Raw genomic sequence first — 57,671 nt, 5'->3', positions numbered from 1 at the left:
TCGTGGTTAATTCGGTCAAAACACTTAGATATATCGGCATCTAACACATATTTAGGTTTATGATTGATGCTAGTGTGTATGGCTACGATGGCATCATGCGTTGACCGTCCTGGCCTAAAACCATAACTGTTAGGTTCAAAGTGTGCCTCCCATTCTGGTTCCACACCCAACTTAACCAAGGCTTGTAACGCACGGTCGTACATTGTTGGGATTCCAAGCGGTCGCTTCTCATCCCTTCCTGGTTTTGGTATCCAGACTCTGCGGGTTGGACTTGCTTTGAGGTATCGCGTATTTAATAAGTCAACTAGGTTAAATCTCTGTATTGGTGGTAGATTTTTGATTCCATCTATACCCGCAGTTTTCTTCCCCTGGTTATCCTGGGTCACGCGCCTAACAGCTAGCAACCTAGCGTAGTAACTTTTGGTCAGAAGTTTTTGGTACTTACGCATCTTGCGGATTTCGCCACGGCTGGATGCTCTGTAAATTAACTTTTGCAACTTAAATACATATTTTTCTACCTTCTTCCAATTAATATCTTTCCATTTAAGGTTAGGATTGATACTAACTTGATTCGGTATATCGTCTGTATCCCATGCCACGCTTAAAAATGGTCTAGGATTTCCTAGTTTTCTTTTTAGTGTTTTAGCTTTATTCATAGCTAATTGTTACTTTACATTACGTCTAACAGTGGATACGTCTGCAAATTAATGCTTATTATCCAATCCTACTCTCCCTAAGACCTACGTCCGATTGCGTAGATTGACCTTGAATGGCTTCCTAAGTTATCGACCTATATTCTTAGGTGTCTTAGAGAGGTTTTCTCGTTCCCTTATTCCTTTTATTACGGCTAATTTAGTGGGGTAAAATCTCCCGGAGGGTTCGGTATGGTTGCTGATAATTCCGAAATTATGAAATTATCCATTGACCCCCTGACTTTCGTCCTACATTCCATAGTTACCTTTGGAATGGTTTCGTGTAACGAGAGTTTAATTACCTTCCTGTTCGTCCACTTGTCAGCCTTTGCTTGCGGTATCGTTCTTGGTAACTGGTATTTTCCCGCTTTTAGGCCAGCTTCACCAGTTTGATATTCAGTCTCACCAGTGTGGCCTATGCTGTCAACCCAACAACAAGGCGGATGGAATTTCACCACCAAGGTAATAAGAGTTATTCACAAGTCGAGGTTGTCCTCATGTGGTGACTTGGAACGGCCATTTATACCCAGTTTCCTGGTTTAGTGGCCAACGAGTCACACAATCACTACACGATAGCCATTTTCAAGTCCTGCTTGTTGAGCAACCCGCTTGGCAGTCAGCAATAAATGTCCCATCAAACTATGGTCTTCAGGTGAAGCATCGGCTAACTTGGGAATAGGCTTTTTCGGAATCACGAGGATATGAACAGGAGCTTGAGGATTGATATCTTTGAAGGCTAGGGCCATGTCATCCTCATAAACAATGTCCGCCGGAATCTCGCGCCGGATAATTTTACTGAAAAGAGTGTCTTGCTGGGTCATTTATCTATATTCAAACAACTTACTATATAAATTAAAGAATAAAGGAATATGTTAGCTAGAGTCTGGAGTGCATCAATAATTGGCATTGAGGCCGTAAAAGTGGGTGTGGAAGTTGATGTATCTGGGGGTCTACCGAAAATTGTCGTTGTGGGATTGCCAGATGCAGCAGTTCAAGAATCAAAGGAAAGAGTCAAAGCTACTCTCAAAAATTGCGGTTATGCCTTCCCTATGCGGAAAATTCTGGTTAATCTCACCCCCGGAGATTTACGCAAGGAAGGCCCCAGTTTTGACTTACCTATTAGTATCGGAATTTTGGCTGCCTCGGAACAAGTGAATGCAGACTTACTCGGAGACCATCTATTTTTGGGAGAAGTTTCTCTGGATGGTACATTACGACCAGTAGCTGGAATTTTACCCATTGCCGCAGCAGCAGAAAAAATGGGAATCAGCGGGTTAGTTGTGCCTGCTGCTAATGCCAAGGAGGCGGCGGTAGTTAAGGGGTTATCGGTTTATGGATTTGACAAGATATTTGATGTCACTGACTTTTTGAATAATCCCACTAACTTTTCTCCTGTAGAAGTAGATATTGCTGATATTTTGGCAAAACAACAATTTTCTGGTTTAGATTTGAAAGAAGTTAAAGGACAAAATCATGCCCGTCGTGCTTTGGAAATAGCTGCTGCTGGGGGGCATAATTTGATTTTTGTCGGTCCTCCTGGCAGTGGGAAAACTATGTTGGCGCGACGTTTACCGGGAATTTTGCCTCCGTTGAATTTTGAGGAGGCGTTGGAAGTGACTCAAATTTATTCTGTGGCGGGGTTGTTGAAAGATAGGGGGAGTTTGGTGAGCGATCGCCCGTTTCGCGCTCCCCATCATTCGGCATCGGGACCGTCTTTGGTGGGTGGAGGGAGTTTTCCGCGACCGGGGGAAATTTCTTTATCTCACCGAGGAGTATTATTTTTGGATGAGTTAACGGAGTTTAATCGCAATGTTTTGGAATATTTGCGTCAACCGTTGGAAGATGGGGTGGTGACAATATCGCGCACCCGAATGTCGGTGGAATTTCCGGCTCAGTTTACTTTGGTTGCTAGTACAAACCCTTGTCCGTGCGGTTATTATGGAGATCCTATTCAACAATGTACTTGTTCGCCACGGCAACGGGAGCAATATTGGGGAAAACTTTCGGGACCGTTGATGGATAGGATAGATTTGCAGGTGATAGTTAGTCGGTTGAAACCAGAGGAAATTACAAGGCAGGACACTGGGGAAGGGTCGGTTGATGTGAGGGAGAGGGTAAAATTAGCACGCGATCGCGCTCGATATCGGTTTCAGGATGAGGTTGGTTTAAGTTGTAATGCTCAGATGCAGAGTCGTCATTTTCGCAAGTGGTGTAAGTTGGATGATAGCAGTCGGGGTTTATTGGAAGGAGCGATCAGGAAATTGGGGTTGTCAGCGAGGGCGAGCGATCGAATTTTGAAGGTGGCGAGGACTATTGCCGATTTAGCGGGGGATGAGGAGTTGAAACCTGCTTATGTAGCTGAGGCAATTCAGTATCGGACAATTGATAGAATGCAGTAGCTTTGTAGGTTAGCTTGAGGAACGATCTTCGGAGCTTATCCGGAGGATAAACCCAACAGATTAGGTTTTTGGTTTTTGTTCCCAGTTAACCCAACCTGTATTATACTCTTTACCCCCTACCTTACCCTATTATTGACATCCTCCCGACGTTGCGCTAAGGGGACAACGAGGGACTCCTAACCATAACGCTCTTAGGGTTTTCTGTTTCCTCTTACCTCTTCCGGAGGAGCTGCGCTAACAGAGAAGTTGCGCTAACATAGCACTTGTCTCCGAGGTCGAGCCTCTTTTCGGTCTTAAGGCCGCTCCACAGTACGTCGCCAATCCGACGGCTGCCCTAAAAACTGCTAGCCCAGCAGACTTAATTTAATTACAATAGCACACGCTTTGGAAAAACCACAACATTGATTGGTTTTTCTATAGGACACTTCCACCCTCAGGTGAGCGCGGGTATTCAACCAACGTTGAGATACAGCTCTTATCTAAATCCGGATTTAGTATTTAGAAGGATTTGTTATTTTGATCAGAAATCGCATATAATTATATTTTTTGTCAAAATCACCTAATCTAAGGGAATTTCTAGTTAAGATCAAAACCTGATAATACCAAATCCGGGTATAAAAGCAGGCTTGTACTATTCACAAATCCTATGTATAGCAAAGGCTACAACTTTTTCAAGTACCCTCTTGCTAAGGCGGATTTAGTATAACATCAGCCATGGTCTACATTTAGATAGATTATACTCTATTCGTAAAAGTCAAAAATAACCATAGTTGCACTTTGGTTAAGAGTAGTTATAATACGAAATAGATAAATATGTTTCAAAAGAATTATGGGCAAATATTTAAATTAGGAGATGTACAGAAAAATTAATTAGGGAATAAAAAAATTAGAAGTTCGGTAATTCAATTGTTTTATTCAGATAATTCCTAAAACTTAACCTAACTTGAAATAAACAATCAATCCTTCTGAATAATAATTTCATCGCTAAAATTAAGAATAAAATACAGAAAAACTAACCAGCAAAAAAAATTAGAACAGATAATTTCACAATCAAAATCTGAAACCTAAGAAAAAAAACTGGTAAGCCAGGGAATTAAAGATAACACTTAACTTATGGAAATACCATTTGACATAACTCTGCTGATCATCCTGACTGTAATCAGTGGTATAGCAGCCCAAGTTCTGGCAGCCTACCTGAAAGTACCTGCGATAGTCTTTTTACTACTATTTGGTATTTTAGTAGGCAAAGATGTTTTGGGAGTGGTACATCCAAACCTACTGGGTAATGGTTTAGAAGTGGTAGTATCCTTATTTGTAGCCCTCATTCTCTTTGAGGGGGGCTTGAATTTGGAACTTAGAGAATTAGGAAAAGTTTCCGGTAGTATCCGCAACTTAGTAACCATAGGTACACTGGTAACCTTAATTGGTGGTGGCATGGCCGCTCACTGGTTAGGTGAGTTTCCGTGGCCGATCGCATTCCTTTATGCCTCGTTAGTAGTAGTTACAGGGCCAACTGTGGTAGGGCCATTGCTCAAACAGGTTTCAGTAGACCGACAAATAGCGACCTTGTTGGAAGGAGAAGGAGTTCTCATCGATCCAGTAGGAGCAATTCTGGCCGTATTGGTACTGAACATAGTTTTAAATGAAGGCGCTGACCCTTTAGGATTATTTAGAGACCTAGTTGTGCGCTTAGGAATGGGGACTATCATTGGTGCAACAGGAGGCTGGATTTTAGGATTTACCCTCAAAAGAGCAAAGTTTCTGTCTGAAGAACTAGCAAATCTGGTAGTTTTGGCCGCTCTATGGGGAATGTTTGGTCTAGCAGAACAAGTCCGTAGTGAATCAGGATTGATGACCACAGTCGTAGCAGGAATTTTCGTTGGGGCAGCGGAAATACCAGAGTTACGATTATTAAGGCGGTTTAAAGGACAACTAACAATATTGGCCGTTTCAGTGTTATTTATTTTACTAGCAGCAGACCTATCCTTAGCAAGTATTGTTGCTCTAGGTTGGGGAAGTGTATTTACCGTTTTGAGTTTGATGTTCCTGGTTCGCCCTCTCAACGTCTTAATTTGTACTTGGAATAGTAAGCTTAATTGGCGACAAAAGATGTTTGTCAGTTGGGTTGCTCCCAGAGGAATAGTTTCGGCTTCAGTTTCTTCTTTGTTTGCTATCTTGTTAACTCAGAAAGGTATTAATGGTGGTGACTCTATTAAGGCTTTGGTGTTTTTGACAATTATGATGACGGTATTTAGTCAAGGGTTGACGGCAAGATTCGTGGCTCAATTTTTGGGAATTACTTCTAGTGCGGCCACTGGTGCTGTGATTGTGGGGTCAAATCCTCTGTCCCGATTGATTGGACGTATATTTAAGGACATGGGTGAATCAGTGGTACTCATAGATACGGATGAGGAAGCTTGTCAGCAGGCAGAGAAGGAAGGTTTGCAAGTATACAAAGGTAGTGCCTTTGATACTAATGTCCTAGAAGAGGCTGGTTTAGAATCAGTGGGAACTTTCTTAGCAATGACTAAGAATGAAGAAGTAAATTTAGTTTTGGCTCAAAGAGCAGCAGAAGAATTTAAGCCACCAAGAGTATTAGCTATTTATCCAAAAAGTCCCCAGCATAAAAGTCAAAATGGTAAACAGAAGGTTCAACAACCATTTGCTTTAGAGTTAAATATCAAAAGTTGGAATAAATATCTTTCTGACAAAGAAGTGAAATTAGGGGAAACAGTCCTTAAGCAATTGGGATTTGAGTTCCAAAAGACTCACCTTGAGGCACTTATTGGAGCAAGGGAGTTAATGCCACTTTTGATTGAAAGGCAAGGAAGTCTTCAAGTATTATCTGCCACAGAAAATTGGCAACCAGGCGATCGGATTATTTATTTGCTACATGACCCGAAACCTAAGCTTCTCAAACGACTATCTGGAGCTCAACAATCAACTTTAACTATAGAAAAATATCCAACTGTTGAAGAAGTACCTATCCCTTCTTCGGTTCTCGAATCTGAACTCTGATAGAAGGGAGGAGTCAGGAGTCAGGAGTCAGGAGTCAGGAGGAAAAAAGAAGCAAAAGGAAGAGGAGAAGATAGTTTTTGGGCGTAAAAACATAGACCTTTTGTATATATTTGTCTAGGATAGTCCATGTTTTTAAGCTTTAGCAAACAACAGTAGTGCCTAATCATTAAGGTCAATTGAAGTGAGTTGATATAACTAAATTTTCAAGTTAAAAATCAGGATGAGCTACTGTCTTAACTCTGAATGCCGAAAGCCATATAATCCTTCCGGTCATCGATTTTGTCACAGCTGCGGAGCTAAGTTACTTTTGGGCGATCGCTACCGTACTATTAAACCTATTGGTCAAGGTGGCTTTGGCAAAACTTTTCTTGCTGTGGATGAGTATAAACCTTCCCGACCCCGGTGTGTTATTAAACAATTTTTTCCTCAAAATAGTGCTAATGCGGAAAAAGCTGCTGAGTTGTTTGGTCGGGAGGCCATCAGGCTTGATGAGTTGGGTCAACATCCTCAAATCCCAGAATTAATGGCTCATTTTCAACAAGGTGAGCAACAATATCTCATCCAAGAATTTATTGATGGGCAAAATTTAGAGCAGGAGTTAGTTGTTAATGGGACTTTTACTGAAAATCAGATTCAGGAGTTACTTTGGGATTTGTTGCCTGTGTTGGAATTTGTCCACGAACGGCAGGTAATTCATCGCGATATTAAGCCAGAAAATATTATTCGGCGAAACTCAATTACGCTTCCTGATGGTAGAGGGGAAATTAAAGGCCAGTTGGTGTTGGTGGATTTTGGAGCTAGTAAGGTAATTACAGAATCTTCTCTTGGCCAAACTGGAACGATGATTGGTAGTGCGGGATATGTTGCTCCGGAACAGTTGGCGGGAAAGGCGGTTCCTGCTAGCGACCTTTATAATTTGGGGGTTACTTGTATATATTTGTTGACTCAAGTAGCGCCTTTTGAGTTGTTTGATGTTGTTGAGGGTAAGTGGGTTTGGCGACAATATTTACAGTCTAATATTAGTGAAGAATTGGGGATAATTATTGATAAGCTTTTGGCTCCAAACATTAATCAAAGGTATCAGTCTGTAGAAGATGTTTTAAAAGAATTAGAGTCGGTAAAATATCAGAAAAGTTTTGCCTCTTCAAAATCTCAAGCAGGAGGTAATAATCCTTCTTTGTTAACAAAAATGCTTGGGGGAATTCCACAAGTTATTAAAGGTCGAATTATGCAAGAATTTGGGAAAACTGAAGCAGCGATAGCTTCTTATGACCTTGCTATTTCTATTCGACCAAATAATTATGATGCTTGGTATAAGAAGGCTGAGGTTTGTCATCAGTTGAAGCGTTATGAGGAAGCGATTTTTTGTTATCAAAAGACTGTGAAATTGCAGCCTAATCATTGGCAAGGGTGGCGGAGTTTGGGGGTGTTATTTTATCAATTGCAAAGATATGAAAAGGCTGTAGAAAGTTATTTTAAGTCTTTGGATATTGAGGGGAATCAACCGATGGTTTGGTTATGGTTGAGTTTAGCTATTAAGAAGTCTGGAGATGATCAAAAAGCACAGATGTGTTTGGAAAAGGCGCGGCAAAGTTTACCGAAAAGTCCGGTGGAAACTGCTGAGGTTTTATGGCAAGCTTGGGAAAAATTAATTCGGTAATTTAGAAGGAAGAGGGAAGAAGGAAGATGGGTTTTTATCAGGATGAAATATATAGTAAGAAATGTACCCCATAGGGAAGTTCCATGAAACGTCTAATTAACCATTGAGGTAGGCACGGGGGCGCTACTCCTAAAAATCAGTTAATAACTTTTTTAGGCAAACTTGTATTGATAACTTCTGCAATTATTTCTCCCGGATTCTAACATCCTTGCAAGGAAATTTTCAAAAGTCTTAAGAAAGACGATGTTATTGGTATAATAGAATTTAATGAACAGCCAAAAACTGTATTAAAAGCAACTCCTGTCAGAAAAATTGACATTAATAAATTTAGTAGAATTATTAGTGGTATAACTGCTGATGGTGGAACAGATATTAACATAGGAATATCCTATGGAATAGACGAAATTAGTCGTTATAAAAGCAACAATACTCTGAATCAGATCTATTTATTTTCTGATGGAAATCCAACTTCAGGAGAAACTGAATGGATTAGAATCCGACAAAACATAGACAAAAAAACACGAGGGAATATCCGCTGATCAACTTTTGCTTTTGGTTCAGATGCTAATACTAGAGAACTTGATGCTTTAGCAGGTCTTACGGGAGGAAAATCTACTTTTGTGACTGATACAGATGATATTCAAGTTAGTCTTAAAGATGAATTAAGTAGAAGAGAATACCTAGCAGCAATTAATGTTCAGTTAAAGATAGATATCGATACAAAGATTCCAATTATTTACTTGTATGGTCACGATGAAATAAAAGACCCGATTAGCAGAGCAGCGGTCTTCAAAGATGTTGAAGAGGCGAAAAGGAAGGCAAAAAGAGAAGTTGGAGTCAAATCAGAACCTGACTTGATAAATCAGGAAGAAGGTATCCGAATTTTTGTACCAGATTTAGCAGTTGGTGAAACCTATTGGATAGTTTTTGAATTAGCTATTCCTGAACCAAACAATCTAAATTCGATTGGGGAAGCAACAGTACAGTATGTCGATACATTTAAGCGCAAAAATCAAAAGCATCAACTTACCTGATCACCATCAGGAAATTTACCATCTGATTTAGTAACGGAACACGCTTTAGGTTTATGGACAAGTGAAGTAGCTTTCTATATCCTTGATGACTTTTATGCAAGAGATTTAGAAACTGCTGAAAAGCGGATTGAAAATCACGTTACTGTTCTTAAATCTGCTAATTTTGATTTAGATTCAGAACCAATTAGGGACGATGTGATTACTCTGAAAAAATTATTATCACTTGCTCAAAATCTTGGAAAGGCAGGAACATCTTCAGATACTCCTCGCCAACGTCGTCAATATTTTTTCATATATTCAGTTAGCGATTTTGGCAGAGTTAGAAATGGTTTTAACCGAATTAATTCTTCTGCTGTAAAAGTTTCTAATCCCTAATCATTAACATTAATTATTCCTTGCTTTAGGAGCATTCTTTTTTCTTCCTTGTACTATAAATTACTATTTGCTTAACTTAACTAATATTCTCCTTTCTCTGCTCCCCACCATAATAACTAGCAATAATAGCCACCATCAACCACCAAAGCGTATTAATTTGAGGACGATACCAAACCGTATCCACCAAACCATGAGCTATTAATCCTACCATCGCCACCATTGCCCCAATTAACCAATACCCTTGACGATCGCCTGCATCTCGCAAACGTCTTAAATTTAATACACCTTGATTGAATGTCACCAACAGCAACCATAAAAAAGCAGTAAAACCAATAAAACCAGTTTCCACAATAATTTCTAAAGGTACTGAATAAGCACTCAAAGCACTATAACGGGGTCGTTGATAAAGAGGATAGATTTTGTTAAACACATCATTCCCCGGTCCAATACCCAAAACCGGGCGATCGCGAATCATATCAAACACAGACATCCAGACATTCATCCGAAAATTATTACTACTATCTTGACGACCTGCAAAAATACTAAAAACGCGATCGCGCAAAGGCTCTAATAACACCACCGCCAGAATTAATAACCCTGCCAAACTTCCTACAGCTATTGGCAGCGACCAAGTTTGCCAAAAACTGGGCATATAGATGCTCCACCAATACCACATTAAAATTAACAGAGCAAACATCAAAGCTATAAACCCTATCCAACTGCCTCTACTACCTGTATAACGCAAACAAGCACAATTCACTAGCAACATTGTTACTGCCAACAATTTCTGTGGCCAACTACGCCAGGCGATAATTGCGACAAAGCTCAAAGCAATAGCAGGCAGCAAATATCCACCTAATAAATTAGGATTTCCCAAATAACTATACACGCGAGTAATGCCAGCTTGAGCAGAAGTAGGGTCGTTCCAGGTAGCAAGGGGTTCAACTTTGTCTATCCATTGACGAATACCGTAGAAACTGACTACCAAAGAAACCAATAAATAGATACTAATTAACCAAGAGCGGAGTTTAGGCGATCGTAATACCATTGCTCCTAAAACAAATAACAATAGATAAAGAGTTAACTTTACCCATCCACTAAAAGCAGCGGTTCTTGCTGGCGAAGTTGCCATTGCTAATGTGGCAATACCCCAATAAACGAATATCAGTAGATGAATAGGAGTTAAATATTCCTGAGTGTTATCTGAGACGGCAAGCAATACCCACAACCCAGCACCAGCTAGTAATAATAAACCAATCAGAGCAGTATTTACGAAAGGAGCTAGACTAAATACAATTGCCAGTAAGACAAAACCCAGAGCTTCTCCCCATTGCATTAACCAACTACCTCGTCGCCAGTTATGGAGGGAGCCATTAATTAAACCATAGAGGTAGCTAGCATTTAGCCATGGAGAGTTAGAAAAAGAAAGATTAGTTAATGTTAATTTCTGCCAAACTGAGTTCATATTATTATCAATTGGATAAATAATCTTACAAATAGTATAAGCAAGTAAAGAAAGTTATATAGCAGTCCTATTTTATTTGTGTATAAAAATCTTACCGCTTTTAGGGAACAGGGAACAGCGGTGCGACCCCGCGTCGGCGTCAGACGCAAGGGAACGCGCACCAAGAGAGGGAACAGGGAACAGGTAGAAGTTTCAGTTTTTTTATCTACTTTTTGATTACCCGCAACTTATTTAGGATTGCTATATTTGAGAATAATACAATACAGAATTTTGGCGTTGCTGAATTAGTGTATTATATTAACTTTAATTACTTAGGAGTCAGGATAAAGAAAAGTGCTTTTCTGTCAATTAAGTAAGGACAACATCTAATTTTGCCATTCAAAGAATGACTCTTAATTTACCTAAATCACTTATTTCATAACTTTTCATAACTCAAATCACCAATCCCATTATTTTAAATAAGAAGAAAACTATTTCCTATTCCCTACTTAGAAAGTGGCAGAGTTAAAATATATCGATAGCCTAATTCCGTAGAACCTTGAACCCAGAAAGAGCCACCATTTTGTTCAGCTAACTGACAACTTAATAGTAATGCCAATAGCTCGCGGGTAGGTTCAGCTGCAATATTTTCTCCTTGTATTGACGTTTTGTCAAAAACTATTGTTGTTAGTTCATCAAATGTTAGCTGTAATCTATTTAGCATTAAGCTAGACTGATTATCCTGGTTTTCAATCTCTGATAACTTGTGAGAATATAGTTGAGCATGAGGAAGATTATCTCCAAGAATAGGATGAGAAACCCACAGTGCAATCTTAAAATCTTCTTGCTTTTCAGACAAATGAATTTTTACTTCACTCCCTGAAACTGTAGATTTAATTACACTATAAATTAAGTTGTATAATGTTTGTTCTAAAATTGTTTTATCAAAAAAACAAACCCGGTCGCTAGATCCAGCTAATAATTGAACTTTGATCTGCTGATGAACTGTTTCTGCTTCTAGGTCTGTTACTATTTGCTGACAGATATTTTTCACATCAACAGGAGTTTTTTCTGAATTTTGGCCATACTCATATAGTTTTGTTAAACCAATAATTTCTTCAACTAGCAATCGTAAATATTGACTTCTTTCATGAATCACTTCTACATATTTTCTCTGCTTATCAGTTAGAGAACCATAGATTTCTTGGTGGAGAACACTTGCCATCCCCATCACAGAAGTTAAGGGAGTTAACATTTCTTGGCTCAAAAGACTTAGTAGCTTATTTTTAATTAAATTAGAGGATTTAATAATAGATTCTTTAGTCATTACAAAAAATTAGGCGGGAGATAGTTTTGTCAAGTTTTATTAGTGGTATAGCAGAAGGAAGAAGGCAGAATAAAAAATATTGTGTTGTCTGAGTTTTAAGCTTTTGATATGTCCTCACCTCCCCTTCAACTGCTGTACTAATTCACTCAAATTATTTCACAAATAATTCAAAACTTGGTATTTGAAATAATTTTCTAAATTTATTTTCAGTCAAAGCTTTTAATCTATATATTTATAATTTTATAGCAGATATACAGTGAAAAAAAATTTATCCTGATTGGGACATCATCAGTCTATATCCGCGCCCTACTTGTCTATTGCTATAATTTTTAACTTTCGATTTCTGTTTAAGTAGTTAACTAGCTATCAACATTTCAGCATTTCCGTACCGGAATGCTCCGCAAACAGCCTTCAGCGGGCTAAAAGCTTGGGTTTAAATTCTCGAGTTCTAGCTTATCGTTTAATTTTATAGCACTAGGCAAATAAGGCGCGGAATTTATAAATGCTCAAAGTTAGTCAGGGATTACTTTTGTACGGACAAACGGCCGAAAGCTTGCGCATAACGATCGTTAACGCCACTACTGACTTATGACTTTTGACTTGCGCGTAGCGTTATAGGAGGGGTCGCGTATCCACTTCTCAAAAGCTGACTGCTAAACGCCTAGCGGCTGTTTGCGGAGCATTTCAGACCGAAACGCTTTTTAAACCGAATTAACCGAATTAATTGTATATTTTATTTTCTATTCCCTATTCCCTTTTCCCTACAAATGTTAAATTAATTTTTGGCACAGATACTATCATTGAATCGTTTCTTCCAGTGCCTTTTGCAAATCTTGAGTCAGCTCTGATATAGCTGTACGACGTTTAGTTTTGTAACTCTCCCAACGCTGGGAAACAGAAATTGGTTGTCCCACTGTCATGTATACTATTTGTTTTCCTAGTATCGGACGCTTGAGAGGATTACCGCCCTTAATGCGATTAATCATATCCCATATTAGTAGAGTTGTATCAGAAAACCTTTCTACTGTCGGTTTTTCCGTAATATATTTGCCACTAACCGCAACAAAACTTTCGACTAATCTCATGTGCCACATTCGCAGACTAGCCTCTTGTGCAAGTCGGTCTGCAAGACCTCTGTCTACAGGAGAAAGAGTCGCCAAATTTTCAATATCTTCTCTATATATAAAATCCCAACCCGCTTGTTCTAAACGACGACAACGATCTATAAAATTACCGTTGGCCTGAATTTGAAAATATTCTTCTGCCACTTCCAAAGCAACATCAAGAAGAGCATTGAGGCGAGTGGCGATCATTTCATTCATTTGGTCATCTATTAAAGATTGTTGGGAAGAACTTTCTTGAGTTAACTTAGGTAACTCTCGATGGTAAAATTTTACATAAAATTCTTCCATTTTTTCTAATAAATGACCTCCTAATCTCAAAAGTCGTTGGTATAGTGCAGAAGGTGCTAATTTTTGCTGATGAGAAAGATTTTCTGAACTTGAAAACAAACCACTATCTTTTTCCAGCTTACTTAAAAGTCGCTCTATATTTTCCCATGGTTCACCCAAGTACTTGTATTGAATACCTATTGGTACAATTAAAACTTCTTCAGAACGAGTTGCTTGATGTATATCTTCAACACACCAAAATCCCATCTGGGCAATACCAGGCTCTAAGGGACTAACTCTTTCATTATGGCCATTAGTACCTCCTTCTGGAGCAGCCATCATTGGTAAACTGCCATTGGCAAATAATTCACGAGCTGATTTTAGTCCCTGACGGTCTATTTTTCCTCGGTGAATTGAACTTCCTCCTAAATATGAATACCATTTACCTACAAAATCACCAGCCCATAAAGGAATACCTCGGTCAAAGAGAAAATGATAGTGGAGAAGAGATGGAAGGGTAATTCCTTGTTGTTTAGCAAATTTGGGCAATAGATACCAGATCATATATCCCATACAGTAAGGGTCGTTGGCACTAGGATGACGGAATGCCATCAGAAAGCGGTTTTTCCCGTGATGGAAGTTTTGATATAGTTGGGCTAAGGTTTCTAGGTTATCTGCTTGTACGTCGGCGACAGACACTTGGTACTTAAGCCACCAAGGTAACATTAGCTTTGTACCTAGTCGTACCAGTGGCTTGAAGTTGGGTGGAATATATTTTAGGGGTGGTTGAACGTGGATGGTTGAGTGGGACATTAAAATTTATCAGTTACTTATGGGTTAAATATTAGATTGTCCTGCGAGCTATTTGTCTATTCCCTACTTTCTAATGCTTCTACCCTTTTTTCTAGTAACAGTATTCTATGAATTAGAGGTGTAATATCTTTATCCTTAAGATGAAAATATCTTCTGTAAGAATACAAAGAATTGACACATTAATTCTAGATCAAATGCTGTATACATAAGTATATTAGAATCGGCCCACCATTCAATAATTGATAATTGATAATTGATAATTGATAATTACCGAAAAATTAAGGTATAAAGCCTCTCCATTCATGGAGAAAAAAGCGGTCGAGGGATGGCGAGGTCTCCTCGCCATATCCAATCGACCAAGAGAAGAAAAAAATTCCTTTTAACCCAATCCTCTTCTTTTCAAGGAGAGGTAATTCTAAATTCTTAATTCTTAATTCTAAATTATTGAACTCTCCCTACTAAAAGGAAAAGGATTGAATAAAAGGAAAATTAATTCATTGTTTCTCCTTTAAAGGAGAGGATTTTTACCTTAATTATTCGGTAAAATCAAAAGTAATACAGCAATCCTTCATTTCAGTTAACAGTTATCAGTTATCAGTACCTCTGCAATAAGGAGACTTGACATTAAGGAAAATGTAAATATTCAGCCGTCAGCTATTAATTTTGGGTCTGTGTAAAAGCAACCTTTGAGATTGAAAAAGAATAAAAAGTTACTGCCAAAGTCCCTGGACAAAACCTAAGAAGTAATTATTCATTACTAATTGCTGTTTGCGTAGCATTCCGTAGGAATAGCTGACTGCTGATAGCTGAATGCTTACAGGAAAATTCTTTTTTTATCCTCTTAAAAGGGGATGCTTTAGACCACAATTTATTGGTAAATAACTATTTATAAATTATTTATACACAAACATATTTTTTTGATTTTTTTTCATATAGAATCTGCCTATCTAATATATCTTTATAATTCTATAATTACTTCAATATCCAATCTCCCCTACTCTCCACACTCCCCACACTCCCCTACTCCCCCACTCCCCCACTCCCCCACTCCTCTACTCCCCTACTCCCCTACTCCCTTACTTCCACTCTTCTAATTCTTCTATCCAATTTTGCAATAAATTATTAATTTGTTCTCGTCGAGTTTCAAAACTTGCAGCTATCCAAATAAAGACAATTCCTACTATTAAACCAATTATCCACTTGAAAAAAGAGTAAAGAGAATTTAGGACAATTAGTTGGTTAAAAGCATTGATTAAAAATGTGACTGTTCCTACATAAAGAAAAGCTCTAGTTCGTAACCCTAATCCTGCGAAAATGGCAATTACACTAATTATTCCTGGTAGTAAACCAGTCCATTGATTTTCTAATAAAGCGATAAAACAAATTATTCCACTGCCAAAAAGTCGTAAGTTATGCCGAAGATTTTTATTCTTAGGTAATTTCAGAATTGGATCGACTTTAGCGATATAAAGTAATGATAATCCGATGGGAGTAATGTAAATTAATGTCTGAAGAGATGCTCCTAAATTATTGAGCCAAATTACAAAAGCGCAATTAATTAAACCGACACTAATATAAGTTAATCGTATTTGCCGATCTACTTTGGCAATTACAATATAAAATCCTGCTGTTATGAGAATTGAAGCATACCAATACCAAGGTGGAGCGGTGTCTAATCTTAAGTTGGTAAGAAATATAGTTACTATTGGCATAATTACAGCAATTCGTCGCCAAGGTTGTAGAGGCCATCCCCAATTTTCCCAAGGTAATAAATAGATAAAGTAAGAAATTATGGCAGTTATTGCACTTAGCCAATATCGTAAAATTTCTGTGATGGAAAGTAGGTTGATTATATAGATGGCAACGGCATATCCTTCTAAAAATCCTACATAAATCCAGCTTTCTGCTTGTTGTAAACTGGAATTATTTTTGCCTTGCATAATTGCATAGCGAGTCAAAAGTATTGCTGTGGTTAATCCTAATATTGGATTGGATTTGAGATTAAGTATTACTAATAAAAGTAAGATTGAGCTGCTGACTGCCCAATGTATATGGGCAATATTTTTAATTTCTGTTTCTGTGATTTTTAAGTAATCTAATAACCAAGGAGATAATAATCGATAACTATAAGTGATGGTTGTTCCAAGGCTGGCATAAGCAATTAATTTATCTGCTAATGGCAGGGAATAAGTTTGATATAAAAGTAGTTCGGAAGCAGCACAGGATATTCCGAGGATACCTAAGTATAATATTGGCTTTAATATGGTTTTTCTCCTGCCTATTCCAATCAATATAAATGATAGAGCTAAGGAAGTTAAACCAGTCCAATTTTCAAAAGTACCTACACGGAATAAAGCGCCTAAAATACCATAAAGTAATGGCATTACTTGCCAACATCTAGGCAAATTATTAATACCTAATTTTCTTTGTAAGCAATCTCCTAAAATTTGAGTCGATAATCCTAATCCAATATTAGCTATTGCTAAATTTATTGTTGATTTATCTACAAATCCTAAAGTTTCAACTATTAGTAATCCTAAAGCCCAAGCAAAACTATAAACTGTGGCAGTAGACTGAACAAAATTATGGAGACTAAATGTAATTGATGAGTTTTCTGCTGCTTGTTTAATCGAGCCTCGATAGCCAATGGCAAATAATATCAAAATAGCAGAAATAATTACTGTGATTGAGGGATTAATAGTTTGCCAATAAATGCCGAAAGAGTGGATTGTTAAGAAGATTAATTCTAAACTACAGAGAGTAATTGCCCAACCATCTATTGCTTGAGTATAAATATTAGATAATTGCCCTGGTAATCTAATTATTCGAGAGTACAAAAACCATAAAATTACTAAAAATATACTAATCGTTAATAACCACCCCGCTCCAGAAACAGGAGGTAAACCTAATACACCTTCACCCAGGCAAAAACTCACGAAAACTAAGACGAAGCCTACTGTAATATTTGCTGCTGTTTGAGTTATTAAGTATTTAGTATTAATCAACATTAAAGCTGTGCCTAAACCCAAACCAATTAATCGAGTTTCTGGCTGCCACAAAGTTAAAATTTGTAGCATAATTACAGCAGCTACACTTAAACCACTTGCTCTTTTTCTGAAAGATATTATTTGATTTTTTTCTTTTGGGTTTAATATCCCACCGTCACCCACGGTGTTTCCAATTGGTTGGAGTTTGAGTCCCCATCCACTTTTTCCAATTTCCATCCTTTCTTCTTCCTTCTTCTTTCTTCCTTCTTCAAAGGTTTGAGTCCCCATCCACTTTTTCCAAGTTTGCTCCTTCCTTCTTCCTTCTTCCTTCTTCCTTCTTCCTTCTTCTTTCTTCCTTCTTCCTTCTTCACTAGCAATAATTGTTAAAGCTAGAGGGGTAATAAACCAAATAATTCCCCATTTTGCTGATAATTGGCAATTCATAACCATGCAAATATCGGATGGGAAAAATTCTAACTTACTCAACCATAAAATATAACTAATAACTGCTAAAACTAAAGCAAGATACCAAGAACTGAAACAGAAACAACTTAATAATGAAATAGAGGATGTGGGTGTGACTATTCTTGTTTCTGCTGTTATCTTTGTCTGGAAACTAAATATTCCCCATTCAGCCACCATAATTACTGAGCAAATTATTGCCCACATTTCTAAACTTATACTGGGCAAGAAATAATTAATCCCAGAAAATATTGATAATAAACCAGTGATATGAGTTAGATAAACAAGACTAACTTTAATAGATTGACGACGAGAGGTAAAAATAGCAAGAGTAATAGTTGAACCTAAGAAATTGAGAAATATAACTAGAGGATTTTGCCAAGATAATATATTTAAAAATATTCCAAAACCTAAGCAAATTTTCTCGCTAAACTTAGCTAGGTTAATTTGTTGACGACGATAAATCCAATCTGTTGCCCAGACCATAAATATTAAGTAGGGAAACCAAGCTAAACTGAGTAATGATTCTGGTGAATTTTGGGCGTTGAAAATTTTGGTTGTTGTAGTAATTAACGTTTGTCTAGTTGGAACTGGAATTAATCGCCATCCTAACCAAGTTGTTTGTAAACCAATCAGAAAAATTGCAGATAGGTTAATACATCGCCAAGACTTTTGTAGATTTTCTGCTAGTAAAAATAAACCAATAATACTAATGATGAATGCCTGCCAAGGTTGAGCATTTACTGAAACCAACCACCCGATTAACAGTAAACTAATCCCAATTCTATTTTGTACAAATAATTTTCTTTGAATTTGATTATTCTTTAATAAAATCCATCCACTAATCCCTAAAGCTAATCCTAATTTTGTAATATCTACATTGGCAACAAAAATTGCTCGAACTAACAAAATTCCTAAAGCATAAATTACTATCGCAATTCCTGTTAATGGGTCTCCAGTAGTAGTTTGATTTTCAATTTCTCTGATTTTTTCAGTAGGTGGAGTTTGGTTCTGATAAATAGTAGCGATCGCTGTACCAATAACTCCTAAATAAATTGCCAGAATTGGAAATCCTGAAAATCTCCAACCATAATGTAAATAACTCAGACTTAATAAGTTCAGCGAAGCAATTGAAATCCAATTTGTAGAGACAGAATTATTGAATTTTTTATCTTTTTCTTTTGGGTTTAATACGTCGCCTTCTACAGGGTGTTGACAATTAGTTGGGGTTTGAGTCCCCATCGACTTTTTCCTCTCCCCTTTCAAAGGAGGGGGGATGCCTTCTTTTTCCCCCCTTTCAAAGGGGGGTAAGGGGGGATGCCTTCTCCCTTCTTCAATAAAGTAAATGATTATGCTAGTGAGCAAGAGAGAAGTGATCGCTACTATTAACCATTCCCCAATATTTCCCCACAAACCTAAACCGTCTATTGCCCAAAAATTTACAGGTACTAACAGTAATGTCACCAATCGTAATGTCTCAGAAGTTAACCGCAAACCTCCTATTTTTTTAGTCCAAAATGTCGCTCCCCAAAAGCATAATGTATATGCAAAAAGTACTAAATATTGTCCGGTGGGTGGAAATTTTTCCCACTGACTAGCAGCAAGTAATCCAGAAGATATAACCACCATAAATAAACCTAAAAAAAGCAGCCATCGGAGGCTGATTTCTGCCATCAATGACTGTAATAATTTAGCGATTAAATTAGGAGATTTTTTGGTGGGAATATTAGAAGTAATAGGTGGTAAATCTGTTTCTTTTTGAGTTGTTTGAATATTAGTTGGTAATGTGGGTTTAGTTTCGATAAATTGTGGTAGTGGTAGTGGAGAACTTAAATATTTTTGGCATAATTTCCTAACTTCATCATCGGAAATTAAACCTAGGCGTAACCAAATATCTAAACCTTCTAATAGTTGTGGATGAGTTCGATCGATATTGATTAACATTCAATTTTATAGCGCTACGCGTCAGGGAACAGGGAACAGGGAACAGGGAAAAGAAAAGAATAAAAACAACTGTACCTAATAGCTTCGGAAACTGCTGCATTAATTATACATATTAAACGACTTATAGAAGTCGGGAATTTAAACCCAAGCTTCTCAGATACCATTAGACATCTCTTCCACAAGAGGGAGTAGGGAGAAATAATTGATAATTTCTATGGGATAATTGAGTTGATTTTTTATTATTGGAGATGTCTATTACATAAGCACAAATTTTTAGGCTGATAGATGTTTGCGGAGCATTCCGTTACGGAAAGCACTAATAGCTGATAGCTAGTTAAGCAATTTTCGCTAAAGGTTCTGAAAAGAAACCAACTTTACCTCCATAAGCACGATATAAATTTTCTTCCTGCAATACAACCTGCCGCTCGCCAACAGCAATTAACTCTTTATTTAACAAAATCAAATCATCAAAATTAGTAATAGATTCCCCTAAATCATGATTAACAACTATGACAATTTTTCCAGCATTTGCTAATTCATGAAAAATCCCAAAAATAATATTTTCCGTTTTCTGGTCAACCCCAACAAACGGTTCATCAAAACAAAAAATATCCGCTTCCTGAGCTAATGACCTTGCTAAAAATACCCGTTGCTGCTGACCACCAGAAAGTTGACCAATGGGGCGATCGCGATAACCATCCATCCCCACCCTGGCCAATGCCTCCATCCCTATCTGCCGACTCACCGTAGAAAAGCGACGAAACCAACCTGTTTTTGCTACCCGTCCCATCATTACCACATCCCAGACAGTGGCCGGATAAGTCCAATCAATTTGCGACCGCTGAGGTACATAAGCAATTACTTTTAACTGCTCTGAAAGAGATTTGTCATTATAGATAACATAACCCTCACTTACAGGAATTAACCCTAACATTCCCTTTAAGAGGGTACTTTTACCCGCACCATTTGGTCCAATAATACCAGTTAATTTCCCTGCTTGTACCTGTAGGGTAATGTCTCGCAACGCTTCAACGGTACGATAATGGACTCTTAAATGACTTACTGTAATTTTAGTCTGATTCATTAATTTAGACTCCTGTAAATTATCGCTTTTGATTCCTGGAAATATAGTGCTACGCGCAAGTCAGAAGTCAGAACTCAGAAGTCAGAAGTGATATTAATGGAACTTAAAACCTCTACTCTACAATAATTTCAACTTATTATTTGACTTCATCAGTTACCAACTATTTATGACACTTTTTAAGTGAATTGGTATAACTATTAACCTTGTAATACTTTTCCTTCTTCCTTCTGCTAAATCAAAAATATGAAAACAATATGATATACATTATGAAAGGAATATGAAAAGTTGTCAATTAAAATGAAAATGAAATTAAGCAGTATTTCTACTCAAGGTTTCCCACAAAAGTTGTGGCCAGCATTAGGAATTTTATTGGGATTATGGATAAGTAGCTGTGCCTCCCCATTTTCAGACGGTAATGAAAAAAAACCTAAAGTAGTTTCCACTAATACCATCATTGCCGATATGACAGAAAAAATAGGTGAGGATGAAATTGAGCATCAAGGAATTATGGAACCCGGAGCTGACCCCCATATTTATGAACCTGTGCCTGCTGATAGTGTGGCTTTTGAGGAAGCGGACTTAATTGTTTACAATGGCTACAATTTGGAACCTGGTTTAATTAAACTGATGAATGCTGCTGGTATAAAAGCCCAAAAATTGGCCGTGGGGGAAAAGGTGACACCATTGCAAAATCCAGATCAGGGCGAGTTAGTGCCAGACCCCCATGTTTGGGGTGATGCAAAAAATGGGATTTTGATGGTAAATGGAATTCGGGATGCTTTGATTAATTTGTCGCCGGAAGATAAAGAGTTGTTTACGGAGAATGCAGCGAGACTAACTGAGGAGTTACTGGCAGTTGATACTTGGATTAGCGAACAAATAGCAACTATTCCAGAAAGTAAGCGCCGATTGGTGACAACCCATGATGCTTTTGAATATTATGTCAGAGCTTATGGTTTAGAGATGACTGGAACTTTAATTGGGATGAGTACCGAAGAGCAACCCAGTGCAAAGACAGTGAAAAATTTGGCAGAGGAAATTAAGAAAACTGGAGTACCTGCAATTTTTGCTGAGACAACAATTAATCCTCAGTTGATCACAACTGTAGCTCAGGAAGCAGGAGTAAAGTTAGCGCCAAGAGAGTTATATTCTGATTCTATTGGCGCTCCAGGTAGTGAGGGAGATAGCTACGTTAAAATGTTAGTGTCTAATACTCAAGTAATAGTAGAAGCTTTAGGTGGGAAATATACTGCCTTTGAGTGGGAAAAAAAATCTACTCCGGCAGTACAACCGCAGTAACTAGATTTACTGCAGCGCTATCGCGGTGGGGTTAAGTTATGGTTATGCTAAGACAGTAATTAAGAAATATAATTAACAAGGAGAACAAAGAATCAAGAATCAAAGAAGAACTAAACAAAATCATGGTAGAGGGAAAAAACCATGATTATAATGAACAACAACATCGCTCTAGATAACTATTTTTTCTCTAGTTACATTTTATTACACTTTTGTGGTTCACCCATATGAAAAGTGCTGTAATTGATAAAATAAATCTATATCATTTCAACCAAATATTTGGACAAACTAGATGATCATTTCTACCTATGTAAAAAAATTATCAATAGTTACAGCTAGTGCTGTCTTGAGTTGGGCTGGGATAGGAACTAACCCACTGCCATCTAAAGCCGCTGTTATTTTTGGCAATGATGGGTTATCTGGAGGATTTCGATGGGATGCAGCTCCCCGGACAATTAATGGAAATGAACGGTCGCTCGATGGTGGACTCCGATATTCATTACAAGGTGGTTCTTATCAAGCCTATCGAGATTTATTCACCTGGGATGTAGTACCTAGTGTCTCTGAGTTTCAAAATGCGATTGAAAGTGCGTTCAACGCCTGGACTTTGATTGACCCAGTATCTGGACTGGGAACGGATTTGTTTTTCGTGGCTGACCTGGAGACCGAGGTTGTCGGTACTGGAACAGGCGGTGTGAACACAGCAGGAGCTGAGATTGACCTCTTAGCAGCTATTGATGGAACTTTCTGGAACCCAGGAGATTCTGGACAACGGGGTGAAAGCTTCTTCCGAGCTTCCTTTGGTGATGTTACCCTAACTTCCGGCACTACTGATTATAGTGGTGGGGGTGCTATCTCTGGAGCGGACATCACCCTTAACAACAATCCTGAAGCCGTTTATTCCCTGGACTTTTTCCAGCTACTGCTGACCCATGAGATTGGTCATGCTATCGGTATGGGAGACGTTGAATTCAATATCAATCCTGGTGTTTTCATTGACGATAACTTTGATGGCAGCAGCAGCGAGACAGCTCTAGCCACCTTGACCAATTCATGGGCTAATTTGGTTGACCCATTTAACCCAGCAGCTTCACCTTTATCTCTGTTTGATGTTCCCAACGCTGACCCCGGCATTGATACCTTTGGTGTTGATATTCTGATGGAAAGCTTTATTCCAAGCACTTTAATTGGTGACCCAAACCCATTGCGTAACGATGACTACGGTGTCCGCCAGTTCCTTTATCCATTTGTCCAAGTTGCTCCTGTTCCTGAACCGACTTCTACGCTAGCTCTAATCGTAATTGCTGGTCTTGGTACAGGAAGTACCCTATTAAACAAGCGAGTATCTTCCCGGAAAGAAGAGTCTAACAATTAGACGGCTGGCAGGAACAATCCCTAATTTATCGTCCTGGACGAGTGCGATTGAGAGACCCTAATTAGTTTGTTCTATGGGATTAACGTCCCGTTTTTTTGTGGGGGTTGGTTTTTCCAACAATCATCAAACTTTTGACACCATCTCTCAAAGCAAGGAGGCAACTGCTGTAGGAGTTGTTTCTTTCATCGCCATGACATCTTCGAGGTAAAACCCTTGGTTGACAAGCATTATAGACTAATTTTGCTCATTAAGTTGTGTAAGTCCCAATAGTTAAATTTGCACCGACACTAGCGATCGCCTGTCAAATTCTAGCTAAAGTATTATGACTTCTTCCTTCTTTTTCCATTCAGCTATTTTGACATCACATTCCAGACAGCTAGGATTTTCTATTTTCAACAGCTTGATTTGATCGAACAATCCGCCATATAACTCCTGATTAATTGTTATAAATAATAATGAGTTAACTACTACAATAACTTGACTAATAACTGTTAGTGTAGCTCCTCCGTAGGAGGTTAACTGTTCGCTAAAATGACTTATTTTCATTGGGCTTAATTTGATTTTGCTTCAATAAAACTGCTTATTTCTGTTATGACCCTTAATATTTATATATGACTTATTTCTTTATGCTTAATTCAGATTTTTTTAAAATTTCTTAATTAAAAAAAACATAAAATTAAGATTAAGTTTACTGCTTTAATTGATACAAAACAACTCGATTACGCCCTGCTTTCTTCGCCTGATACAAAGCTTCATCAGTCCGTTGAATAATATTTTCTCCTGTAGTTCCATGTAGAGGAAAACAAGCCACTCCAAGAGAAACAGTGATATGTAGCAGAGTTTATCCTTGATTTTGTAATGATAATTACCTCACTCCAGAACAAATCATTTATGCTCTTTGTTGAGCAATCTTTAGAGGAGTATTAGTTGATATCACAGTCATTTATTCTCCACCGTAACGACAAACAATATCATATTTTCTAACTTGTTTCTGTAAAAACTGCGCTACTTTTTGGAGAACAATATCTCCTACATTGTGACCATAAGTATCGTTAAACTGTTTAAAGCGATCGATATCTACCATGATAATACTTAGAGGTTGTTGATAACGTTTCGCTTTGATAACAAAATGTCAGAAAACCCTGGAAACAGTTTTTTGATAAATTATGCTAGCATTTTTTTCGTATCTTCAATTTTTTCGCAAGCTTGTAAAAAATCTATCATTTGGTTAATAGTTGCCATTTCTTGGTTGTGTTGATCCAGTCTATTTACTGATTCTTGCAAACTCTCTACCTGTTGCTCTAGATGATTATTATTACGATGCAACATTTCAATTTTTTCAGTTTGTAGGCGATCGACTTCCTGTTGCAATATCTGAATCATTCCATGCATATCCACAGGATTCAGATTTTCCAACAAGCTAGTTTGTGTGACGAGTCCTAACCATTGGCCATCACTACCACATACTACTAATCGTTGTACTCGCAACCTTTGCATTTGTTGATGAGCTTTCCATAAGCTATCAAACGGAGTCAAACTCTGTAAAGGAGTACTCATAACTTCTGAAGCTTTGAATTGTTTGATATTCATCCCCAGTGCTTGAAATTGCACAATATCTCTTTGTGTGACAATTCCAATAGGATATAATCTCTGTTGTGGATCTGTGCGAATTATTACTATACAACTAACTCGATACTTTACCATTTTTTCTACCAAAGTAAATATAGATAGATCTGGCGTTCCATGAATAACATCAGTAGTCATTACTTCTTTTACCTGTCGATGTTTAAGTAAATCAACTGATTTTAAAGAATTGCGGAGACTTGCAACTGTAATCAAACCCACTAATTCCCCTGTATTGGATAGTACTGGTAGATGACGAATTTTATGCTGCCGAAAACAATTGACAACTTTAAAAATATCTTCGATCTCTGAAGCAATTATTGTAATCAACTTCTGAGTCATCACATAATATCAAATCCGCTCGAGTTCGGTATAAAAAAAATTTTCATCTTCATCCAAGAGCAAATGTTTCGCGCATTCTCTTCCCTCCTGAGGAGGTCCTCCTGAGGAGGTCCTCCTAGATTAACTATCTAATTACACCGATGCTACCGGATTTGATATAATTTATCATTTCCCTTATGGGTTTAATACCCCACCGTCTACACGGTGCTCAAAATTGTTTGGGGGAGAGAATCCCCATGCAATTTTCCCTCCTGACTCCTGACTCCTGACTCCTGACTCCTTCTTCAATTTCAAATTTTTCAGAGAAATTTATTGGGCAATTAAGCGTACTATATCCCGCTCGGTTAGTATTCCTAATAGTGGGGTTGCACATTATGGAATGATATTGCCAAAAATTAGTTTAGACTTTGACTAAAAATAACCATTAATTAATCATTCTAGCAATTGATTAATCCACAATCCAATTCAATCAAAAATCTCAAATCATTCGTCGCTGTGCAACGTCCTAATAGTTGATGATTTTCTACTACTAATCAACAACTCGATCGCTTGTTTGACTCTATACTTTGATTTGATTGTGTAACTGCATCAACCCCCTCATCTTTTTTTCTGAGTTAACTTAGATGATATATTGCTTCAGTCAGTGGCATATCTGATCCTCTTATACCAATTTGAAAAAAGAATGTTACCGTCACAACACAGGGAACAACGGCGCGACCCCGTGGGGTGCGACAGACTGATCTGTTAGGGAACACGGGTTATGGGAATAGGCAAAGAAAAACACGATTTATGGTCAGGACTTACGCAAGATATTAAGTCATATCAAATCCGTTTAATTCGGTATAAAAAAATGTTCCATCTTCAACCATTTTCAAATATTTCTCGATCTCCCCATCCCCCCATTTTCCCGCACTCCCCCACTCCCTATCTTTAATATTGACGCGATTTAGCAATTTTCAAACTGAGTAAAATTACTGGTATAATCCCTACCAAAACAATTGCTAAAGCTGGACCTGCTGCCTCCGTTAGCCGCTCATCAGAAGCCAAATTATAAACCCTCACTGCTAAGGTATCAAAATTAAACGGACGAATTACCATTGTTGCAGGCAACTCTTTCATCACATCCACAAAAGTTAACATTGCTCCAGTTAATAACCCTCCCCACATCATCGGTGCATGAACTTTAACCAGAGTTTTCGTCGGTCCATAACCTAAACTTCGGGAAGCATCATCTAAACTGGGTTTGATTTTGAGCAAACTTGACTCCACAGCACCAAATGCTACCGCCATAAACCTCACCAAATAAGCAAACACTAATGCTGTAATAGTTCCACTGAATAATAAACCAGTTGATATGCCAAATATTGAACGCATGAAACTATCAATAATATTGTCAACCGCACCTATAGGAATCAAAATTCCGACTGCAATAACTGAACCAGGTACAGCATAACCCATTGCAGCAATGCGAGTTGATAAACGCATTCCCAAATTCCGATTTAACCGCACCCCATAAGCCATAATTAAAGCGATCGCTACAGCAAAAATAGCAGTAACTCCTGCCAAAATCAAACTATGGGAAGCATAATTCCAAAACTGTCCCCGAAAACTTTCCCCACTTTCAGCAATAGTCATTTCTAATAATAATCCTGCTGGCAACAGAAAACCTAACAAAACTGGCAGCAAACAACTAAAGAAACTGACAATTGCACGTATTCTACCTAAGCGAAACTGCTGCAATTTTTGATATTGACTGCTAGTTTGATAATATTTTGCCTGCCGACGCGACCATAACTCCAGCAAAATTAACCATAAAATAAATAACATCAATACTGCTGCTAACTGTGCTGCTGCAACTCTCTCTCCCATGCCAAACCAAGTCCGATATATGCCAGTGGTAAATGTTTCGACTCCAAAATATTGCACTGTTCCGAAATCATTGAGAGTCTCCATCAGTGCTAGAGCTAAACCTGCCATTATTGCTGGTCGAGCTAGAGGTAAAGCTATTTTATAAAAGCTACGCCAAGGGTTGCATCCCAGGGAGCGACTAGCTTCTAAAGTACAGGTTGATTGTTCTAAAAAAGCGACCCGTGTTAGTAAGTAAACATAAGGATATAGGGTAAGGGTTAATAAAGCGATCGCTCCTCCAATGGAACGGATCTCCGGGAACCAATAATCACTGACACTTCCCCAACCAAATACCTCTCGCAACCACATTTGCACGGGTCCATAAAATTCTAGTAATTCTGTGTAAGTGTAGGCAAGAATATAAGCGGGAGTTGCCAACGGTAACAGCATTGCCCATTCAAAGATGCGACTACCAGGAAAGCGACACATTGTGACTAACCATGCTGCTCCTACTCCGATGACGACAACTCCCCAACCTACCCCTAACATTAAGATGAAGGAGTTTAGGAGATAACGAGGTAAAACTGTAGAAGCTAAATGACTCCAAATTTCTCCTGTATCCGAGAAAATACTGCTGAGAATAAATACTACAGGAGCTGAGATTAAGGCTGCGATCGCTATGACAAATATTGTCCAAGCATTCCAGTTGAGGCGGTTAATTTTTTTGATATTAAACATTTTTATATTGTAAATTACAAAAACTTATATTACTTTAAATGAGAACATTTCCTAAAAAGTAGGTTAAAATAATTCAAGCAACAATTAATGTATTAATGTTATGGACAACTTTAAGAACTATAGCGGTAAATGTGCTAAAGACATTCTGAGATTCTTAAAGAAGGAGTCAGGAGAAAGCAATTCTGGAGGCAGAATCAATAGAATAAAGATTTGACCACAATTGGATATAGCGCAGGTTTTCTCGCCATCCCTCGACCGCTTTTATCCCCTTAAAAGGCGAGGCTTCAAGGCATGAATTGTTAAATTAATAACTATTAACTATCAACTCTTAGTTATTAATTATTAATTATTCATTATTCATTATACAGCTTTTATCCCCTTAAAAGGAGAGGCTTCAAGGCGTGAATTGTTAAATTAATAACTATTAACTATCAACTCTTAGTTATTAATTATTAATTATTCATTATTAATTATTCATTATTCATTATACAGCTTTTATCCCCTTAAAAGGAGAGGCTTCAAGGTATGAATTGTTAAATTAATAACTATTAACTATCAACTCTTAATTATTAATTATACAGCTGTTATCCCCTTAAAAGGAGAGGCTTGAAGGCATGAATTGTTAAATTAATAACTATTAACTATCAACTGTTAATGATTAATTATTCATGATTAATTATTAATTATTAATTATACAGCTGTTATCCCCTTAAAAGGAGAGTCTTCAAGGCATGAATTGTTAAATTAATAACTATTAACTATCAACTCTTAATGATTAATTATTCATGATTAATTATACAGCTGTTATCCCCTTAAAAGGAGAGTCTTCAAGGCATGAATTGTTAAATTAATAACTATTAACTATCAACTCTTAATGATTAATTATTCATTATTTTGATAACTTTTGATATACTACTAGGGAGGTTAAGTAATAAATGGCCAAATCTGTAATTCTCCATCTGGAGAGTGTCAGCAAGCAATTTTCTGGCACTGTTACCCCTGCAGTGCAAAATGTAAATTTAACACTATACCAAGGGGATATACTGGGGTTATTAGGGCCTTCAGGCTGTGGTAAAACAACTTTATTGAGAATGATTGCTGGATTTGAACAACCACAGTCAGGTATTATTACTATCAATGAGCGAGTAGTTGCTGGCCTACATGATTGGATGCCACCAGAAAAGCGAGATGTTGGTATGGTATTCCAAGATTATGCCTTATTTCCCCATCTGACAGTAGCAAAAAATATTGCATTCGGATTACATAATTCTGGCAAAAAGTCAAGCACGCAAATTAATCATCAGGTGACTGATGCTCTAGAATTAGTTGGTTTATCTGGTCTGGAAAGTCGCTATCCCCACGAACTTTCTGGGGGTCAACAGCAACGAGTAGCTTTGGCGCGTGCTTTAGCACCCAGTCCTGCTTTAGTATTATTGGATGAACCTTTGAGTAATTTGGATGTACAAGTCCGCATCAGATTAAGACAAGAGTTACGAGATATTCTTAAGAGTGCTGGTGCTTCTGGAATTTTTGTCACCCACGATCAAGAAGAGGCAATGGCTATTTCTGACCAGGTGGCAGTGATGCGCTCCGGACGTGTGGAACAGTTTGGTACTCCAGAAGATATTTATACTGAACCTGCTTCTCATTTTGTAGCGGAATTTGTGACTCAGGCTAATTTTTTGCCTGCACGTCGTCGCGGTCAGGTTTGGGAAACGGAACTTGGTGGTTTTGAGTTAACGGATAATCATTTGTTTTGTGGAAAAGTTGATAGTTTAGATGAGTTCGACCGGATCGATCTGATGATACGTCAGGAAGATTTGATTTTAAAACATGATGAGGAAGGAGCTGTGATAATTCGCGATCGTCAGTTTTTAGGTCGTGAGTTTCGTTATTGTTTACAAACTGAGTCTGGAAAAGAATTAATTGCTCGCACTACTCCACAAGTGACATTGCCAATTGGAATTAAGGTCAAAGTATCTATTGCTGAAGATAATTTACGAGTTTTTCCAGCAATATCTGGAGAACATCAGACAAAATCTTCTCAGCTAGTTACTATTAGATAAATTCATAATATCAACTCAAAAAAGTACTGTAACCTATGGGTTGGTTTTTATATCAGAAGGAAGAAGAAAGAAGGAAGAGGTAAAAGTCTTACTTTATCTGAATTTTAAATTTTTGAGCGGACAGATCAAAAGCTTAAAACTCAGACAACACAAGATTTTTCCTTCTCTCCTAGATAATTAGGTGATGGTGCATTGTAGTTATTTTTGTTACCAGACATAGTAGTGGGAGCATCTTGCTCCCTTCCCTTCGAGGATACCCGCACCAGGCATTGCTTATTCCTATTTAGGGCTTACCGATTAATTCTAAAAGTATTGACAGATAAAGGTTTTAGCGTTTTATAGTTGGAAAAAGTACTAGCTTTTCGGTGGAAAGAGCTGCATAAAGCTAGTATTTTGGGATGATTATGGCAGAAAAATTGAGAGACAATTCTTACTTCTACCTCCTCGCTCATTCCAATTTCTCCTGTCTCCTGTCTCCTGTCTCCTGTCTCCTGTCTCCTGTCTCCTGTCTCCTGTCTCCTACCCCAGCAAAAAGACTTTCCATAAGCAAACCCTATTTAGCACTATGCAAGGCTACCAATACAGCAGATTCCACTAACCGTGAGATACACCTATCGCGGGCAAGATCCCGCACTACAAACATTTACAGCGGTTTTCATTTGGGTAGACCACAGTAGGGACGTTCCATGGAACGTCCCTACAACGTTTTGCTTGTGAAAATGTAGTTCATCAATTTGAAAAGCGCTGTAATGGTTAATCCCTGTACTTGATATACTTGGAATCTGCTGTATATTCTTTCCTACTCTCTACTACCTGCTCCCTGCTCCCTACTCCCTACTGTACTTTATAAACCTGGAATACACTGTAATATCAAATCTTGTTAAATAACCTCACAATCAATAGCTTAAAACCCTGATTATGAGGTTATTGGACTATGTGCAATTAGGCGGATTTGAGATCAGGGCGTTGGTGATTTGAGGTATGATATCATATCCGGAGCAGAGTACGATAGAACTCAGTTCCGCGCTCCGCGACCAAAAAACTTTCTCCTTCTACTCCTCTTTACTTATTCTTTCTTCCCTCCTGACTTCTGACTCGGTCCTCCTGACTCCTGAGTAATTAAGATTAATATCATACACGCGCTTCACCAACGCCGATCTCAATTACTAGCAGCTACCGCTTCCTCAACAGCATTGTCATGTTCTACTCGAAAAACATTCGCACTGAGGTTAGCTACTATCTGTTTTCCTTGTTGAGTAAGATTTAGATAAGCCACCGCATCCTTAACATAACTATAAACCACATTCCAGTAAAACTTAGGATAGCCCTGACGTAAATCGCCTGGGTTATTATATCCTAATATTTTATTCTGACCTGTTTCCTCAAATTCATAGAATAAGGCACTGATTTTTTGTAAATACCGGGGGTCACTTAACTGACCAATTAAATCTGCTGCCCTCACTAAACCAGGATAGTTTTCCTTATCCTGATGATCTTCATCTGCTGGTACAGGGAAACGAGTCAATTCTATATTACGCTTAATCACTTCTGCATCAATTAACTTATGACCTCCAAAGCGTTCCTCAATAAACAGTTTACCTCGGTCAACATGATAAGGAGTTAGGTTAGCATCCGTAGCGCCTCTAGGTAAAGATACACTTGTGCCATCTATGCCTGTAGCATATAATCTTAAGTCTCCTCTATCTTGACGACATACACCTTTGACATACCCAATATCGTGACAAAGTAAGGAAATGTGGTAGTGTAGCCAATCTTCACAAGAAACTCCACCCTCACGGATATGCTTCCCGCGTAAAATTTCTTGTCCCACTAAAGTTACAAGAATAGTATGTTCTACATTGTGATACAGGGCATCACTATTAGCAATATTTTCTAATGCCATTCCGGCCGCCCAGGCAATAATATCAGCATAATCTGCTTTATATCCACCATAAGTATGACGATAGCCATTAGTCAGCCGTTTTATGAAGGCATCAATTAAAAGTTCTGTGGAGTTAAACATCTGCAGTCTCCTAATTTAAATTTTCTATTTCACTGAATTTCAGTTTAATGAACTTATACACTTTTTTATTTACCATCATCAACAAATTATCTCACTTCATTTTCTTTTTTTCATTCCTCTATACTACTTATTATTATTTTTAGCCATAGTGAAAAAGTTAATTTCAGGTTTCAATATATAGCAATTTTATTTGTGAGATATCCTAGGCTTTTAGAGAACAGGGAACAGGGAATAGGGAATGAGAAACACCTAAGCAATAAAATCCTCACGAATGATTTAGGATTGCTATATCTACATTGATTGAATACTTAGATGCTATCCAAAGTTTGAGGTGGCAGATTATCTATTAATCATTTTGTAATAGTTTTTCCATTGCATATCTCAAACTAGATTGTCATCTTTTATTTTACAAATAGTTCTGTGAACCCTGCAACTTTTCTCTCAAATATTTTATTTTATATTGATATTTTAAATATTGATTTTATACATTGCTTTCTTGTTATGTAATTGTCAAAAATCTCTTCTAAGCTTCTAATAAAGAACAAAGGATTACAGCTTAATAGTGTAAAAGAATCTGTATATATTGATGATTTTTTGTAAATTTTACACAAACTGCTATATTTATTTTTGAAGTTATTTAGCAAAAAAAATATATTTGCAATGATAAAAAAAAATCTCTACACTTCATTTTTTCCTGCTTTTTCGTCAAGATAATATTTACAGCTAAAATGTAAATGCCACATATTTCTGTGTTATTTACTATTGACACATTAAGTTTACGATTTTATATTCGAGATAGCTTGATTTAACTGTAAAATCACGAAAATAAAATTATATTCCCGTTCTGTGATTGACGATTATGGTTAATATTATTTGAAAATAATTATAATAACTATAATTTAATTACCAATATACTTAAAACCTTGATAGTAATTTTTTTAATAACTATTATATGTAATTTAATCTCGATTTGTCAGTGATTAACATCTACTATTAGTTGTGATAGTAAAAAATCACTAACGTGATTTGAATCACAATAAGAAAAAAAATATTATATTAACATCCGTAAAAATCAAAATAGTAATAATGAAAAATCCCAAAAATCAATATCAAAATATATTTTATTAACCCAATCATGAAGATAGTTTCTTTAATAAACTACCCCAAGAAGTTAAACAATTGCCGGCTAGTTTACCTTGGCATCAACGCTGTTATGTTTGACTTTTTCTTATATTTTATGTGGTTATTCTCCAGAAAAACAAGCAGATTTTTTAGATGATTATATAGCTGATGGTTTAGAAGTAAAAATGCTACAATATATAGATAAGATTAACAGGGTGAACAAATATCTAAGACGGTTTCGTACTCAAACAAAAATCAATCAAAATGTACTCATAAATTATATTAGACAATATTATATTCATTCTGCTCAAGATGTACGCTGTCAAACTCTACAATATTTATAATTAGCATTAAAATGAGTCATTAATACAGAATAAAAAAATCAAATATTTAACTATATTTTGGGATTTGAAATGAGAAACTAGCTCGTCTTCAAACAAATCAAGATGATTTTATTAAAACATATATTAAACCAATTCAGCACTCTCATCAAATTAATGGCATTATTGTACCTAAAGATCAAGGAATATTTTTTGCAAAAAGAGATTATTATGTGCAAATACCTGAACTATCTCCAAAAAAGTTAGTGACTTTAGTAATAGCAACTTTTACGACTGATAAAGTTACTAAGTGTGGTTTTCCGACCGCTCGCCATATTAAAGCTTTAAAATTTGATTTTGATTATATATTTCAACAGCAAGAGGAAGAAGAAATTTTTCCTCTAGAATTTTAGTCTCTAGTTAATTAGAAGAAAATCCATCAAATATCTCTGTTAGAAATATATTAAATAATTAAATATTTAGCTGCTTTGATCTACAGTCTTTTCAGACTAGTTATAATATAGGAATATTAAATAATTTATGATAAATTGATTACTTGATGTCTCTTAAACCCTAAATATCTACAATATCTCACAGTTAAAATGTAAATGCTATACCTCAATAAAGTAATAATCTCCTGATAATCTAAGCTCTAGGACATAGACCAAAGATGTTAAATATACTGATACCATTAAAAATATAAATAAACCAAATTTAGGAGCCTGTTGTGCTGCTATCGAAAGGATTTGAAGTAGAAATGTACACTGGCACACCCCAAGGTAATACTGTTGGCCTGTCAGACCAAATTGTGGCCAAAGTAGAGGGGTTTGTTAGGGAGCCAGATAGTAGAAATATAGAATACACAACTGCACCATTGTGTAGCTACGCTCAACTTTTATGTGCTCTAGTAAAGCCAAGACTCAAATTGAGAAGTTATTTAAACACTTTAGGGGATTACACAATAATTCCAGGAAGTACCTTATCTTTAGGAGGTAGTCATACCTTTGAACGCTCTGACCCTAAAAACCCATATCACACATATATACAAGAAACTTACGGTGCAAAAGTTGTTACCACCAGTATTCATATAAATATTGGTATTAGTGAACCAGAATTATTGATGCGGGCCATTCGCTTGATCCGAATGGAAGCTCCTTTATATTTAGCCCTCAGTGCCTCTTCTCCTTTTCTAGATGGCCAGGCTACAGGCTTTCACTCTACTCGCTGGGCTACTTTTCCTAAAACTCCAGCTTATGTCCCTCTATTTGAAAGTCATAGTCATTTCATTAAATGGACTGAAGAGAAAATTGCTACAGGTCTTATGCAAAATGTCCGCCATCTGTGGTGTTCTGTGCGGCCTAACGGCGATCGCCGTCCCTATAATCTTAATCGTCTAGAATTAAGAATTTGTGACTTTGTCAGTAACCCAGTTATGCAGCTAGCCTTGGTAGCTTTATTAGAAGCTCGTTTATGGCAATTATTTGACGATCCTAGTCTCGACCCCTTAGAAAAAAGTAACTTATCTGCAACTAACCGTTTGGAAGATTTAGTCGCTTTAGCAGATAATAATGAAATAGCAGCAGCTCATCATAGCCTTGAAGCTCAACTCTCCCATTGGCAAGATGGTAGAACTATTTTAGCGAAAAATTGGATTGAGGAAATTTATCAACAGGTTTTACCTTATGCCAAAAAACTTGGCTTTAGTTGCTTTCTTTCTCCAATCAAAAAAATTATTCGGGAAGGCAATACAGCACAAAAATGGTTAGATCAATATAACAGTAGTCTTGACAGTCGGAGCGTAATTAAAGCAGCAATTTTGGAGATGGCACAACAAGAAGAAGAGCTAGAAGATCAATTATGTCAATCAATGGTGGCCTAACTTAATACCATTTCATTTACTTCAGCTACATAGGTTGAAAGGAGTCAGGAATTAGGAGTTATACCAAATCTCAAAAGTTTTGCTACATATCCTTGTGATGGGGAGATAAAATGGTAACTAAATATAGCATTTATACATGAGAAATTTGATTAGGAGTCAGGAATTAAGGTAAATAGCATTCTTTATTTTAATTGTTATAACTTCTACTGTATCAAAATTTTTTCCTGAACTAAACTAGGGGTAGTGGTGCATGGTAATGGTAAAGGAAGCACCAGGACTGTGGGGAGATGGGGAGATGGGGAGATGGGGAGATGGGGAGATGGGGAGATGGGGAGATGGGGAGATGGGGAGATGGGGAGTTTGGGGAGCACCGGGAGTGTGGGAGAAATTAAAAAATATATTATATATCCTCATCATTACCATGCAAGACTACCGAACTAGGAAATCAAAATAAAATATAGTGTTTCTAGGATCAGAACGGTGAGGCACGACACTAGCCTAGAAAGTAAAACTAACAAAACTAAGATAAGATTAGGGGAGAAAAACCTAATTGCTATATTAGGCATATAGTTAAGTTTTTATTATACCTATATTTATTGTATTGAATTATTGAATTTTCAGAGAAATCCTAAAACTTAAAGGTAGGATATTCTAGCTAACAACTTTAATGTTCTCAATATCAAAATAAATTGATTTAATGCCTCAAATTGTTCTAGTATATCCGCAAATTCCCCCAAATACAGGAAATGTTGCTCGTACTTGTGCTGCTACTAATACAGAATTACATCTAGTAAAACCTTTGGGTTTTGAAATTAGCGATCGCTATTTGAAACGGGCAGGTTTAGATTACTGGCCTTATGTTAAACTATATGACCACGATAACTTCAAAGAGTTTCAAACCTATCATCAGCAACGAGGTGGAAGACTGGTAGGTTTTAGTGCAAAGGGAGCTTCTAATTATACTAAATTTCAATACCAAACAAATGATTGGCTATTGTTTGGTTCAGAAACTAATGGACTACCACAAGATGTCCTAGAGTATTGTGTAGCAACTCTCTATATACCAATGACACAGCCAAAGGTTCGTAGTTTAAATCTTTCTGTTAGTGCTGCCTTGGGTTTATTTGAAGCCAGGCGTCAATTGGATTATCTGAGTTAAAATCATTATTCTGATAATATCTATACATCTATAATCTTTATTTACTATTTACAGATATGTATATTAATGATGAAAAACATCATATATCCCTAATTAAAACTATACTGCCACACTAAATATAGTTTTGATCGCTCAAAAATCTTTAAGTTCTGAAATATTCCAATTATAAGTATTTAATGGGTCATTTTGCTCTGTATAAGTATGACGCATACAGTCTGTAATTGTATATCTATCTATATATAAGAAATTTCTATATATCTAATAATTGCCACAACTGCCAAGTTAGTGTATACCAAAATTTAGATGATATTTTCTCCTGAAATCCTTTTGTTCGTCTAGAGGGTATTTACTAAAGGACTAAATAATTCAGAGAAAAATACAATTGGATTATTTCCAAATAACATGGCAAAAATAAACTACGAGCAAGAATGTTGTAATATTTAGTGCCTTAAAAGTTAGTTACTTTTTTTGTGCTATTTTTGGCCATTAAATAAAAATCAAATTAAAATTATCCTTGCTTTTTTTATGAAACCAAGATACTCTAGCCTAAGTTTAATGTTTGTCAGTGATCTTGATCTCTAAAATAGAGTGAATTATGTCATTGACAAAGAAAAATTAATTAAGGATAGTTAAACCCTTGTCGATAGGAGGTCGTTCTTTGAAACGAACATTTCCAAGTAAAGGAAAATCTGCCGCTATCTGTGAACTTCACACAGAAGCAAATATTGATCAGTCAAAACAAATAAGTATAGTTGGTAGCAAAAAAACTTCTTCCGCTGCTGCCATGATTGGACTTGCTGCCATTTCAACCACTATGGGTGCATCAGGCATCCTGTTGTCTGGGAAAGGCAATATCGCAGTCGCAGCCGAACTTCCTGGAGTGGACACTAACAAACATGAACTTTCAACTAGAGAGTTAAATGTTACTGGAGTTAATAGGTCAAAAGGTCTACTACTTCAGAAATTAACCCAAGGGTATGTAGAGGTAGAAGAAAATACTGATTCTGAAGTTGAAGCAACTCAACCTGAGACTGTCCTGCCCTCAGAACATACACTAGGAGAAGAATCCTTTTTTCCTATAGAACTTCAACACAAATATAGCCAGACTAAAGCCAGAAAATCTGAACAAGAGAAAGAGACTTTAGTTTTTTCTGAACCGAAAATTAATCAATTAGAAACTAATGAGTTGCCTCCTCTAGGACTTCTGGCCAAAGTGCAGGAAAAGGAGCCAATAGGCAGTAATAGTAAGCTAATTGACCGATTAAAAGTAGAAATTAATCCTGTCCAAAAACCAGAAAACCTCTCGGCAAAAAGTTCGCTAGAGTTGAGGTATGAGCAGTATATTTCTGATCCCGTAGGAAAGTCATTTGATAAATCAAAGGAAAAATTCCTAGAAAATGAAAATAGAGATGGCAAATCAGAAAATTTAGTTGTTGAAGAACCAGCTCTACAGATGGCCACATCCTCTGAATCAGACAATCGTTCCACAGCTAAACAAGTAGCTGATAGTCAAATAGATATTGCTCAAGAGTCAATCAAGACTCAAGGGACTAAACTACAGGGGGCAGTGGTTATTGATTCTGAGATGACATCTACACCAGTTTCATTGGTATATAAGGTGCGTGTGGGAGACACGCTAAGTTTAATTGCCAAGGAAAACAATGTATCTGTCGAAGTATTAGCTAGAGCTAATAATATCAAAAATCTAGACGTAATTGAAGCAGCTAAATTACTTAAAATTCCTCAGCAACCATTTTCTGAATCATTAAAACTGGTAAGTTCTACAAGTAGCCATTCTACAAAAGAGGAATTTAGTCAACCTTCTTTGGAAACTACAGCTAACCAACTCAATATTCCTGAAGCCAAGCTTCCTAATATAAAATCTAATTATTTATCGTACAGCGTACCAAGTTTGACTGGAGCTGAAGTTGCACCACAGAGAAGTGTACAACTAGTTTCTTGGTCTGAAGGTCTAAACGATCAAGAACATCAAATACACAAGAAACCAAAAGAATTTTCAACTTTAACACAGTTGGTTGTTACAGATAGCCCTAAAAATCCCTTAGTTAATAAAGTATGGCCTGATAATCTAGGTGCAAGGGAATCTAGACAAAATTCTTTTAGTAATAGTCAACCCGTTCAACCACTACCAGTGGACATAAATACTGAGAGTGATGAGTTACTACCAACAGCAAAATCTGAAGGTCAAAACAATCCTTATGCTAACCGTTTGAGGTCAGAAATAAGCAGGCTAAGAGAGGAATATAATAATCAAAAAGAACTTGAAGATTCTCAAATAATAACCTCAGAAGCAATAAATATTCCAGTACCTGAGCCGTGGTCTTCACAACAGAATTTACCGAATAATTCTCAAATTCTGACTGAGAACAATAGTAGTAGGTACTTACAACCAACTTATCAGGAAGAAGTAAGTAGCAGCAAGACCACACAATGGTCTGAAGAAATAGGAACTAACAGACCTGAAATCAGAAATCCTGCTACAGTTGTTAAAGAACTACCCCTAGAAAGAGAAATTAGTCAATCTCAAGGGTCATCATTCATGGCCACATCACCAACAGGAGCTAACTTTAATGAGATTCTGAATAATCCTTCACTAGGAAAAATGGTTTCTCCAGACTTGCCGCCTTTGGGTAAAGCTGATACCTATTTACCTGGTGGTTCAATGCAATTTACGGGGTATACATGGCCTAGTAAGGGTACTTTAACATCAGGTTATGGTTGGCGCTGGGGAAGAATGCACCGTGGTATTGATATAGCTGCACCGACAGGTACTCCTATTGTTGCTGCAGCCCCTGGTGTTGTCACCTATGCTAATTGGAATAGCGGAGGGTATGGTAACTTAGTGGAAATTAAGCATCCCAATGGTAGTCTGACAGTCTATGCTCATAACAGTCAAATTCTTGTTAGAGAAGGTCAAAAAGTTGCTCAGGGTGAACTAATTGCTAAAATGGGAAGCACTGGACGTAGTACCGGCCCACACTTACATTTTGAAATTCATCCAACAGGAAATGGAGCTGTTAATCCAATGGCTCTTTTACGTTCGGGAGTGGCATATCATTAGGTTAGGTATTGCATAATCATCGTAAAATTTCGGTAAGTCGGAAAAGTGCAAGTTTGAACGGCTGGATGCAAAGGACTCAAAGGATTTTTATCCGTAGTCAAAAAAATGTGTTATAATTAACCAAAAATTTCAAAGGTAGCCTCAATGGTATTTTGGCCGGAGAGAGTAGTGGCAATTGATGCCCCCTAGTGAATTACTGGTGTATACGTACTACGGTATGCTACTGGCAATTTAGTTAAAGCAATGTGAAAATCGTGGTTTTTACCCGATTTGCAACTCCTAGTCACAAATCCACGCTGATTTATGCCGTGTAGTGTCAAAATTGGGATTATTTTATATAGTACAGTTATTTTTATCCCAATACATATAAATATGTAATGGGAACAAATCAAGATATCCTAGTACTCAGAACTTATTTTAACTCCCTAATCCCATCTGAAAATCTTCCTATTTTCAGTACAACTCCTCTAAATTGAAAAATGTTAATACCCCCATTCTTGTAAGTTAAAATGGGGAGAGAGATATAAATAAATTTAGGGTGCAAATTAAATCTATTTTGGTTTTTTTAAGAAAAAAATAGTAAATGATTGAATAAATTACAATATTCTGTGCTATGATTATGAATGGTTAAAAATTTAGGCTCAGTAGCTCAGTGGTTAGAGCAGGGGACTCATAAGCCCAAGGTCGCAGGTTCAAATCCCGCCTGAGCCATATATATAAATAAGTAATTTTTTTTTTGATTTATTGCAATAGCTCACGATAGTCTAACCTTAGTCAACAACTGGCGTTTAAGTTAAAGTATTTGGTTATTTATTGAATCGTTAGCCTCCAAAGGAGGAAGCAGGTGTATGATTGGGGAGTTAAACAGTTATGAGTATAGTGGTTCGGCATTTAAATTGTATAGTCATTTCAGTTGAGATTGAGATAAGCGTTTCTTGCATTGAAAGAGTTTCAGCCGAAAAAGTGTTTCATTCTTATCTGAAATGACTATATATCCCAATTGGATCTAAGGAAACAATGGATATGGGAACAGCGGTATACCCTGGATCGGCGAAGCACGTTAGCTCCTCTATAAGAAGCTAGACAAGCTATCGAGGGATATCAACGTTCCTTTGCCTACGGGAAGCTTTGTGCAGCGCAAAAACGCTATATCCAATCGACCCAGAAAGGGAATCTTTACTCCTGTGAGGACACAGGGAATACAAAATCTCAATAGGCCTGAGTTGAGTTCCGGTTCAATTTTTACCATCAACTGGAGTTGGAAAAAGTTAACTGATAACTGAAATAGTGGGGGTCAATTAAGAACCTATTAGAGCTGATTTATAAACTTAGCTAAAAGTATTGCATTACCAAGCTTTCAGGAATTTCGGCCGACAGGCCGATAACTAGCAAAACCTAAGTATAGCGAGAAATTCAGCCTCTTAATATTTACTTTATAAATCAGATATTAAAAACATTAACTGATGACTATAACATATATGACTGATAATATCTTTATATACCCTTAGAACTAAACTTTAAAAAACTAAAATAGTTGATCGATCCTTACTGGTCAATCCAATATGGAATGAGAAACCAAGTCTGAAAATATTCGAGCTGCTAAGTTGGTCTAGCTATGTCCGAAAGGAGACATTCTATGGTTTTGTTTGTACTTAAGGTCTAGTATGAAGAGGTAAGATTGAAGAATAAAGAATCTCAAACCATAAGTTTTCTTTGAGTTTTGAGTGTCAACAAGTTATTTTAAGGAGAATTAAATCATGACAGAGGAATGCCTGCGTGTAGGCCAGGAAGCCCCGGATTTCACTGCTACAGGTGTAGTGGATCAGGAATTTGAGACAATTAAACTGTCTGATTATCGTGGTAAGTATATAGTTTTATTCTTCTATCCCCTGGACTTTACTTTTGTTTGTCCAACAGAAATTACGGCATTTAGCGATCGCTACAAAGAGTTTGAATCACTTAACACAGAAATTCTAGGAGTTTCAGTAGATAGTGAATTTTCGCATTTAGCTTGGATTCAAACAGATCGTAAGTCTGGTGGAGTTGGAGACCTTAACTATCCGCTATTATCTGACATTAAGAAAGAGATTAGTTCTGCCTATAACGTCTTAGACCCAGAAGCAGGTATTGCTCTGCGGGGTTTGTTCATTATTGATAGAGAAGGTACTATTCAACACGCCACAATTAATAATCTTGCTTTTGGTCGTAACGTGAATGAAACCTTACGTACTCTACAAGCTATTCAGTATGTACAGGCTAACCCAGATGAAGTTTGCCCTGCAGGTTGGAAACCAGGAGATAAAACTATGAATCCCGACCCAATCAAATCTAAGGAATTCTTTGCAGCTATTAAATAAATTGATTTAAGCAGTCTATAAAGTACCTAATAATTAAAAAAAATGTCAACTCTAACACTTTCATATATATTCTAGCTCTAAAAGTGTTGGAGTTGTAAATTTAGAGGAGATTTAAACACATTAAAGTTTTGAATTTTAACTTTTAAATTATATCAAGATTATGCTAACTTCCTATGATTTTAGAGGTTTAATAAATCAACGTTTTGTTCAAAATTTATTACCTATTCCACCTATTAATAGTTTGGATAACGGAAAAAGAACACCAGATTTTGAATTGCCAGATATCACAAATGGTAAATTAGTTCGTTTATCAGACTATTGGGGGTTAAAACCTGTCATACTTGCTTTGACTCGTATCTTTACTGAGAAACAGTATTGTCCATTTTGTTTTCCTCATATCTTAGCTTTAAATAATAATTATGAAAAATTTTTAGAGCGGGGAATAGAAATATTAATGATTACGAGTACAGATAGGGAACAAAGTAAGACTGTTGTGAGCGATCTAAGTTTAAAAATGCCTTTACTCAGTGATTCTAGTTGTCAGGTATTTAAAAATTATCAAGTCGGTCAAGCTTTGGGGGCACCTCTTCCAGGACAATTTGTATTAGATAAACAAGGTAGACTTAGCTATAAACATTTGTTTTCTTTTCTAGATTATAATGCTAGTATTGAGGATTTACTAGAAGTTTTAGATAATTATATAGTTGAGCAAAATAACTATTAGTAACTGAATTCTATCTTAGAGCTGATTTATCAAGTAAATATTAAGAGGCTGAATTTCTGACAGGACAAAGTTTTTACCGATTGTAGGCCAGTAAAGTATAAATTGATGAGACCTAGATAACATCAGAGTTTTCCTGCGGAATGCTGCGCAAACAGCTCAGTTAATAAATCACCTCTTAGTGCAAGTAGCTCTTTTTTATAGACTAATTTCGCAGGTAAATTTAGCCTGTGGTGTTGAGATTAAGTCTGATAACCTGTTAGTTATATACTCAAATTTTAACTGCAAATATTGCCAATTTTAATTATGGTTAAGTATCTTAGTTTTTCTGAACATAAGATAACTCAAATCTAATTTATAGTAATTCTAAATCATTCGTGATAATTTTCTTGCTTCGGTGTTTCCCATTCCCTGTTCCCTCACACCGAGCGCGCATTGCCTCACAAGAGTCGGCGTTATCATGGCGTTTTGCGCTTCGCAGAGCTTCCGCTTTTTCCTTTCGGTGCAGAATGCTACCCAAACGGAATACTGCGTAAACATGTTACAGAGCAAAACGGCGGGTTCCAACTGCTTGCGTCTGTAGCACCCCGCGGGGTCGCACCGCTGTTCCCAAATCTGGTGTTCCCTAAAAATCTACAATATCTCACAACTCAAATAAGATTGCTATATATATTAAAATTACTTGAATTAATTTAATCATTTTTAGTTGTATAAGTATTTTTACGCGTAGTATAGTTGATTTAATAAAATATAATTTATAGTTGAGGATTACTATATATATGAAATTGTCAAATATTTGTTTTATTAATGTAAGACTTTGCTAAATCCTAAATATATCAATATTTTATATGCAAAAATAATAGGTATTTTTGACAAAAAAATATATATTTAGTTATTGTTAACTGGGATAAATAAATCATAAAACCGGATTATTTAATCGGCGTTACTTAGAAAAATTTCTGAATAGAGAAACTTACCGAGCTATTAGAACTGAAAAGCCTATTGGTATAATTATGATTGATGTAGATTATTTTAAAAGTTTTAATGATGAATTTGGTCATGCTGCTGGAGATATTATTCTCAAAAATTTAGGCTCTTTTTTAAAACAGAAAGTTCGAGATTATGATATAGCTTGTCGTTATGGTGGGGAAGAATTGATTATGATATTACCAGGAAGTTCTTTAGAAAATACCAAGTGAAGAGCTGAACAAATACGGAAAAAAATCCAACAATTATGTGTAGAATATGATGGTATACTGCTAAGTTATATTACTATTTCTTTGGGAGTTGCTTGCTTTTGTAAACATGGCAAAACAGGGGAAAAGGTCATTGAAGCTGCTGATTTTGCTCTTGATCAGGCTAAGTATGAGGGACGTAACCGAGTTGTAGTAGCTTCAAATTATTGAATATTTTATTTATATTACATTGTTTAAATTAATACAGTCTATTTTCGGTTAATCAGTTATTTATTATTACTACTTAATTAGGGCTTGCTGATTAAATATAAAAGCATTTACAGATAAAGGTTTTAGCATTTTTAGAGCGAAAAAAAGTGCAATTTTTTAAGGTTAAGTGGCCAAAAAGTTACGATTTTTGGCTAACTATGGCAAAAAAAAATAAAGGGATAAATATATCCGACTACCTCCTCTAAATTCCCTGTTCCTCCTGACTCCTACCCCTGCCAACAGACTTTTTCAGCAAACCCTAATTCAATATAAATAGTATATGTGTACAGATGAAAATTATAGTAGTTTAACTTAAAAATGAGACGTTTTTTCGTCTGAAACTCCCTCATAGCAAGAAAGCTTTGTCTCAATCTAAAGTTAAATGACTATATATTCAAGTCTAAATCAAGCATAAAGTTGACTTTTAGGTAGGTTTTAGAGGAAAAAATTTATAATCGAAAATAATACAAAGATAAACTATAAATTTCCTCATGGATCATCCTGCCTACTGCTTTATGAAAAAATCTACCGCGTCGCAGTATTCTTGAAAAATTGATAAAAATTGAAACTAAAGTTCTTAGAAATTTGGTTGGAAATCATTCATACCCAGACAATTCATAAGAGGTTTGAGGAATCACATTTATATTACGATGAGAATAACGACTAATGGCCAATAAAGGCAAGGCCAGAGTCAGAACAGCGATCGCTGTTCCCAAAATATTTGCAATTCTTTGAGGAGGTTCATCGTCTGAGTAACTGGCAGGTTGACTATCTGATTCCATATTGAGAAAGCTTCTAAAAAACTTAAAATTGTTAGTAGTAATACTTAGTAGCAATACAAGCTGTATTATGATTTCTTGGGAATAGCCCTAAACTTTGATTGTTAAGAACTACGATTTTTTTTCAGCAACTTTGTCCTTAATCTCTTTAGCTATTTGTGCCAGTACCAGAGATCTTTGACCCATACTTACAGGTAGTCTAGGTATATCTGCCAAAGAAGCACGAGATAAATCCAACAAAAGTTGACGGACTTTTTCTACCCATTCTAATGAATCTGGAGGAATAACTTGGCCATCAGCTTTTTCTTGAATAATTTTTGCTTTCTGTGCTAGTGGTAGAGCTTTTTCTGCAAGATTTTCTGGTAGTTTAGGCTTATCCGACAAGGAAGTACGGACAATCTCAAATAATAATTGATGAATCTGCTCTATCCACTCAGTATCTGAGTAGTGGGAATTTAAATTAGTCATAACTAGGGCTAGTTTTTTTTCAAAATGAGAGTTAACATTCTATTCTTATTTAGATAGATATTGTTTACTTTTCAGTTAAATTCCAGACTCCATCCCAATTTTTTGGAGGAAGCTCGGCCTGAAATAGCTGACAACGATCGCGGTGCAACTTAGCAGCTTTGTTGTTTGGATCGATTTTCAATACTTCTTTAAATTCAGCTTCAGCTAGTGCAAAAGCTTCTTTTATAGAGAGGTCTGTTAAATTTTTTTCTTTGGATGGTCTTAAGTAATACTCTCGTCCTTGATGATAATGTTCAACTATATGGTGTTGTTGCTCCGTTAGCTCTTGCTTCAGATCCCCTTCCTTAAAGCCTAACAGTTCATATATTCTAACAGGCTTACTTTTTCCCTTCACAGTAATTAGGTCTAGTTCCCGAACCCAAAGCATATCTTTGTAAGGTTGATAAGTATTATCACTGATGACCAAATCTGTACCATACTGCTTGCTTGTACCTTCAAGGCGAGAAGCTAGATTAACACCATCTCCAATAGAAGTTAGCTCCATACGCTTACTAGAGCCAATATTACCACTAACCACTTCGTCTGAGTGAATGCCCATACCAATTCTAATAGACATTTTTTTCTTAACTACACGGTCTCTATTGAAGATTTTCAGGCGTTGACGCATTTCTACAGCACTTTGCATAGCACACAAAGGATGATGTTCTAGAGGAGCTGGAGAACCAAATACTGCCATAATGGCATCTCCTATATATTTGTCAAGAGTACCTTTGTATTTGAATACAGCATCTACCATCTCTTCAAAGTATTCGTTCAGCATAGTGACAACCTGTTCAGCTTCCATGCCTTCTGTCACAGTAGTGTAGCTACGAATATCACTGAAAAGCACAGATACCTGTTGACGTTTTCCTCCTAAACCAGTATCACCACTTGCTAATAATTGTTCTGCAACTTCTGGTGTCATGTAGCGATACATCAAGTTTTTCACTTGTTTTTCTCCACTAATATCCTCCATCACTACTAAAACGCCATTAACTTTCTGAGGGTCGCAAACATCAATCATAGAGTTAATTGACAGATTAATACTTTGAGGAGGCAAATTTCCCAGAGGTAACAAAGTTCGATCTGGATAATACTGTTGGTACTCTTTGCTATAATTCGGAGAAAGGGCTAAATCTAACCACTTAGAAAACTCACCTTCCTTGAGACGTACTAATTCACTTACATACTTACCTTCTAGTATCTCTGTGTCACTGATTCCTAGTAAATGTCTAGCACTTTCATTTGTCGCAATAACTTTGCCTTTTTTATCCGTAGATATTACCCCGTTGGTCAGACTCCGTAGAATATCCCTTTGTCTTTGTTGCTCTTGTTTGACTGTATCAAATAATTTAGCATTTTGGAGGGCTACACCTGCTTGAATATTAAAGGCCCTCATAAATTCTAAATCGTTGCGATTAAAACTAGCTTTCCACTGCTCTGGTGCTTCAGGCCAGTTTGCATGGTTATATGGTGGATAATCTCCCTGTTTCTTTTTATTAATTAGCTGAGTTACACCAATTAATTCGTTGTCAGCATTAAAAACAGGCATACACAACAAACTACAGGTACGATAACCTGTTTTTTCATCTGTTTCCTTGGCTGTAACTGAGTGGGTATCTTTATAAACGTCAAAAGGAATGAGTAGTGGTTGGCCAGATTTTGCAACCATACCAGCAAAGCCTTTATCTTTAGCAATCCTGATTTCTATTAGCTGTCCATTAATCGGGATTTTTGTCCATAGTTGATTTTTATCGTTATCTATGAGCCACAAGGTACTGCGGTCTGCGTTCATAAGTTCCTTGGCCTGCTCCATGACTTTTCCCAGAGTATCTTCTAAGTCTAGACTACTTTTGCTGAGGGAGTCTACAGCTTTCATTAAAGCTTCTGCTGCTCTCTGTCTTTGAGTTGCTGAATAAAATGACTTAGAAGATTCTAGAATTAGACTAATGGAAGGGGCAAATTCACGAAATACTCTTTCATCTTCTTCAGTAAATCCCTTTTTATCTATTTTTTCTCCTAGTTGTTCATATTGTTCGTGGCCTTGTTTTAACTTGTTGAGGAGTTGGACAACTGCGATTAAATCCCCTGTTTCTTCTTGCAGTAATGGCATTACTACCATAGTATAGGTACGATATCCATTCTGTTTGTCAAATTTTTGGGCTGAAGCTGAACGTGGATCGTTATAGAAATCGTAGGGTATGTTGATTACTTTTTTCTCTTGAGCTGATTCTCCTGCTATTCCTACATTGGCTGAAATTCTTAACTCTAATAGTTTTCCATCAGCTCCTTTAGCTACTGTTGACCAAAGTTCACTTTTTTCTTCATCTAATAACCAAATTGTTGTCCGGTCTGCGTTCAATAATTCTCCTGTTTTGAGAGTAATTGAGCGCAACATTTCATGTAGAATTGCATCAAATCCTTGAGCCTCTAACAAATTATTGAGCATCCCCAAAGTGTGATTAACTGTTTTTAGCTTTTCTTCAACATCTTTAACTCCTTCGACAAAGTTTTCTTTTGTTAGGGCAGCTAGATAGCTTGAAAAGCTAGACCCAGGATGAACTAATGCACTACTTTCGTTGACTTTTGAATGACTTTTGGGGTTATTTCTATTATGACGATTATTTTCTGGACTATTATTATAAGTATTATTATTATCAGAGTAGCTTTGAGGGTAAGACACCTGATTGTTAGGACCCTCTATAACTTCCACATCCTCTTTTGGGATTGTGTACTCTGTTGCTATTTGGTTTGGAGATGCAGATGTCATAACGCTTTAATTAAATATTTGGATGCTCTTTACTATTAAGGCTTTTAAATAATTCAAGCTCAGTTTGTTAATTAATATTAAGATAGGAACTGAATAATGTTTAAATCATTCATACCTGTAGTTTAGTCTAAAATGATTAAATTTTTACTCTTCTGTCAAAAAAATTATTATAAATATTTTTTAGATAAGATTTGCTATACAGGTTCTAGGTGTGAGCTTGGAGAACATCGGTTTTAGGAATATTTTTTCTTGACTTTTACCTCATTACTTGAATGCTCGAACTTCAATAAGCATATTAGTTTTGATGGTATATAATTTTATTTTTTGTACTTGCTGAAGTTTTAATTAATAATTATCAAAACTATCATTAATCAAAGTTTTAAATTTATTCATCACACCTAAGTTTTTATTTGTTAAAATTATGCCCTCTAGTTTTATAATCATAATGTAGCACAAAAAGTTGCTATAAATACTATATATCGTGTTATATCTAAGGTAAGGATTCAGGTCATAGCGCGATCGTAGTGTGGATTCTCAGAAGGGAAATTCAAGAATATTGGTTAGCTTGACAAAAAAACAAACTAGTGCAGCTACGCGGAAGTCAAAAGTTAAAAGTCAAAAGTATTGATTGGTAAGGCTTTTAGGATTTTGTAACTGGTTAGTTATTTCTGCCATCCTGCACTAGGGTAAAGTCAAAGCATGAGTCAATCACAGCCCCCAGTAAATCGTAAACGCCTCAACCAGATGTCAAAAGAAGAACTGGTAGAAATGTTGTTGACTCAACAGAAACTAATCGAGAAACTGCAAAAACAAATTGATAAATTAGAACAGAGTCAAAACCTAGACAGTAAGAACTCCTCGAAACCCCCATCAACTGATCTACTGAAAAAATCGGAAAAAGCCAAGCCAAAACAAGAGTCTCCCAGTTCAGAAGAAAAGAAGAGACGACCAGGAGGACAAATAGGCCATCAGGGTAGGACTCGTAAAGGGTTTTCCAGAATAGACAGAATAGAAATATTGCAACCTTCTGTTTGTAGTCAGTGTGGTCAAGCAGAATTTTTAGATGAACCAGTGGTAGTAGAAACTCAACAAGTAGCCCAACTGGTAGACAAACCTATAGAGATAATAGAATACCATCGCCACAAGTGTCAATGTCTGAGGTGTGGTACAGTAACATCAGCACCTTGCTCTGGAGATATGATCCCTGGGCAAGATTTGGGGCTAAAGTTAGCAAGCTTTTCTGGCATGGTTGGGAAATTATGGACACCTGGCCTATGAAAAACAACAAGAAATGTTATGGGAATTAAGGAAAATTGAGATTGGCTTAGGGACTTTAGTGAACACGAATCAAAGGTTAGAGCAAGCAATTAAACCTCATGTAGAGGAACTATCAGAATGGGTGAAAACAGAACAACCTTCAATTCATGTAGATGAAACACCTTGGCCAGTAAAAGGAGTGAAGGAATGGCTGTGGGTGTTTACCAATCAAGAGATGAAGGATTTGAACATTATCGTATCTGGCCAGAAAACCAAGAACGGGCTATTTATGATCAGTGGGCGATTGGATTTAAACACAAAGTAGAATTAACTCTCAAACAATGGAGCCACAAAGCAGGCTATGAAGCAGGGAAACTGTGACGAACTTTGAAATTGAAAGCAGACCAATGGTGGTATTTTCTACTTCACCTAATTTCTGTACTAAGTTTTTTGCTAACTCTTGGGGTTTTAGGGCTAATTTATGGGCTAATTTATGTGCTAATTTTTGGGCTAACTTTTGGGCTAATTCTTGGAATTGAAGAGCAAGAAGTTGTGCCTAAAAACACTCCAAATCAAGGGAATTGGGCGCCCCTAAAAAATATTATTATACTTACAACTATCACCTCTTCAACTACTTTCGGACTATATTTATTATTAATTTCACTACAGAAAGAATCAGTTGAAGTTATTAATTTATTAGTTTTATTAGCTAGTTTTTTTGGATTTGTCTTGATATGTATAGCAATGAGCGCTGGTATATTTACAAATTGCAGGAGTGGCCAAATAGCTAGAAGTCTTATATTATCGGCAATTTATTCCCCCTGTTCCCTGTTCCCTGTTCCCTGTTCCCTGCGCACAGCGCTATAGTTTCTTTGCAACTGGATTACCTGTCGTTAGGCATTTTTCTCTACGTTTAGTTCTCTGGTTTAATCATTGCATCCCCTGGAATTATGCGCGATTTCTCGACTACTCTACAGACCGCCTATTCCTACAACGAGTTGGGGGTGGATATCGGTTTATCCATGACTTACTGGGTCAACACTTTGCCAATCAGTACAATGAGAAGACCTTGACTAAATAATTATTATTATCGGCGTTAGTACCGTTAAGCCCAAAAGCAAATCACAGTAAGGATTTTAGAAGTCAACTTTTTCAACAATTCTCTTGATTCATATTAGGGCGATCGGTACTAACCGAACGAATTAGAAGTCAACTTTTTCAACAATTCTCTTGATTCATATTAGGGCGATCGGTACTAACCGAACGAAATTGTACGCTAAAAATGAAATACTTACTAGGTAAGGATTTGAGAAATCAAAATTTTGGATATATTTCACAGTTGATAAATTTATCAGGCTTGGCCTCTACGAACTTATAAGGCTTTCGTGCCTTATTTAAACAGTCAGTTGTCCTTAGCGTACGTTTTCGTTCGGTTACTACCGATCGCCCCTCTTCAATAGTCGGCGTAAATAGAAGTTTCTGACGACGAGGGGCAAGCTCCCTTCAAACACTACGAGTCAACATTGTTGCTACTGTACCTCATAAACCTGGAATACGCTGTATCTACCTTTGTCAGTAGGACTCTCTACTCTTTCTTATCCTAGGTAGCTATCGCTACTTGTTTGCACTGATCTTTTGAGATAACTTGTTCTGTAGGTTCATACTCAATCTCAAGCTTCCATTGATTGAGTCGTCCCGTATCACGCCGTAGTAAATCCTTAACGTGAAGTTTCCAAGTTCCCTTGATGAGTTCATTTATGAACACTGACAGACGATCATCCGAACTGTAGGTTTCTCGTAAATCCCGTTGTGAGCCGCCAGTTTGGTTGTGAAGCATAGCAACTTGACCAAAAGGAGCTTCTAGTTCCAATCGCAAATCGCCAATATAGGTGTGGGTAATGTCTATAGTAACTGTAATCTTCTTAACTTTACCCTGTTGAGGAATCTCAACAGAACTGGTGACCCCTAAGGGTTGATAATCAGGAATTAACAGATCCGCTCTCACCGTTTGAGTAATGATTGGTGGCAGTTTGCCTACCTCAAAGCGAATGATTTCTCCAGGAATCGTAATATTGGCAATAATCAAACCAGAATCAGAACGATCCCATTCTTGCGAAGACGGTTTGGTTGCATAGGATAAGGACACACCCCTTACCTGACCAAAGAGATCTCCTGCATCCCCAAGATTACGGTTATTTTCCAAATCTAAATGTCCATCTGCTTGTAGCAAACCACATTGATAATGACGCTCAGGGGTTCCTCCTTGCCATTCATTTGACCCCATGGTATCACAATGGTAAACAGCTAAACCGTTGTCAGGGAGATAAGCATCTAGTCCCAACTGGGTACGGTTTTCGATGAGAAAATACTCATTAGGTTTATCGGTTTCATAGCGCAAAATCGTTCCATAGTCACCATGTCGAGCTTCATAGATACCAGAGGTATTCAAAGAAATTTCTTGCTCAGTCCAACCCACTAAGTCCCTCAAATAGGCACAAACAGGGGAGGGAGTATGACCATTGTTATTATGATTTCCAGAACCCATTAAACAATAGCGACCGATACCAGCACTGTTCTCAAAGTCACCATCACGTGTGCCATAATCGTAAAGATCAGGCCAACGACAAAGTAAATGTCCTGTCTCATGACAAAAAGTGCCGATGCTGAGGTCAACCCGTCGCCGTCCCAAACTGGTGATCATATAAAAGTGAGTTTTTACGTTACCGTAGAACAATTCAATTGAGAAATTATGGGGCCAAAGCTCTCCTTGATAAACGGTACGGCCAGCATACATAAAGTTTACGGCATCGATCACACCATCTCCATTGGAATCAAAGTCAGCAAGATTGATGCCAAATTGATTCACAGCTTTGTCTAGTGCTTCTTTCACCAAAAGATTGGATTGATAATAGAGACGATTATGACTCAACTTAATTGGTCCGACAACTACATTTGTGTAATCTAACTCGCCACCAGACATCAAACGGAAATACTCTCGTACTGAACAAAAATTACCATTGTCTCGGTAGTTGTCGCCATTAAGTAAGTCTTCTACCTCAGCTTTTGTTATATCTGTGGTAACATCAGTAAACTCAACTAATACCGTTAAACCTTTGACTTTACCCTCGCTCACTCGACGACCTGTTAGCAACCCTCTGTTACGTCCTCTTGTTCTGAATATATGAGGGTTTATCTCTGTTTCTACTGGTCTTAATTGAGCATAACGTTGTTCAAATTGTGCGTTTCTGACAGAACTAGATTCTTTTAAATGTCGTCGAAGACCTACAGGTGGTTCCTGGGACATTGGTACACCACTAGAGGCAAACATCCCTTCTAACAAAATGGCGTAACAAAATTGTCCAAGGTCACTATCACAAACAACAGTATAACCTTCTTCCGTTTCGTGGCTTGCATAAAATTCGTCACCATTGACAACCAGTTTTACTTGATCGCCTTGTTCTTGATCGAAAATCAGTGTTTCATTGACATACTCCCGACGTTGCGCATAGCGCGACAACGCGGGATTCTTCAGTCATGAAAAAAATGACCGCTGTTTCGTGTGAGGTGATGTCCTCCCCCTGTGTTGACGTTGATAATAACATGCATACCTCCTAGCTTATCAAGGGTATAGGAAGGTTTTATTTGTGGAGATATCCGACTATTGGCCCTAGCTTTCCCATACGACGCTCCCCTTCGGGAGAGCGCGGGACTTCCCGCCAGGGAAGTTAAATATTGCACTCATATCTAACTCCTTTTTGCTGTGATTTAACATCAACAGTCAAATCCTGATTAGCTTTACGGCAAGGTTACTCTAATTCTTGCCATAAATCCGTTTTTACAGGGTTAAACCCTTGCTTAGCAAGGTTCTCAGAAGCTACGAGCAAAGTTTGTAAGAAATGTGGGTAAGGTGAATTCAGTATCTGACCCTACTGAAACTGAACTTTCCGTCTCATTTTCCATTAGGATAATCATAATCTATATAATTTACCCCTCAATCAATAAGCTGAGTACACCCTGAAACTTTCTACATCCAATCGAATTAAACAGTGATTCCTTATATGTAGATTGAGACATTTAGATTGAGCAGTGGGATTAACGGATTTTGGATAATCATGATTTAACTATTTCCAAGATACTACTCTATTGATGATTCCGTTCAATGAGCGAGTCTTTTTTTCATATAAATTTAAGTATATTTACTAAAAGACATAAAATGACCCCCATCACTTCTAACTTCTACTATCCTGTCCCCTCCCGTTGGTCTGTTATCACTTGTTAAGGTAGCTGTAGTGGCCAGCAATGTGCGATTCGTTTCTAGGGGAAATAGCCTAGAGTGTCGGTTTAACAAAAATCCAGAATCTTATGGAGGTTAAAGAATAGTAGAAGGCATACCGACATAACTTGTTCAGTAATCAGGGTGAAAGTCCCTCCCGTCAGAGGATGACGTTATACCAAACCTACCCACATAGAGGTGAATCACCACTCTGGAAGCTGGGATTAGAGAAGAATCAGAGATATACTTACTACATCACACTGCTGCTAGGTAGGTCGTCATGGTTAGCAGAAAGCGAAATCAGCTGAAAAAGTGTCCAAGCCACAGTAAGGAAAGTCAGGAATTGGACTTTGGACAAAAATTGTGTCCGACGAGAATAATTTTCCGGTCCATTGTCTTGGTTTATAACCAATGTCTTAACTAGGGGAAATCGGCGTTGGTAAATTACAGGATGAAATTTGTAGGGGCAATCCCCCAATGATTAACCGGGGTAGGTTACAGATCCCTACCCCAAAATATAAATCATCCCATCAATTACCAACACCAATTTATTGACTGTGGTACAAACTTGTCGTCGTCAGGGGCGTTCTGTCATTGAATTCTTTGAGCAGTCCCTGGTGGCTAGGGTTTTAAGCGATCGCTCATCAAGTCTTTCTCTTATTCCTATTTTGCATACCTGAATCCTTACTATTTAAGTTTACAACTCAACATAATCTACATAATTTTTTTTTGCCCTTTGTTAAAGTCAATTGTTAATATTATTCTATAATGTATTTTTAATAGAACTGATATTATGGATTAAGATTCTCCTCTAGAACTGGAAATAGGTATAGTCAAATTTTGCCGACGTTTAGTAGCAGCTTCAGTTAAAAGAGATTCTGCAAAAGCTATAGCTTCTTGAGCTGGCCTACCACTAGCTAATTGTGCCAACTCTTCCCGCCGTTGATAATTATTTAGATTTTTAACTCTTACTATAGTCCGTACTTCAGAGTTTTGATTATTTAAGTTTAAGTCCATAGTAGATATTTCCTCGACTACTTGTTTACTGACATTAAAGTGATTATCAGCCATTGCAGCTACTATCGGTTGATGGGTTACACAGAGGACTTGATGTTTCCTACTAAGTTGATGTAGTTTTTCTGAAATGGCTCCTGCTACTCTTCCTGAGACTCCAACATCTATTTCATCAAATACTAGAGTACCAGATCCTTCTATTTGAGAAAAACAAGCTTTCAATGCCAATAAAAATCGACTCATTTCTCCACCAGAAGCTATTGAATTTAGAGGTTGTAGTGGCTCACCAGGATTTGGACTGAAGCAGAATGTAATCTGGTCAGCACCTGTAATTGTTGGGGTAGTAGGAGTAATCTCTACCTGAAATTTCACTTTTTCCATAGCGAGGGGTTTTAATTCCTCTACCAAATTTGTCTCTAATTTAGCTGCCGCACTATGACGTTTTAAGCTAAGTTCGCTACATTTATCTTGTAATTGCTTTTGAGTTTCTAAGTATGCTTTTTCGAGTGCTTCAACAGACTCTCCACCATCTTGTAGTTCTTTGAGTTCTGCTTGTATTTTGTCATAATAATTAATAGCTTCTTCTAGGGTTGGACCATACTTGCGACAAATTTGTTTAAGTTCTTGAATTCTTTCTTCTACATCTTCTAATCTTTGGGGATCTGCTTCTAATTCTTCGCCATAACTACTAATTTGTCGGCTAGCTTCAACAACTTGAGATAAAGCTTCATTAATCATTTCCAATATAGGTTTTAATGTGGAGTCGTAGTTTACCATATCGTTTAAGATGGTTTCTGCTTCTCCAAGGAGGTCTGCTGCTGCTGAATTATCTCCTTCATTTTGATATAAAGCTTGATATATTTGATAGCTTTGATGTTGAAGTTCAACTGCATGACTAAGGCGTTGACTTTCTTGTGCTAGTTGTTCTAATTCTTGAGGTTCGGTAAGATTAGATTTATCTAATTCTTGTACTTGGTATTCTAATAAATCTATTCTTTGTAAACGTTTCTGCTCTGACTGGCGACGATTTTCTAATGTTGCTTTGGCTTTTTGAGCTTTTTGATAGGCAATACTTACTGCTTCTCGGCATTGTACTAGGGGATGACTACCATATAAATCTAGCCATTCCCTTTGGAGATTGGGATTTCCTAATTGTAGAGTTTGGCCTTGGGCTGTAATTTCTAATAGGCGGTCACGCAGTTGGTCCATTATTTTGCGATTGACCAGAATACCATTGAGACGAGACCTAGTACGGAGAGAGGTTTGAGCGCAAGTAATTTCACGACTACAGACTACTAATGTACCATCTACTGGATCTATTTCTTGATTTCCTAACCATTCGGCCAGGGATGAGTTTAGCTCAAAGGTTGCTTCTAAGATAGCTCGTTTAGTTCCTGTTCGGATTACACGACGGTCTACTTTTCCGCCTAGAGTTGCATCGAGAGCATCTAGGATAATGGACTTACCAGCACCTGTCTCTCCTGTGAAGACATTTAGACCAGGACTTAATTCTAGGTCTAGATGATCTATAAGGGCAAAGTTATTAATGCGAAGAGATATAAGCATTTATTCAAGGAGGTAATTAAGAAGGAAGAAGGAAGAAGGAAAAAGTGAAGATTAAATGTTTGCACTTTACTTTTATCCTGCTTCGGTCAAACATAATTTTTGAGTTTATGACTTGAATCTTTGACTAAAATTATGCCAGTAAATCCTCTCTTTTCTTGGAGGTATTCTATTCAAGGAAGAAGGAAGAAGTGAAGATTAAATGTTTGCACTTTACTTTTATCCTGCTTCGGTCAAACATAATTTTTGAGTTTATGGCTTGAATCTCTGACTAAAATTATGCCAGTAAATCCTCTCTTTTCTTGGAGGTATTCAAGATAAAATTATAATATAGCAATCCTATTTAAATTGTAATATTTCTGTGGTAGTTAGGAGTCAGGACTCAGGAGTCAGGACTCAGAATTTTCAAGGTTTTTCGTCAATATTAACTATTATAAAAATTCTCACAAATTATTTAGGATTGCTATATAGCCTTTTCATTTGAAATGCGGAGACAGAGTCTTACTCAAAAGGGAACAGGGAACAGGGAACAGGGAACAGTAAAGAAGAAAAAACAGCATTAAATAGTAGCTTTGCACAATAATTAATGGATACTCAAGACAGGATTTTTTGATTATAAAAAAGCTCAATATAGATTTACATCTCATTTTAAAATACTATATATAATTAGAAGAATACATGAATGTTTAATTGGATTAGGGATAATTTTTTTTATTTTGTTTGTTAGTAGAATATCAATTAATAACTCTAGTAATTGTTTATGAGTGAAGAATTATTTAGATTTTCTTGCCTTCTCAATCACGATTGATTTTAATTTGATAAACAATTGACATTGGGTTTATTGTCGGAAATTTCACACTAACTAAGTGGAATTATCTTTTTCAATTATTTCTCTATACTGATGACTATCTCAAAATGCTACTATAAATTTTGAATTTATGACTTAACTATAGCAGTCCTATGTAATATTTCTGTAGTAATCAGGAGTTAGGAGTTAGGAGTCAGGAGTCAGGAGTCAGGAGTCAGATTTATCGAGGTTTTTCGTCAATCTTAACTATTATAAAAATTCTCACAAATCATTTAGGATTGCTATACTAACTCAGTAACTTTTTCCCTAAAAAATTACAATTAAAATAGAATGGCAAGAGATATAAATTAGTCTTTATTTAGCAAGATGAGTTATACATAAACTTGGATCGAGTAAGTAAAATAAATCTCACTCATCATATAGTGTTTTTATTGGAGATTTGAAACTTAGATGAGATTTTTTTACACATAATTTGCCGATATTATATAAACATCCTAAATAGTAAAGGTATATCAAGGAAAGTTGGGTTAAGTTGTTAGGGTGCATCTCAATTTTTAATAAAGCCAAAAACTTATCACTTTTAGGCAACAGGCAACAGGGAATAGGGAATATATAGGAAAAAAGTATTTTTGCAAATATGAGATGCACCCAGTTGTTAGATGTTCCTTTTCAGA

General features: G+C 36.9%; 35 protein-coding genes, 1 tRNA gene and 4 pseudogenes (1 of these 40 only partly in view). 23 read left to right on the top strand and 17 right to left on the bottom strand.

Annotated features, from left to right (window positions below):
• Together ltrA and F6K18_RS05760 are read right to left on the bottom strand one after the other, a co-directional pair.
• A protein-coding gene (gene ltrA / locus F6K18_RS05765) for a group II intron reverse transcriptase/maturase (protein WP_375341292.1) crosses the window boundary here: on the bottom strand, positions 1–656 show its beginning. It extends 1,186 nt beyond the left edge of the window; the window shows 656 of its 1,842 coding nt (coding positions 1–656); the start codon lies at positions 654–656; its stop codon lies beyond the left edge, outside the window.
• Positions 657–1,252: 596 nt separating this feature from the next.
• Positions 1,253–1,513 (bottom strand): annotated as a pseudogene (locus F6K18_RS05760) (histidine triad nucleotide-binding protein); the annotation flags it as partial.
• Between the two features lie 48 nt (positions 1,514–1,561).
• On the opposite strand from F6K18_RS05760, the gene F6K18_RS05755 reads away from it, so the two are divergent.
• The 6 genes from F6K18_RS05755 (at position 1,562) to F6K18_RS05735 (ending at position 9,178) form a co-directional block, all read left to right on the top strand.
• A complete protein-coding gene (locus F6K18_RS05755; protein WP_287519416.1) occupies positions 1,562–3,091 on the top strand; it encodes a YifB family Mg chelatase-like AAA ATPase in 1,530 nt (509 codons plus the stop codon).
• Between the two features lie 1,113 nt (positions 3,092–4,204).
• Positions 4,205–6,109 (top strand): sodium:proton antiporter, encoded by a 1,905-nt coding sequence (locus tag F6K18_RS05750; protein ID WP_287519415.1) that lies wholly within the window; start codon positions 4,205–4,207, stop codon positions 6,107–6,109.
• Positions 6,110–6,329: 220 nt separating this feature from the next.
• Positions 6,330–7,769 carry a serine/threonine-protein kinase gene (locus F6K18_RS05745; protein ID WP_287519414.1) on the top strand — a complete coding sequence of 480 codons (1,440 nt, stop codon included), beginning with the start codon at positions 6,330–6,332 and terminating at the stop codon, positions 7,767–7,769.
• 218 nt (positions 7,770–7,987) lie between these two features.
• Positions 7,988–8,308: a VWA domain-containing protein gene (locus tag F6K18_RS36465; protein ID WP_353735019.1), complete on the top strand. Its 321-nt coding sequence runs from the start codon at positions 7,988–7,990 to the stop codon at positions 8,306–8,308.
• 81 nt (positions 8,309–8,389) lie between these two features.
• Positions 8,390–8,803, top strand: coding sequence for a hypothetical protein (locus F6K18_RS05740; protein ID WP_287519413.1), 414 nt, complete (start codon positions 8,390–8,392; stop codon positions 8,801–8,803).
• Positions 8,804–8,998: 195 nt separating this feature from the next.
• A complete protein-coding gene (locus tag F6K18_RS05735) occupies positions 8,999–9,178 on the top strand; it encodes a hypothetical protein (protein ID WP_287519412.1) in 180 nt (59 codons plus the stop codon).
• A 76-nt stretch (positions 9,179–9,254) separates the two neighbouring features.
• Here F6K18_RS05735 and F6K18_RS05730 read toward each other — a convergent pair whose 3' ends face one another.
• The 5 genes from F6K18_RS05730 to F6K18_RS05710 form a co-directional block, all read right to left on the bottom strand.
• Positions 9,255–10,643 carry an IctB family putative bicarbonate transporter gene (locus F6K18_RS05730; protein ID WP_287519411.1) on the bottom strand — a complete coding sequence of 463 codons (1,389 nt, stop codon included), beginning with the start codon at positions 10,641–10,643 and terminating at the stop codon, positions 9,255–9,257.
• 484 nt (positions 10,644–11,127) lie between these two features.
• Positions 11,128–11,949 carry a sensor histidine kinase KdpD gene (locus F6K18_RS05725; protein WP_287519409.1) on the bottom strand — a complete coding sequence of 274 codons (822 nt, stop codon included), beginning with the start codon at positions 11,947–11,949 and terminating at the stop codon, positions 11,128–11,130.
• A gap of 797 nt (positions 11,950–12,746) precedes the next feature.
• The gene (locus tag F6K18_RS05720) at positions 12,747–14,153 is read right to left on the bottom strand and encodes a 1-acyl-sn-glycerol-3-phosphate acyltransferase (RefSeq protein ID WP_287519407.1); all 1,407 of its coding nucleotides are present in this window, start codon (positions 14,151–14,153) and stop codon (positions 12,747–12,749) included.
• Positions 14,154–15,229: 1,076 nt separating this feature from the next.
• Complete coding sequence (locus tag F6K18_RS05715) at positions 15,230–19,546, bottom strand: DUF2157 domain-containing protein (protein ID WP_287519405.1); 4,317 nt, start codon at positions 19,544–19,546, stop codon at positions 15,230–15,232.
• A 334-nt stretch (positions 19,547–19,880) separates the two neighbouring features.
• A complete protein-coding gene (locus F6K18_RS05710) occupies positions 19,881–20,630 on the bottom strand; it encodes a metal ABC transporter ATP-binding protein (RefSeq protein WP_287519403.1) in 750 nt (249 codons plus the stop codon).
• A gap of 303 nt (positions 20,631–20,933) precedes the next feature.
• Between F6K18_RS05710 and F6K18_RS05705 the strand changes: the two genes are divergently transcribed.
• The 3 genes from F6K18_RS05705 to F6K18_RS05695 all read left to right on the top strand — a co-directional run bounded on the left by F6K18_RS05705 (position 20,934) and on the right by F6K18_RS05695 (position 23,509).
• The gene (locus tag F6K18_RS05705) at positions 20,934–21,929 is read left to right on the top strand and encodes a metal ABC transporter solute-binding protein, Zn/Mn family (RefSeq protein WP_287519604.1); all 996 of its coding nucleotides are present in this window, start codon (positions 20,934–20,936) and stop codon (positions 21,927–21,929) included.
• A 289-nt stretch (positions 21,930–22,218) separates the two neighbouring features.
• Complete coding sequence (locus F6K18_RS05700; protein WP_287519401.1) at positions 22,219–23,301, top strand: hypothetical protein; 1,083 nt, start codon at positions 22,219–22,221, stop codon at positions 23,299–23,301.
• Between the two features lie 73 nt (positions 23,302–23,374).
• Positions 23,375–23,509: a hypothetical protein gene (locus F6K18_RS05695; protein ID WP_287519612.1), complete on the top strand. Its 135-nt coding sequence runs from the start codon at positions 23,375–23,377 to the stop codon at positions 23,507–23,509.
• Between the two features lie 104 nt (positions 23,510–23,613).
• Here F6K18_RS05695 and F6K18_RS05690 read toward each other — a convergent pair whose 3' ends face one another.
• The 4 genes and pseudogenes from F6K18_RS05690 to F6K18_RS05675 all read right to left on the bottom strand — a co-directional run bounded on the left by F6K18_RS05690 (position 23,614) and on the right by F6K18_RS05675 (position 27,852).
• Positions 23,614–23,847: a hypothetical protein gene (locus tag F6K18_RS05690; RefSeq protein ID WP_287519399.1), complete on the bottom strand. Its 234-nt coding sequence runs from the start codon at positions 23,845–23,847 to the stop codon at positions 23,614–23,616.
• A 142-nt stretch (positions 23,848–23,989) separates the two neighbouring features.
• A pseudogene (locus tag F6K18_RS05685) lies at positions 23,990–24,424 on the bottom strand (GGDEF domain-containing protein).
• A 41-nt stretch (positions 24,425–24,465) separates the two neighbouring features.
• Positions 24,466–25,266 (bottom strand): CBS domain-containing protein, encoded by an 801-nt coding sequence (locus F6K18_RS05680; RefSeq protein WP_287519397.1) that lies wholly within the window; start codon positions 25,264–25,266, stop codon positions 24,466–24,468.
• A gap of 930 nt (positions 25,267–26,196) precedes the next feature.
• Complete coding sequence (locus F6K18_RS05675; RefSeq protein ID WP_287519395.1) at positions 26,197–27,852, bottom strand: iron ABC transporter permease; 1,656 nt, start codon at positions 27,850–27,852, stop codon at positions 26,197–26,199.
• A gap of 935 nt (positions 27,853–28,787) precedes the next feature.
• On the opposite strand from F6K18_RS05675, the gene F6K18_RS05670 reads away from it, so the two are divergent.
• Positions 28,788–29,918 (top strand): ABC transporter ATP-binding protein, encoded by a 1,131-nt coding sequence (locus tag F6K18_RS05670; RefSeq protein WP_287519393.1) that lies wholly within the window; start codon positions 28,788–28,790, stop codon positions 29,916–29,918.
• Between the two features lie 1,159 nt (positions 29,919–31,077).
• Here F6K18_RS05670 and F6K18_RS05665 read toward each other — a convergent pair.
• Positions 31,078–31,941: an Npun_R2479 family HD domain-containing metalloprotein gene (locus F6K18_RS05665; protein ID WP_287519391.1), complete on the bottom strand. Its 864-nt coding sequence runs from the start codon at positions 31,939–31,941 to the stop codon at positions 31,078–31,080.
• Between the two features lie 1,196 nt (positions 31,942–33,137).
• On the opposite strand from F6K18_RS05665, the gene F6K18_RS36460 reads away from it, so the two are divergent.
• From F6K18_RS36460 to F6K18_RS05620, 10 genes and pseudogenes are all read left to right on the top strand, one after another.
• Entirely contained in the window at positions 33,138–33,407 is a 270-nt protein-coding gene (locus tag F6K18_RS36460; RefSeq protein WP_353735017.1) for a hypothetical protein, read from the top strand.
• Positions 33,408–33,616: 209 nt separating this feature from the next.
• Entirely contained in the window at positions 33,617–33,796 is a 180-nt protein-coding gene (locus F6K18_RS36455) for a hypothetical protein (protein WP_353735016.1), read from the top strand.
• Positions 33,797–34,110: 314 nt separating this feature from the next.
• The gene (gshA, locus tag F6K18_RS05655; protein WP_287519390.1) at positions 34,111–35,262 is read left to right on the top strand and encodes a glutamate--cysteine ligase; all 1,152 of its coding nucleotides are present in this window, start codon (positions 34,111–34,113) and stop codon (positions 35,260–35,262) included.
• Between the two features lie 256 nt (positions 35,263–35,518).
• On the top strand, positions 35,519–35,716 hold the full coding sequence (locus F6K18_RS05650) for a hypothetical protein (RefSeq protein WP_287519389.1): 198 nt from the start codon (positions 35,519–35,521) through the stop codon (positions 35,714–35,716).
• A 243-nt stretch (positions 35,717–35,959) separates the two neighbouring features.
• Positions 35,960–36,421 carry a tRNA (cytidine(34)-2'-O)-methyltransferase gene (locus F6K18_RS05645; RefSeq protein ID WP_124147594.1) on the top strand — a complete coding sequence of 154 codons (462 nt, stop codon included), beginning with the start codon at positions 35,960–35,962 and terminating at the stop codon, positions 36,419–36,421.
• Between the two features lie 658 nt (positions 36,422–37,079).
• Positions 37,080–39,503, top strand: a complete 2,424-nt coding sequence (locus tag F6K18_RS05640) for a peptidoglycan DD-metalloendopeptidase family protein (protein WP_287519388.1) — start codon at positions 37,080–37,082, stop codon at positions 39,501–39,503.
• A gap of 638 nt (positions 39,504–40,141) precedes the next feature.
• Positions 40,142–40,214 (top strand) — tRNA-Met (locus F6K18_RS05635).
• 1,046 nt (positions 40,215–41,260) lie between these two features.
• Positions 41,261–41,860 (top strand): peroxiredoxin, encoded by a 600-nt coding sequence (locus tag F6K18_RS05630; RefSeq protein WP_287519387.1) that lies wholly within the window; start codon positions 41,261–41,263, stop codon positions 41,858–41,860.
• A 160-nt stretch (positions 41,861–42,020) separates the two neighbouring features.
• A complete protein-coding gene (locus F6K18_RS05625) occupies positions 42,021–42,584 on the top strand; it encodes a peroxiredoxin (RefSeq protein ID WP_287519386.1) in 564 nt (187 codons plus the stop codon).
• 908 nt (positions 42,585–43,492) lie between these two features.
• Positions 43,493–43,987, top strand: a pseudogene (locus F6K18_RS05620) (GGDEF domain-containing protein).
• Positions 43,988–44,622: 635 nt separating this feature from the next.
• On the opposite strand, the gene F6K18_RS05615 reads toward F6K18_RS05620, so the two are convergent.
• From F6K18_RS05615 to F6K18_RS05605, 3 genes are all read right to left on the bottom strand, one after another.
• Entirely contained in the window at positions 44,623–44,808 is a 186-nt protein-coding gene (locus F6K18_RS05615) for a hypothetical protein (protein ID WP_124147590.1), read from the bottom strand.
• Positions 44,809–44,916: 108 nt separating this feature from the next.
• The gene (locus F6K18_RS05610) at positions 44,917–45,273 is read right to left on the bottom strand and encodes a hypothetical protein (RefSeq protein WP_287519385.1); all 357 of its coding nucleotides are present in this window, start codon (positions 45,271–45,273) and stop codon (positions 44,917–44,919) included.
• Positions 45,274–45,337: 64 nt separating this feature from the next.
• Positions 45,338–48,082 (bottom strand): adenylate/guanylate cyclase domain-containing protein, encoded by a 2,745-nt coding sequence (locus tag F6K18_RS05605; RefSeq protein WP_287519384.1) that lies wholly within the window; start codon positions 48,080–48,082, stop codon positions 45,338–45,340.
• A gap of 699 nt (positions 48,083–48,781) precedes the next feature.
• Between F6K18_RS05605 and F6K18_RS05600 the strand changes: the two are divergent.
• A pseudogene (locus F6K18_RS05600) lies at positions 48,782–49,717 on the top strand (transposase); the annotation flags it as partial.
• Positions 49,717–49,878, top strand: coding sequence for a hypothetical protein (locus tag F6K18_RS05595; RefSeq protein WP_287519382.1), 162 nt, complete (start codon positions 49,717–49,719; stop codon positions 49,876–49,878). The pseudogene F6K18_RS05600 and the gene F6K18_RS05595, both read left to right, overlap by 1 nt.
• A 1,061-nt stretch (positions 49,879–50,939) precedes the next feature.
• Here the strand turns inward: F6K18_RS05595 and F6K18_RS05585 are convergent.
• Positions 50,940–52,856 (bottom strand): M6 family metalloprotease domain-containing protein, encoded by a 1,917-nt coding sequence (locus F6K18_RS05585; RefSeq protein WP_287519380.1) that lies wholly within the window; start codon positions 52,854–52,856, stop codon positions 50,940–50,942.
• Positions 52,857–54,169: 1,313 nt separating this feature from the next.
• Here F6K18_RS05585 and F6K18_RS05580 point away from each other — a divergent pair.
• Positions 54,170–54,292, top strand: coding sequence for a hypothetical protein (locus F6K18_RS05580; RefSeq protein ID WP_275670466.1), 123 nt, complete (start codon positions 54,170–54,172; stop codon positions 54,290–54,292).
• A 118-nt stretch (positions 54,293–54,410) separates the two neighbouring features.
• Here F6K18_RS05580 and recN read toward each other — a convergent pair whose 3' ends face one another.
• Entirely contained in the window at positions 54,411–56,192 is a 1,782-nt protein-coding gene (gene recN, locus F6K18_RS05575) for a DNA repair protein RecN (RefSeq protein WP_287519378.1), read from the bottom strand.
• Between the last annotated feature and the right edge of the window lie 1,479 nt (positions 56,193–57,671).

Origin of the sequence: Okeania sp. SIO2C2, assembly GCF_010692625.1 — a bacterium.
GTDB lineage: Bacteria > Cyanobacteriota > Cyanobacteriia > Cyanobacteriales > Microcoleaceae > Okeania > Okeania hirsuta.
This window is presented reverse-complemented; position numbering and strand designations above follow the sequence as displayed.

Bases quoted from the DNA above. Each gene is read 5' to 3' on its own strand.
- F6K18_RS05715 (WP_287519405.1), bottom strand. From the start codon at position 19,546: ATGTTAATCAATATCGATCGAACTCATCCACAACTATTAGAAGGTTTA.
- recN (WP_287519378.1), bottom strand. From the start codon at position 56,192: ATGCTTATATCTCTTCGCATTAATAACTTTGCCCTTATAGATCATCTA.
- F6K18_RS05615 (WP_124147590.1), bottom strand. From the start codon at position 44,808: ATGGAATCAGATAGTCAACCTGCCAGTTACTCAGACGATGAACCTCCT.
- F6K18_RS05745 (WP_287519414.1), top strand. From the start codon at position 6,330: ATGAGCTACTGTCTTAACTCTGAATGCCGAAAGCCATATAATCCTTCC.
- F6K18_RS05710 (WP_287519403.1), bottom strand. From the start codon at position 20,630: ATGAATCAGACTAAAATTACAGTAAGTCATTTAAGAGTCCATTATCGT.
- F6K18_RS05610 (WP_287519385.1), bottom strand. From the start codon at position 45,273: ATGACTAATTTAAATTCCCACTACTCAGATACTGAGTGGATAGAGCAG.
- F6K18_RS05705 (WP_287519604.1), top strand. From the start codon at position 20,934: ATGAAATTAAGCAGTATTTCTACTCAAGGTTTCCCACAAAAGTTGTGG.
- F6K18_RS05750 (WP_287519415.1), top strand. From the start codon at position 4,205: ATGGAAATACCATTTGACATAACTCTGCTGATCATCCTGACTGTAATC.
- F6K18_RS05630 (WP_287519387.1), top strand. From the start codon at position 41,261: ATGACAGAGGAATGCCTGCGTGTAGGCCAGGAAGCCCCGGATTTCACT.
- F6K18_RS05720 (WP_287519407.1), bottom strand. From the start codon at position 14,153: ATGTCCCACTCAACCATCCACGTTCAACCACCCCTAAAATATATTCCA.
- F6K18_RS05645 (WP_124147594.1), top strand. From the start codon at position 35,960: ATGCCTCAAATTGTTCTAGTATATCCGCAAATTCCCCCAAATACAGGA.
- F6K18_RS05605 (WP_287519384.1), bottom strand. From the start codon at position 48,082: ATGACATCTGCATCTCCAAACCAAATAGCAACAGAGTACACAATCCCA.
- F6K18_RS05665 (WP_287519391.1), bottom strand. From the start codon at position 31,941: ATGTTTAACTCCACAGAACTTTTAATTGATGCCTTCATAAAACGGCTG.
- F6K18_RS05675 (WP_287519395.1), bottom strand. From the start codon at position 27,852: ATGTTTAATATCAAAAAAATTAACCGCCTCAACTGGAATGCTTGGACA.
- F6K18_RS05755 (WP_287519416.1), top strand. From the start codon at position 1,562: ATGTTAGCTAGAGTCTGGAGTGCATCAATAATTGGCATTGAGGCCGTA.
- F6K18_RS05695 (WP_287519612.1), top strand. From the start codon at position 23,375: ATGGGATTAACGTCCCGTTTTTTTGTGGGGGTTGGTTTTTCCAACAAT.
- F6K18_RS05725 (WP_287519409.1), bottom strand. From the start codon at position 11,949: ATGACTAAAGAATCTATTATTAAATCCTCTAATTTAATTAAAAATAAG.
- F6K18_RS05730 (WP_287519411.1), bottom strand. From the start codon at position 10,643: ATGAACTCAGTTTGGCAGAAATTAACATTAACTAATCTTTCTTTTTCT.
- F6K18_RS05625 (WP_287519386.1), top strand. From the start codon at position 42,021: ATGCTAACTTCCTATGATTTTAGAGGTTTAATAAATCAACGTTTTGTT.
- F6K18_RS05690 (WP_287519399.1), bottom strand. From the start codon at position 23,847: ATGAAAATAAGTCATTTTAGCGAACAGTTAACCTCCTACGGAGGAGCT.
- F6K18_RS05700 (WP_287519401.1), top strand. From the start codon at position 22,219: ATGATCATTTCTACCTATGTAAAAAAATTATCAATAGTTACAGCTAGT.
- F6K18_RS05680 (WP_287519397.1), bottom strand. From the start codon at position 25,266: ATGACTCAGAAGTTGATTACAATAATTGCTTCAGAGATCGAAGATATT.
- F6K18_RS05670 (WP_287519393.1), top strand. From the start codon at position 28,788: ATGGCCAAATCTGTAATTCTCCATCTGGAGAGTGTCAGCAAGCAATTT.
- F6K18_RS05650 (WP_287519389.1), top strand. From the start codon at position 35,519: ATGGTAAAGGAAGCACCAGGACTGTGGGGAGATGGGGAGATGGGGAGA.